The following is a 54,099-nucleotide window of genomic DNA, read 5'->3' on the forward strand; positions in this document are numbered from 1 at the left end:
TGACGCCTAAGTTTTTAAACCAGGCCACGCGTGATAAGGAGGTCGTGAAGATGGAAGTGGTGAAGGTTTTTAAATAACCCTGCCCATCAACGGATCTGTAAAGCTGGAATGCCCCGTTTCAACACGGCCTGCATAACGTTTCTCAAAATCGCCAAAACCTTTTACTTTCAAGGTAAAATCATACCAGCCATGGCTCTTACTTAAGTCGAGTTTTATGGTTTGCGGCGCAAAGCTTTCCTGCTGAATGGTCATTTGTTTTGTGGCGGTTTTGTAGGCATTGTCAATTATTTCAACCGTACGCGGAGTTGTGTCACCATGCAGCCAAAAAGTAAGTGTTATATTGCCGTTCGGTTTTTTATTGACCGCCTGGCAGGTAAGTTCCATACCGATGCCGGGGTCTTTAATGTTGCCTTTAAACTCCCGGTAAAAACCGTTTGGCCCGTAAGTGCGCAGGTGGTAATTGCTGCCCTCAAATTCGTTTAGCGGCCACGCATCGGTTAGGATATCGCCCGCCTTTGCGGCATAGCTCCAAGTGCGTACCGGCTCCATTTTCTGCGGATCGTTAAAGGATACATACTTACCCGGGGCGTAAACGTTAAATGGCGCGCCAACGGCCTTGTCGCCAAAAACGGTATTGCCCGCCTTAAATTTGATTTCGAACGCGGTTTTGTCATCGTTCAGGCTGCCATCAGCATAAAGTTCATACGGTAGCGCACAAGCCGGTTTTATACCCGGTTCCTGCTTTGGCATATGTGGAGATGTTGCCGGATGCTTTTTAATAACAGCTACCTCAGCTGCCGACAGGTTTTTATATCCCGACGGCAGCTTTTTGAATTGTGCTTTGTGGATACCCTCTACAAATTCATTTTTCTTCAGTGGTGCAAGGCTGGCAAATTTCTCGCCATTGTACGGGCGGAATACGGATGTAAGGTCGCCGCAAATGGTACGGCGCCAATCGCTGATGTTATGTTCCTTTATTTTCTTGCCGGTTTTTTTGGCAAGGAAGGTTTCTAAAAATTGCAGTGACGAGGTATGGTCGAACACCTCGGAATTTACATACCCGCCACGGCTCCATGGCGAGGCTATCACCGTCGGCACCCGGTAACCCAAACCAATAGTGCTTTCGCGGTCGTAATCGTTCGGGAAATTTTTGCGTTCCTGTTCCTGCTCCAGGGTTACAAACTCCACCCGCGTATCAATCCCCTCAGAAACTTTTCCGGTGCCTTTTTTGTGCGAATGAGGGGCGGTAAATGGTGGAATATGGTCGAAATATCCATCGTTTTCATCGTATGTTAAAATGAAAATTGTCTTCTTCCAAACCTCCGGATTTTTGGTCAAAATATCCAAAACTTCCGACGTGTACCATGCCCCATACCAAGGCGCACCGGGGTGGTCAGAGAAATTTTCACCGGCCGTTAACCACGATACGGTGGGCAGCTTACCCGTTTTCACATCCTGCCTAAACTGGTAAAGTACATCTCCCTTTGGTACCAGCATTTCGCGCTCGGTACCGTTATCATTATACTTAAGGGTGGTTAATTTATGATAATCTGGGTCAGCTTTATTGGTGGTAAATGCCTTTAAATGAAGGCTTTTCTCCTTAGCGCTTAGTTTATCAAATGCACCTGGCTCTAATATGGCCTTGTTGCTGTTGATGCCGTCTAGTTCCTCTTTTTGCTGCTCTAATTGCTTTTTAAGTTTGATTAGAGTAGCATCTCCGGCGGGTAAAGCATCTATTTTTGCCTGTGTATCAGCTATTTGCTTTGGTAATATAGTAAGCTGTTTTTTTAGATAGGCGACGTGTTCGTTGTGCAGCTTTACATTGTATTGTTTGAAAAATTCCAGGTTATTATCTGTGAAATTCGAGAGCCATGCATCCTCTTCGCCCTCAAAGCCAACACCTACCGATACCTCGTTTTGGTAGCATTTCCATGATATTCCGGCTTCTTCCAATCGCTCGGGGAAGGTTGTCCAGTTTAGCGATTCAAAGTCCGAATCTTCATTCCAGAGATTGGGCCGCGATGATTCATTTTGTTCCTTGCGGATGCTGCCCGTCCAAAAAAAGTGACGGTTTGGCGTAGTACCCGTTAGCGAAGAGCAGAAATTCTGGTCGCAAACTGTAAAAGCATCTGCTAAAGCATAATTAAATGGAAGATCTTCCCGGTTATGGAAACCAAGCGTCAAGGGCATATTTTTATAATCCTTATTATCCGATTTCTTCTCCATTAACCACTGGTCAAATTTGCCATCGTTACGGGCATTTACCTGGTTGCTCCAGCTGTGTGGCAACGAACTCATCCACGTAGAGCGTGTGTTATGAATATCCAGGTGAAACGGCGCATAAGTTTCGCCTGTGTTGTTTGATTGCAGCCAAACCGGGTTGCGGTTAGGCAATTCGATAGCACGCGGGTCGTTAAATCCCCTCACCCCTTTTAGCGAGCCAAAACAATGGTCGAACGAGCGATTCTCCTGCATTAAAAGCACAATATGCTCGGCATCGGCCCAAGTGGTGCCGGGCAATGGGTTTATAGCCATTGCTTTTTGGATAGAAGCCGGGAGGATATTTGCTAAACCGGCGGTACCGGCAAGCATAGCTGCTTTTTTAAGGAAATCTCTGCGTGTATCTTGCATTGTTCTAAATTATAAATCCGCCCCAAATATCTGTACTGTATAGTAACGATAGTATTATGTTATTGTAAAATCAATGTATAAAACAAAAGCGCCTCACCTTCGGGCGATGTTACCAAGCCTATTTTAATATAGCCACACCTTTCTAATAAACGTTGCGAACGCGTATTGGTGTCTGTTGTGGTAGCATATAATTTATCTACAGGGTAAAGTTCATTAATGTGTGCTAGTGATGCTATGCAAGCTTCGTAAGCCAGGCCACGGCCTTCAAACCCCGGCAGGAAAGCAAAGCCAAGATCGGGCCGGTCAAGGTAGTCGCGCTTAAATAAACCGCATAGGCCAATGGGTTCGCGGGTGTTATTTAATTCTACCAACCAAGGGCCAAAACAATGCTGCGCATAAATAGCCATAAATACATTCAATATATAATTAACAGCGTCTGTTTGGGTAAGGATGTTGCGGTCGCCGATGTGTTGTTTCCATGTCGGCGAGTTCAATAAATCGAATATAAATGGCGCATCATTAGGTGTAAAACGGCGCAGGCTGATATTGGATGATGTGTGTAGTGCAGTGCTCATAAAACACTAAGCTATGAATTTTAATAATGGGATAACGCCATAACGCTTGCTTTTACCACAAACATTTGCTTACTTGTATAACCGTTATAAATCATCTGTTTACTTTACCTGATGCCTATGAAAAAGTATTGCCTTACCCTCAATTTAAAAGATGATGCCGACCTGATAGCTGGTTACGAAGAGCATCATAAAGCCGTTTGGCCAGCGGTATTAGACAGTATTACCGCATCGGGCATTACCAATATGGAGATCTATCGTTTAGGCGCAAGGCTTTTTATGATAGTAGAGGCTAATGCCGATTTTAGTTTTTCTAAAAAGGCTGCAATGGATGCCGGCAACGCCAAAGTGCAGGAGTGGGAAGACCTGATGTGGAAATATCAGCAACCCATAAAAGGCGCGCTTGCTGGCGAAAAGTGGGTTTTAATGGATAAGATATTTCAATTATAACAGCTACATTAATTTACCAATTATGAGAAGGACGCTACTAACGTTATGCCTGTTGTTGACTATTGCAACAAATCTTTCGGCACAAGGTACTTACACGCCAACCGCCGAGAACCAGGCACAAAGGCAAAAATTTCAGGATATGAAGTTCGGCCTGTTTATTCACTGGGGCATTTACAGTATTTTGGGCGATGGCGAGTGGGTAATGCACGATAAAAAGATCCCCTATGATAGCTATAAACGGTTAGCCGGATTTTTTAATCCGCTGGAATTTAATGCCAAAGAGTGGGTGGCGTTTGCCAAACAGGCAGGGATGAAGTACATCACCATAACCTCGCGCCACCACGATGGGTTTAGCATGTACGGCACCAAAATGTCGCCATATAATATTGTGGATGCCACGCCTTACCATAAAGACCCATTGATGGAATTGGCAAAAGAATGCGAAAAGGAGGGCATCGAACTCCACTTTTATTACTCGTTGCTGGATTGGGGCAGGCCCGATTATGCTTATGGCAGCAAAATAGTAAATGGCAAGCCCGAAAAAGGGGATTGGGACGGTTATATCAAGTTTATGAAAGACCAGCTAACGGAGCTGATAACAAACTACCCCGGCGTAAAAGGTATTTGGTTTGACGGCGGTTGGGAAAGGGTAGAGGCAAACTGGCATTATGATGAAATTTACGCGCTGATACATAAACTAAACCCGGCCATAATGGTGGGCAACAACCACCACGTTGCTGTGAAAAATGGCGAAGATTTCCAGATGTTTGAAAAGGATCTGCCGGGAGGCAATACCACAGGTTTTGCACCGTCTCAGTCGATAGGTAAACTGCCATTTGAAACCTGCGAAACCATTAACAACAGCTGGGGCTTTAACATTAACGACAGGAGTTTTAAATCGTCTAAACAGATCATCCATTATTTGGTGAATGATGCGGGGCGCAACGCTAATTTCCTGCTAAACATTGGGCCGATGCCAAACGGCAAGATCCAATCTGAGTTTACTGATACCTTGGCTATTGTTGGCGCATGGGTAAAAAAGAATGGCGAAAGTATTTACGGCACCCGCGGCAGCTATGTACCACCACAGCCATGGGGTGTTATAACTGTAAAAGCCAAAACAATGTATGTGCATATCACCAGTCCGCAGGGCGAGGGGTATATTTTTATTCCGAAGTTAAAAGATAAGGTTAGTAAGGCTGTTTTGTTAAGTAATGGCAGTGCCGTTAAATTTAAGCAGCAGCCGGAAGGTGTGTTTATTTATACCGATGGTTTGGTGATGGATGAGGTGGATACAATTGTGAAGTTGACGGTGAAGTAACACTCTTTGTCATCGAACGAAGTACGAGGAGAAATCTTCTACTCTATACAACTTTTTGATGTTCATTGTAGAAGATTTCTCACTATAGTTTCGAAATAACATCATATTTAAAAACACCCAAAAACTTTTTTCAAATTTATTATTTGCTATGCATGCATAATAAATTTATCTTACAGCGTTTAAAGCTATTATTTGTACCATATACCGTTTTGGTGTTGATATTATGCTGTTTACTGCATAAAACAATGGGCAAATTAATTGTTAGCTTTACCGTAAACCAATTATAAATCTACTTTTTTTACATGGAATATTTGTTAACCGATAGCCCTGCGGGCTACGATTTTAGTGTAAGCGAAAACCAAAAAATGATAGGCCAGATGGCCAAAGATTTTGCCGAAAAGCACATCCGCCCAAATGTGATGGACTGGGACGAGGCGCAAAAATTCCCTCTGGAGTTGTTTAAGCAACTTGGTGAGCAGGGAATGATGGGCGTGCTGGTACCCGAAGAGTACGGCGGTTCGGGTTTTGGCTATGCCGAGTATGTTACCACTATTGTAGAAATAGCAAAAGTTTGCGGGTCTATAGGTCTATCGGTTGCGGCACATAACTCACTTTGTACAGGCCACATCTTGGCATTTGCAAACGAAGAACAAAAACGACGTTGGTTACCCAAACTGGCTACCGCCGAATGGCTTGGTGCCTGGGGATTAACCGAAGCTAATACCGGCAGCGATGCTATGCGTATGGCAACCACAGCCGTTTTAGATGGCGACCATTACATTGTAAACGGATCAAAAAACTGGATCACCCACGGTAAAAGCGGCGATGTTGCCGTTGTAATGGTACGTACAGGTGAGAAGGGTGACAGTAAAGGTATCTCGGCTTTGGTAATAGAGCGCGGTACACCGGGCTTTAGTGCAGGCAAGAAAGAGAACAAACTGGGCATGCGTGCATCAGAAACCACCGAAATGATATTTGATAATTGCCGTGTGCCAAAAGAAAACCTTTTAGGTGTAGAGGGCGAGGGCTTTAAACAAGCCATGAAAGTGCTGGATGGCGGCCGCATCTCTATAGCGGCACTGTCATTAGGTATTGCCAAGGGTGCTTTTGAGGCGGCGGTTGCTTATTCAAAAGAGCGCCACCAGTTTGGCCAGCCGATTAGTAATTTCCAGGGGATTGCCTTTAAACTGGCAGATATGGCTACAGAGATAGAAGCTGCCGAATTACTAATTATGCAAGCTGCCGACTTAAAGAACCGCCACTTGCCGGTTACCAAGCAATCGGCAATGGCAAAATATTTTGCTTCGGAAGTGGCCGTACGTTGCGCTAATGAGGCGGTACAGATCTTTGGGGGATATGGTTACACAAAAGACTTCCCCGTAGAAAAATTTTACCGCGATGCCAAGCTTTGTACTATAGGTGAGGGCACCTCAGAGATCCAGAAGATCGTGATTAGCCGCGAAGTGTTAAAGTAAGAAACTATACTGATCAATTATATACCCGGGCCTGTAGCTTTACGTTGCAGGCCCTTTTTGTTGTTGGGATTTTTAAAAAATAAAAAGAGCAGGATTGGCCTTGCGCTATACCTGCTCTCTATAAATTTTAATTAGCTAATAACCGGCAGTTGATTAAATCTGTTAGTTGATAAAAATATAATAAGATATTCAAAATTGTAATTGATTATCAAGTTGCTGATATTTAGTAACTTATTGGCTCACTTTTACAGGGATGGGGTTAACGTAATAAAATGCACTGCGATCAACAGTTTTGATATTTACATCCATCGTTTCGTTCACCTTATTAATATTTACATTGATACTGCCATCGGGGTTGGCTGGCAGGGTAACGTATTTTTTGCCATCGGCCATAGTAGGGGTGATGCTGCTTTTAAACAAGTTTACTGTTAGCGCAACAGCGATAATGGTTAAAATAATTTTTGTGTATAGGTCTGTTTTCATGATTTATTTGGTTTAAGGTGTTAAGGTAGAGAAAATCAAAACACTTTTAAAAAGTAATAAAACAAAAAAATCCCTCCCGGTTTATTGGGAAGGATTTGAGCGAAAGACGAGATTCGAACTCGCGACCCCGACCTTGGCAAGGTCGTGCTCTACCAACTGAGCTACTTTCGCGTTGGGGTGGCAAAAGTATAATTTTAGTTTAAATAGAAAAAAAATATTTTGAAAAAGTTCAAAATGCTTATTTTAGAGCCACCGTACAAACCCTGTAATGATCAATATAAAAACAATTAAACTGACCGAAGCTGAAAAGATAACGCTTGAACGAGCCATGCGGAAAAGCTCGCTCAAAAGAACCCGCGCGCTTGATTTTGTATCTACCGTGAGTGATATTGGTAGCAACAAACTTTTCATAGGTTACGATGGAAAGAAAGATGTCCAGTTTTCGCGTTTAAGGACTTCTTTTGAAAAATTTATGCCAAGGGCGATTGTTATACTATCAAAAAATGAAACTGAGATCGAATATAGGATCAGGTATAGTTTACTATCTACCGTTGTTGTAGTTTTTTGGGCGTTAGGCTTTATTGTGGTTACAGCCACTGCCTTGGTTAATAAATATAATTATGAAGGTATAATTGTGCCGTTGGTCTTTTTTGGAGGGTTTGTGCTTTTAACCATGTTAGAATTGAATATCACCGGTAAACGGATACAAAAGGCGATAACATTAAATCCATAAACCCGAATGCAGCGGATACCAACCCCGTGCCTAAAGCTTGCGCGGGACTGAAGGGACATAGTGTCACTGCACATGATTTTCAATTTAAATAATAAGGAGCTAAGTAGATTTATAGCAACATCACCCGCTCTCTCCACTCAATCAATCTATTACAAAAAAAACTTTTACTGCAAGCCCTTGAAAATCAAAAAATAGTGTCTACCTTTGCAGTCCTTAAAATAAGGATAAAACAGTAAATACAAAAAGGAAAAAATGCCTACTATTCAGCAATTAGTTAGAAAAGGTAGAGTAGCTATGGTTGACAAGAGTAAGTCACCAGCGTTGGACAGCTGTCCACAGCGAAGAGGTGTGTGCACACGTGTGTATACCACTACCCCTAAAAAACCAAACTCAGCAATGCGTAAAGTTGCACGTGTGCGCCTTACAAATGGTAAAGAAGTTAACGCCTACATCCCTGGTGAAGGCCACAACTTACAGGAACACTCTATTGTTTTGATCCGCGGTGGTCGTGTAAAAGACTTACCGGGTGTACGTTACCACATCATCCGTGGTGCGTTAGATACTTCAGGCGTAGCCGGTCGTAACCAACGCCGTTCAAAATACGGAACTAAACGCCCTAAACCAGGTCAGCCAGCTGCCGCGACAAAAGGTGCACCAGCTAAGAAAAAGAAATAATTAAAGGAGGATAGTAATAATGAGAAAATCAAAACCAAAAAAAAGAATCCTTCTTCCTGATCCAAAATTCAATGAAGTATTGGTAACCAGGTTTGTAAATAACATGATGTTTGATGGTAAAAAATCTACCGCTTACACCATATTCTATAATGCAATTGATATTGTTGAAAAGAAAACAAGCGAAAACGGCTTAGACAGCTGGAAAAAAGCTTTAAACAATGTAATGCCTGCTGTTGAAGTAAAAAGCCGCCGTGTTGGTGGTGCTAACTTCCAGGTGCCTACAGAAGTTCGCCCTGAACGTAAAGTAGCTTTAGGTATGAAATGGTTAATTAGCTATGCACGCCGCCGTGGTGAAAAAACCATGATGGAGAAATTAGCCGGCGAGATCATTTCTGCTGCTAAAGGTGAAGGTGCTGCTGTGAAGAAGAAAGAAGATACGCACAAAATGGCTGAGGCCAACAAAGCGTTCTCACACTTTAGATTCTAATAAAAGGATTACACCGATTTAATATACGGTTGCACCGATTTTGCTATGATTGCAGAATCGGTGTAATCATTAAATAAACTGGTGAAATCAAAAAACTAAAAAGATGTCAAGAGATCTAAGATATACAAGAAACATAGGTATTGCCGCTCACATTGATGCCGGTAAAACCACTACTACAGAGCGTATTCTGTATTACTCGGGTGTTAGCCACAAAATTGGCGAAGTACATGAGGGTGCAGCTACAATGGACTGGATGGCGCAGGAGCAGGAACGTGGTATTACCATTACCTCTGCTGCTACCACTGTTAATTGGAAATATAGAGGCCAAAATTACCACATCAACATTATTGATACACCAGGGCACGTGGATTTTACCGTTGAGGTAAACCGCTCGTTACGTGTATTAGATGGTTTGGTATTCTTATTTTCGGCAGTTGACGGTGTTGAGCCACAATCAGAAACCAACTGGAGACTTGCAAACAACTACAACGTTGCCCGTATAGGTTTCGTTAATAAGATGGACCGTAGCGGTGCCGATTTCTTGAACGTTGTTAAACAAGTAAAAAGCATGTTAGGCAGCAACGCTGTTCCGCTTCAATTGCCTATTGGCGCTGAAGAGAACTTTAAAGGTGTTGTAGATTTAATTAACTGGAGAGGTATTGTTTGGAATGAGGATGATAAAGGTATGACCTATACCGAAGTGCCTATTCCTGAGGATATGATCGAGGAAGCAACTGAGTGGAGAGAGAAATTATTGGAATCAGTTGCTGATTACGATGAGAGCCTGATGGAGAAATTCTTTGAGGATCCTGCTTCTATCACCGAGCGCGAAATTTTAGATGCATTGCGTAAAGCAGTGTTAGATGCTAAAATTGTGCCTATGGTGTGTGGTTCATCTTTCAAAAACAAAGGTGTACAAACCATGCTTGATTATGTGATGGAATTACTTCCTTCACCTATGGATGTTGATGGTATTGTTGGTACTAACCCTGATACAGGCGAAGAAATCATCCGTCAACCTTCAGAAAAAGAACCATTTGCAGCATTAGCATTTAAAATAGCGACGGATCCTTTCGTAGGCCGTTTATGTTTCATCCGCGTTTATTCTGGTAACTTAGAGGCTGGTTCATATGTACACAACATGCGTTCAGATAACAAAGAGCGTATCTCCCGTATCTTCCAGATGCACGCTAACAAGCAAAACCCTATCCCTAATGTAGGTGCAGGTGATATTGCAGCGGTAGTAGGCTTCAAGGATATCAAAACAGGTGATACACTTTGTGATGAGAAACACCCTATTATTCTTGAGTCGATGAACTTCCCTGAGCCGGTTATCGGTTTAGCTATCGAGCCTAAAACTCAAGCTGACATTGATAAATTGGGTATGGCTTTAGGTAAATTATCTGAAGAAGATCCAACCTTCCACGTAAAATCTGACGAAGAAACCGGCCAAACTGTAATTAGCGGTATGGGCGAGCTTCACTTAGATATCATCATGGATCGTCTTAAACGCGAGTTTAAGGTAGAGGTTAACCAGGGTGCGCCTCAAGTAGCTTTCAAAGAAGCTATTACAGGTACTACACAACACCGCGAAACTTATAAGAAACAAACTGGTGGTCGTGGTAAATTTGCCGATATCCAGGTTATTATATCACCAAACGATGAAGGTAAAGAAGGTTTAACTTTCGTTAACGAGATATCTGGTGGTTCAATCCCTCGTGAGTTTATCCCATCTGTTGAAAAAGGCTTTGCGGCTTCATTGGCAAATGGTGTATTAGCAGGTTACCCACTTACAGGCTTAAAAGTTCGTTTAATTGATGGTTCGTTCCACGCGGTCGATTCAGATGCGCTATCTTTCGAGTTAGCTGCTAAGATCGCTTACCGCGAGGCGTTACCAAAATGTAAACCGGTATTGCTTGAGCCAATCATGAAGATCGAGATCTTAACCCCTGAAGAAAACATGGGTGATGTTATCGGTGATATGAACCGTCGTCGTGGCCAGCTTTTGGGTATGGATTCACGTGCAGGTGCACAGGTAATTAAAGCTACTGTACCACTTTCAGAAATGTTTGGTTACGTAACCCAGTTACGTACTATTACATCTGGCCGTGCTACTTCAACCATGGAGTTTGATCACTATGCTGAAGCACCACGTAACGTACAGGAAGAAATAGTTGCTAAAGCAAGAGGCAAAAGAGCTGCTGCTAACGCATAATTAGAAAAATGATTACACCGATTGATTTGTGATTTCATAGATTGACCGGTGTAATTTTAAGATAACAGCCATATCTAATAAATAGCTCTTAGGGTGGCCAATTAATAAATCGGTGAAATCGTCTTAAATCGGTGAAATCATCATAATCAAAAACAAAATGAGCCAAAGAATCAGGATCAAATTAAAATCGTACGATTACAACTTGGTTGATAAATCAGCCGAGAAGATCGTTAAAACAGTAAAGCCAACAGGCGCTGTAGTTAGCGGACCACTTCCGTTACCAACCGAAAAGAAAATTTTCACTGTTTTACGTTCACCACACGTTAATAAGAAAGCACGTGAGCAATTCCAATTATGTTCTTACAAACGTTTATTGGATATCTACAGCTCAAACTCAAAAACTGTAGATGCGCTAATGAAGCTTGAATTGCCAAGCGGTGTTGAAGTTGAGATCAAAGTATAACTATACCGGAAGATCTATAAAAAAAGCCATTCGTCTATTGATGAATGGCTTTTTTGTTTAATTAAATGTTACTACTGCACCTGTGGGCCTACAGGATCTATCTGCATAATTTCCCAGTGGTGGCCATCAAGGTCGTCGTAGCTGTGCTGAAATTAATTTAGAGTTGCCCGTAATAAGTATCAGATAAAAAATCTAACCATACACCTTCCAGTTCATCAATCAAATGCGGCCTGATAGATATGCCTGATGCCTGCGGCGCCCAGGTTTGTTCGGCAAGGTTGCCGGTTTTAAGAATGTCGAAGGTAAGGATGCGTTCTTTATCAGGGTTGAGCAAAGCATCGATGCTGATTTGTATACGATGGTAGATGCGCCCTTTGCGAGATGCCAAATAAGGTTCTGATACAATATGCCCCGAGCCAAATATACCCCTTGGTTCGGCACCCAGGCGTACAAGGTAAGCGCGGTCGCTAATGGAAATGGTTTTATGGCTGGCAACGCTCCAGTTGTCTACCAATTTGCCGGTTGTTTTTAGTTTTTCAATATCGTCATCAATATTTTCCCATTTAAACTTAACGGGGTTCCATCCAAACAAAAAAGCTTTTTGTAGTGGATTAGCCATTGCCCATTAATTCGTCATTCTTGTTACGCTCTGTTTGCAACTCGCGGGCAAGTTTCTTTTCTTTTTCGTTAGCTTTGGTTTTGTACGTTTTATACTCTTCTTCCAACTCGTTATAAAGCTTAATGCGGTAACTGGCTTCGCGGCTGTGGCTGCCACTACGCGCGATCACGATGGCTGCTATAACGCCAAAGCCTATCACCAGGCCCCACATAATTAAATTGTAGGTGCTTTTGGTAAGCGGCACGCCAACAAGGCTTACCTCATCAACTTTGGCTTTTGACTCGGCCACTGCCTGGTCTTTACTGGTCGATGATTTTTTTAAAGTATCTATATCCTTTGCCTGTTCTTCAACAGTAGCCTGCGCTGCTTTTAACTGTTTGCGGGTAGTGCTAAGCGTGTCGTTATAGTTTTTAAATAGCGCCGCAACCAATGGTTGCTGGTAATTGTAAACTTTGGTCAACAAGTAATGGTATTGCCCGCGCAGGCTCTTATCTACAGGCGCTGCAGATTGTTGTGTAGGCGCGGTGCGATGTTGTGCAGGTACTGCTACAGTTGGCACAGCTGTAGTGCCCGGTATTTGCGAGGTGGTAACTACGGGCTTTTTATAGGTACCGTATTTGGGTTTAGCGGCAACTAATTTAGCGGCGGTTACTTTTTTGGTAGTATCCTGCGCGTGGCTAAAGCTTGCGCTGCTTAAAATGAGTATCGCTAATAAGGTAATCCGTAAATTCAAAGGCTTGGTCATAAAATTATAGGTATCGGGGGTTAATCACATCAGTTTAGGCTATGTAAATGTATAATATGTTAAACGTAATAAATAAATTTAAAGTTTATAAAAATAGTTTAAACATATGGCGTGTATCACCATCATCTTTACAAGGGTGATAAGTAATGCCTGTATAAATAAGGTGTAATTGGCAAAAAGCATATATTAGGCCTTTATTTTATACTATGCGGATAGGTATTATAGGTTTGGGCGATATGGGTAAACTTTACGCCAAAGCTTTTGCAAAGGCGGGCTACAAGGTTTGCGGCTGCGATATGCCCCTTAACCGGGAGCGACTGGAGAATGAGTTAGACCCGTTGGGCATCATCCTAATGGATGATGGGAAAGATGTATCGCGCGTAAGCGACCTCATCATCTATTCGGTAGAGGCCGATAAACTGGAGCAGGTAGTGGGTATGTACGGCTCATCTACCAAATATGGTGCTATTGTAGCAGGGCAAACATCTGTTAAACACCCCGAGATCGCCATCTTTGAAAAATATTTGCCTGCCGATGCGCAGATCATCACCTTCCATGCCATGCACGGCCCGGGCTTTGAGCCAAAGGGGCAAAAGCTGATCCTTATTAATCACCGTAGCGAAGCAGATGCTTACCAGCGCATGCTTGACCTGTTTACTGCTTTAGAAACCGACATTGTAGAGATCCCGGACTATCACGAACACGATAAAATTGTAGCCGATACGCAGGCTGTAACCCACGTTGGTTTCGAGAGTATGGGCACCGCCTGGAAATCGGCTGGGTTTTTCCCGTGGGAGAATGCCTCTTATATAGGAGGGATCGATAATGTAAAGATCCTGACCACCCTACGTATTTTTAGTTATAAAGCTCACGTTTACGCGGGCCTGGCTATCCTTAACCCCTATGCCCGCCAGCAGGTGAAGCGCTACGCAGAATCAGAATCAGAGCTATTTAAGCTGATGATCAAAGAAGAGGAGCAGGAGTTTAGGAACCGGCTTTACCGTGCGCGTGACTTTGTTTTCCACGAAAGCCGTAAGCCCATTATGTTTAATGATAGCATTATGAACGAGTTTTCGCTTGCGCGGGATGCAGGGCACCAAAAGCCAAACTCACACTTAAGTATCTTAAGTATGGTTGATGCCTGGTACCACCTGGGCGTAAACCCGTATGATAACCTTATCTGCCAAACCCCGCCGTTCAGGTTGAGATTAGGTATAGCAGAGTACTTGTTCAAAAACGAAGAGTTACTCGAAGAATCGATAGAAACAGCCCTGTACGATAAAACCATCCGTGGCGACGATTTGGAATTTCATTCCGCTGTGCGGGAGTGGAGTGCAATTATTGGTTATGGCGATATGGAAGGCTACAAAAAACACTTTAACGAAGTGCAGTCCTTTTTTGCCGGCCGACTAGAAGAAGGCAACAAGCAGAGTGCAGAGTTGATCCGCAGGTTAATGATGACTTAGTTAAATTGGGCTAATCTTTAGCCTCTATCTTGCCCCACTCAATGCGCAGTTCGTTTATTTTATCGGTAACGCTGATTATCTCATCGCGGTATTTGTAATTGTCGTTCTCGCTAAATTCTTTGTAAAGTAGTTTGTACAGGCGACACTCCAGCATAATGATTTTTGATTTGATGGCGGCTATCTGTTTTTCTTCAGCAGGTAACAAAGGACCGTTCATTTCCTTCCCAATTTTAGCGAGCGTATCTACACGAAGCATTGTTTTGTTAGTCATCATCGCTAACCGCTCCGCACGGGATAATTCATAAGTATGATAAAAATCCTTGTTCAGTCTGTTGAAAAGGTTATCTGTTTTAGTGGTAAGCTGTTGTAATTCTTTTAACTGGTAAAGTGGCGCGAGCCATGTGCACAGTACTGTGTACATTATTGTAATGCCTAATGCACTTGTAGCAATAATACTTTTCTTTTGATGCTTTAACCCTAAATAGGCTATCCATCCAAAAATAAAACCGGATATAAGTCCACCAAAATGCGCCGCGTGGTCTACATGTCTGCCAATCGGCATAATGCTGTACGCAATAAATATTGTGGTGCTGATGAGCAATGCCCTGCGCGCATTATTCTCGTAAAAGTTGGTGGTTAGTAGCGCCAGCAACACCCCAAACAAACCAAATATTGCGCCTGATGCCCCCGCCATTACACCTTGCTCGTTCCAAATAACAGAGGTTGCGCTGGCGCAGATGCCGGTAAGCAGGTAAATAAAAAGATAGTTCCATTTGCCAAGCTTACTTTCAATAAGCGAACCGATGTAGATCAGTACGATCATATTACCTATAATATGCAGCAATGAAAAGTGCAGGAATGTACTGGTTACCAGCCGCCATAACTGCCCATGCAGCACCTGGTTGCGCCCGCTAAAGCCAAGTGAAAGATAGATCTCCTCTAAGTTGATCTCAGGGGCAACTGTCCCATCCTGTTTGTGTTGCATAAACATGCCTATCATTACCGCGGTACTTATGATATATATGCCAATGTTTGCCAACACTAGGATAGGGGTAACGCTGTAGCCCGGTTTAGGGTTAAAATGCGATAAAAAGCCGCGGAGCTTCTCCTTATATCCTAATGGAGGATTTTCAAAGCTAATGAACTGGCTACCGGGAATGGTATCAATAAGTTGCTGTGTAGTTTCCTGCAGGGAGTTTTGCAAGTGATACTCTACATAAGTGATCTCACCAAACAGTAGTTCTATGTTTTTATCGTTTTTGCCATAATCGGTAAAAAGGCCCTGGTAGCCAACGCATTCGCTTTTGATGATGGCCTGGTTATCTATTATATGGACAGATACTTCTTCGGCGTATGACGACCATGAGATATTGGTGTATGCAATAATGCCATCGTGGTTAAAATAACCAATGCGCCAGCCAAGGTTTATAAACGCGTTATAAACCAGCGTAAGATAGTGGCTGGTGTTGTAATCGTTTAGCGGAACGGTAGTGGTTTTACGCGGAGAAAGGCCCCAGCTCATAACAATAGTTTAGGTGTAAGTAGTAAAGATACGTGATGGTTTCAAATACACAAGTTATGGGCTGGTTATCATTAAATTGAATGGTAATTACGTTGCGTTAATATTTATTTAAAAATAACTTGATAACTATTTGAAAATTAATGTAAAGTTTCTATCTTTGCCGTCCCTTAAGGGGGAAATAATATGCCTTGAACGAAGCCCTACTGCTTCGATGGGCACAAATAAAATAAAGAAAATGTCAGGAATTATTGGTAAAAAAGTAGGAATGACCAGCATTTTCGATGAAGCGGGGAAAAACATTCCTTGTACTGTAATCGAAGCTGGCCCTTGCGTAGTAACCCAGATCAGGTCTGTTGAAACAGACGGTTATGCTGCTGTACAGTTAGCATATGGCGAGAAGAAGGAAAAAAACACTTCAGGCCCATTAAAAGGCCATTTCCAAAAAGCCGGTACTACTCCAAAACGTAAACTTGTTGAATTTAAAACATTCGAAGACGAAAAAGCTCTTGGTGACACTGTTACCGTTGAGATTTTTGCCGCAGGCGATTACGTTGATGTAGTAGGTACTTCAAAAGGTAAAGGATTTCAGGGTGTTGTAAAGCGTCACGGTTTTAGTGGTGTGGGTATGCAAACTCACGGTCAGCACAACCGTTTACGTGCTCCAGGTTCATTGGGTGCATCATCATGGCCTTCGCGTGTATTTAAAGGTATGCGTATGGCGGGTCAAATGGGTAATGTTCGCGTTAAAGTACAAAACCTCGAAGTGGTTAAAGTATTTGCTGAGCAAAACCTAATTGTAGTTAAAGGTTCTATCCCCGGAGCTAAGGGTTCATTCGTAATAGTGGATAAATAAGATGGAAATCAACGTATTAAATCTATCAGGTAAAGAAACAGGTGCCAAGGTGCAACTGCCTGAGTCCGTATTCGGAGTAGAGCCTAATGATCATGCTATTTACTTAGATGTAAAGCAGTTCTTAGCTAACCAACGCCAGGGTACGCACAAATCAAAACAACGTAATGAAATTGCAGGTAGTACCCGCAAATTACATAAACAAAAAGGTACAGGCGGCGCCCGTGCCGGTAGCATCAAATCTCCATTGTTTAATGGTGGTGGTCGTGTTTTCGGTCCGCAGCCACGTGATTATAGCTTTAAATTAAACAAAAAGCTTAAATCATTAGCACGTGCTTCAGCTTTATCATACAAAGCAAAAGATAACAACATTTTGGTTCTGGAGGATTTCAGCTTTGATGCCATCGCAACCAAAACTTATATTAAAATGGAAGCTGATCTGAATGTTACTAACGATAAAACGTTATTAGTATTAGCAGGTGCCGAAAATAACAACGTTTATTTATCAAGCAGGAACCTGAAGAAAACTAAGGTTATATCAGTTGAGCAGCTTAACACTTATGATGTGTTAAACGCTGGTAAACTAATCTTAACTACAGGCGCTGTTAAAACTTTGGAGGAAGCATTAGCTAAGTAATTATGGAAATTTTAAAGAAACCCTTACTTACTGAAAAAGTAGCTCAACTAACTGAGAAACTTAATCGCTATGCGTTTAAAGTTGACCACAGAGCTAATAAAATTCAGATCAAAGGCGCTATTGAGGCTATGTATGGTGTTAACGTTACAGCAGTTAACACAATGAAATACATAGGTAAACTTAAAACCCGCAACACAAAAGCAGGTGCAGTGTCTGGCCGCGCGGCTACTTACAAGAAAGCCATCATCACGCTGAAGGATGGTGAAACAATAGATTTTTACAGCAATATATAATATAGAGATGGCAGTAAAGAGATTTAAACCGGTTACCCCCGGTACCCGTTTCAGGATTGATGTATCTAATTCGGACATTACAACAAACGTTCCTGAAAAGTCGTTGGTTGAAGCAGCGAATAAAAGATCAGGCGGTCGTAACCACAGCGGTAAAATGACTATGCGCTACCTTGGTGGTGGCCATAAACAAGCATACAGGATAATAGATTTTAAACGTAATAAGTTTGACATCCCTGCAAAAGTTGCAACTATTGAGTATGATCCAAACAGATCTGCACGTATAGCCCTGTTACATTTTGTAGATGGTGAAAAACGATACATGATAGCTCCGGAAGGCTTAACAGTTGGAACGGTAGTTGTATCTGGCGAGGCTGCTGCACCAGAGGTTGGTAATACCATGCCTTTGAAGAACATCCCGTTAGGTTCTATCATCCACAACATTGAGTTAAACCCAGGCCAGGGTGGTGTTATTGCCCGCAGCGCCGGTACTTATGCTCAGTTATCAGCACGTGATGGTAAATACGCCATCATCAAATTGCCTTCAGGCGAAACACGTATGATACTGTCAACCTGTTTGGCAACTATCGGTACCGTTTCAAATGGCGAAAAAGCAAACGCAGTGCTTGGTAAAGCCGGCCGTAAACGCTGGTTAGGTCGTCGCCCTCGCGTTCGTGGTGTAGCCATGAACCCTGTCGATCACCCTATGGGTGGTGGTGAAGGCCGTTCATCAGGTGGTCACCCACGTTCACGTAAAGGTTTATTAGCCAAAGGTTACAAAACCCGTGACAAGAAAAAAGGATCAGATCGTTACATCATTGAAAGAAGGAAGAAATAATAATGGCACGTTCAATTAAAAAAGGACCTTACATAGATCATAACCTGGAAAGAAAAGTTCTTACCTTGAATGATGCAAGTAAAAAATCAGTTGTAAAAACATGGTCACGTCGTTCCATGATCTCTCCTGATTTCGTTGGTCATACATTCGCAGTACACAACGGTAATAAATTTATTCCTGTGTATGTAACAGAAAACATGGTTGGTCACAAGTTGGGAGAATTTGCACCAACCCGCACATTCCGCGGTCACGCAGAAAAGAAAAAATAAGGCATGGAAGCAACAACTAAAATCAAAAAGTCTGTACTGATCAGGCAACAAAAAGAAGCGGCTAAACTCGTAGTGGGTGGTTCTTCAGTTGCTAAACTACAGAACTGTCCAACTTCACCACGCAAAATGCGTTTGGTGGTTGATCTGATCCGTGGTGAAAACGTTGAGAAAGCGTTATACATCTTAAAATTTACTAACAAAGAAGCAGCTATACGTGTAGAGAAACTTTTGTTATCAGCCATTAAAAACTGGGAAGCAAAAAACGAAGGCAAACGTGTTGAGGATAGCGCCTTATTTGTTAAAGAAGTATCAGTAGGTGGTGGCCGTCAATTAAAGAGGTTACGCCCTGCACCACAAGGTAGAGGTTTCCGTATCCGCAAACGTTCTAACCATGTAACTCTAATTGTGGATAGTAAAAACGATAACAACTAATTTGAAATGGGACAAAAAGCACATCCAATAGGTAACAGGTTAGGGATCATCCGCGGTTGGGATTCTAATTGGTTCGGTGGAAATCACTATGCCGACAAATTAGTTGAAGACGAAAAGATCCGCAAATACTTGTCAGTACGTATCAACAAAGGTGGCGTATCTAAAGTAGTTATAGAACGTACTTTAAAACGCATCACTGTAACTATCCACACTGCCCGTCCGGGTATTGTAATTGGTAAAGGCGGCGCCGAGGTTGATAAGATCAAGGAAGAGTTAAAAAAATTAACAAAAAAAGATGTTCAGATCAACATCTTCGAGATAAAACGCCCTGAGCTTGATGCCCAGTTAGTTGCCGAAGGTATTGCTAAACAACTTGAAGCACGTATCTCTTTCCGTCGTGCTATGAAAACTACAATTGCTTCTACCATGAGAATGGGTGCCGAAGGAATTAAAGTGATGACATCAGGCCGTTTAGGTGGCGCTGAGATGGCACGTACCGAACAATATAAAGAAGGAAGAATTCCTTTGCACACTTTCCGTGCTGATATTGACTATGCTTTAGCAGAAGCCTTAACTACTTATGGTAAAATAGGTGTTAAAGTATGGATCTGTAAAGGTGAGGTTTACGGCAAACGCGATTTATCTCCAAACATTGGTGGTACAAGCAGCGCAAGCGGTAAAGGCGGACGCCCTGAAGGTGGCGCACCAGGCTTTGGCGGACGTGATAACGCACGTGGCGGCGAAAGAGGTGGCGAGCGCAGAGGCGATCGTAAACCAGGTGGCAGCAACGACCGCAGAGGCGGTGGTGGTAACAGCCGTCCAGGTGGACCAGGTCAAGGTGGTGGTAACCGTCCAGGCGGCCCCGGAAGAAGATAACAAGAATTAGAAAAGACATATCCGTGAGGATATAAAAGCTTAATAAAATGCTACAGCCAAAAAGAACGAAGTTCAGAAAGATGCAAAAAGGCAGGATGAAAGGTTTAGCCAGTCGTGGTACTGAGCTTTCATTCGGATCTTTCGGTATAAAATCACTCGAAGCCGCCTGGATAACCAGTCGTCAGATCGAGGCTGCACGTATCGCTGTTACACGTTTCATGAAACGTGAAGGCCAGGTGTGGATCAGGATATTCCCTGACAAACCCATAACCAAAAAACCGGCAGAGGTACGTATGGGTAAAGGTAAAGGTGCACCAGAATACTGGGTTGCAGTTGTACGCCCGGGCAGGATGATATTTGAAGCAGAAGGTGTGCCTTTGGACGTTGCAAAAGAGGCTTTACGCCTGGCAGCACAAAAGCTACCTGTGCAAACAAGATTTGTAACACGTAGGGATTACGTAGAAGCATAAATTTAAGGTTGAAAGTTGTAAGTGTTGAAAGGTTGTTATTTGCAGCCGCCATTAGGTAACATTAACACATTTAAACTTTCTAACATTACAACAACAATAAAGAACATGAAGAACTCAGAAATTTTAGAGCTTACAACCGAAGAATTGTCAGCAAGACTGGGCGAGGAAAAATCAACTCTTACTAAACTGAAATTTGCACACGCTGTTTCGGCTATTGAGAACCCAACCCGCATTACTAAAGTGCGTAAGGATATTGCTCGTTTCACTACTGAATTAACAAAACGCAAGGCGGCGTCAGCTTCTGAACAGAATTAATTTTTAAGCGTCGGAAAACAATGGAAAGAAATTTAAGAAAAACACGTACCGGCCTGGTAGTAAGCAATAAGATGGAAAAGTCTATTGTGGTTGCTGTAGAGCGGAAGGTGAAACACCCAATCTATGGTAAATTCGTAAAGAAGACTACCAAATTTATGGCTCATGACGAAACTAACACATGTGGTGTTGGTGATACCGTATTGATTATGGAAACCCGTCCGTTGAGCAAAAACAAAAACTGGAGATTAGTTCAAATTTTAGAGAGGGCTAAATAACATGGTACAACAGGAATCAAGATTAAATGTAGCCGATAACAGCGGAGCTAAAGAAGTTTTAGTAATACGCGTATTAGGTGGTACAGGTAAAAGATATGCTTCTATTGGCGATAAGATAGTAGTTACCGTAAAAAGCGCATTACCATCAGGTAACGTAAAAAAAGGTACTGTATCTAAAGCAGTAGTGGTTAGAACCAAGAAAGAGATCCGCAGGAAAGATGGTTCATATATCCGCTTTGACGACAACGCAGCCGTTTTGTTAAACAACCAGGATGAGCCAAGGGGCACACGTATCTTTGGCCCTGTTGCCAGAGAATTACGTGAAAAACAATTTATGAAAATTGTATCATTAGCACCGGAGGTATTGTAATATGGAAAAGAAAAACACAAAACCAGCTAAATTAAAGATCCGCAAGGGCGATTTAGTTAAGGTAATAGCCGGAGATTCAAAAGGATCACAAGGTAAAATAGTTGAAGTTATCATTGAAAAAAACAGGGCTATAGTTGAAGGTGCCAACATGGTATCTAAACACACTAAGCCTAATGCAGCCAACCCTAACGGCGGTATTGTAAAGCAGGAAGCTGCTATACACATATCTAACCTGGCACTGGTTGAACCTTCAACAGGTAAAACAACCCGCGTAGGCCGTAAATTAAACGATGCCGGCAAATTGGTTAGAGTATCAAAAAAATCAGGGGAGGAAATTAAGTAATGACTTACGTACCAAGATTAAAAACAAAATATAAGGAAGATATCCGCACAGCGCTTAAGGAAAAATTTGCCTACAAAAGCGTAATGCAGGTTCCTAAATTGCAAAAAATTGCTATCAACCAGGGGGTTGGCGGTGCTACTACCGATAAAAAACTTATCGAGAACACGATCACCGAGCTAACAACCATCACCGGTCAGCAAGCTGTTTCATCAAAATCGAAAAAGGATATCTCAAACTTTAAATTACGTAAAGGTATGCCGATTGGCGTACGTGTAACTTTACGTGATAATACTATGTATGAGTTCTTAGACCGCTTAATTGCTGTTGCCCTGCCACGTATACGTGACTTTAAAGGTATCAACGATAAAGGCTTTGACGGCCGCGGAAACTATACTTTAGGTATATCAGAGCAAATTATCTTCCCGGAGATCAACATTGACAAGATCAACAAGATCCAGGGTATGGATATTACCTTTGTAACCTCGGCAACTAACGATGTTGAAGCATTGGAGTTACTGAAACAATTTGGTTTACCATTTAAAAATCAAACACCAACTAACAATGGCTAAAGAAGGCGTAAAGGCTCGTGAAGTAAAACGTGCCAAATTAGTAGCAAAATTTGCTGAAAAAAGAGCAGCGTTAAAAGCAGCCGGCGATTACATAGGTTTAGACAAATTGCCTAAAGCTTCATCACCGGTAAAATTACACAATCGTTGTAAATTAACAGGTCGCCCGCGTGGTTACATGCGCCAGTTTGGTATATCACGTGTTACATTCCGTGATATGGCATTAGCTGGTAAAATACCAGGTGTTAAAAAGGCAAGCTGGTAAGCAAAGTATCGGGAACGAAATTGAATTCAAAACATACTACAATATGTTTTGAATTTTTTTGTAATTTCGCGGCTCGAATTTTATAAAGAATTAACCGATAGAAGGTCGCCCGGGATGTTACCGGAAGGAAACCACTATCATAAACAACAATAATGAATACAGATCCAATCGCAGATTATCTTACAAGAGTAAGGAATGCTATTAAAGCCAACCACAGGGTTGTTGAAATTCCTGCATCAAATCTGAAAAAGGAAATCACTAAAGTGCTTTTCGAAAAAGGTTACATTGCTAATTACAAGTTTGAGGATAACGGTCCCCAAGGCACTATCAAAGTTGCTTTGAAATACCACCCGATAACTAAAATTCCTGCAATCCGCAGCATTTCACGTATTAGTAAACCAGGTTTGAGAAAATACGCCGGCATGGATAACCTGCCACGCGTATTAAATGGTTTAGGTATCGCTATCTTATCGACTTCAAGAGGTGTAATGACCGATAAAGAAGCTCGTACACAAAATGTGGGTGGCGAAGTTTTATGCTACGTTTATTAATAGGAGGAAATTAAGCAATGTCAAGAATAGGAAAAGCACCTATTGCGTTAACCACCGGTGTTACCGTTACTGTATCAGCAGATAATGTTGTTACTGTTAAAGGGCCAAAAGGTGAACTGCAACAGGCAGTTGATAGAGATATCATCATTGAGCAAGAAGGCGACCAGTTATTGGTTAAACGCCCTTCAGAGCAAAAACGTCACAAAGCGTTACACGGTTTATACCGTTCGCTTATAAACAACATGGTTGTTGGTGTAACCATCGGTTACAAAATTGAGCAGGAATTAGTAGGTGTGGGTTACCGCGCAACTAACACCGGCAATACATTAGACCTTGTGTTGGGTTATTCTCACCACTATGTGTTTCAATTACCAGTAGAAATTAAAGTTACAACCACTGCTGAGAAGGGTAAAAACCCAACCATCATCCTGGAATCAAACGATAAACAATTGATTGGACAAGTTGCGGCAAAAATACGCTCGTTACGTACTCCAGAGCCTTACAAAGGTAAAGGTATCAAGTTTGTTGGCGAAATATTGAGAAGAAAAGCAGGTAAATCAGCATCTAAAAAATAATCGTCATGAAATTATCAAGAAGAGACAGGATTAAAAAAGGCATCAGAAAACGCCTTTCAGGATCAACAGCACGCCCACGTTTATCTGTATTCAGAAGCAACAAAGGCATCTACGCACAAATTATTGACGATGTTACTGGTAAAACTATTGTATCAGCTTCATCATTATCAAAAGATTTTGTTGCAAGTGGTACAACCAAATCAGACCAATCTACTGCCGTAGGTAAATTAGTAGCCGAAAAAGCTATTGCTGCAGGTATTAAAGATGTAGTGTTTGACAGGAATGGTTACCTGTATCATGGCCGTATCAAATCATTGGCCGAAGGTGCACGTGAAGGTGGTTTAAACTTTTAATCGAAACAGGAAATGTCAACAATCAACATAAAAAGAGTAAAAACCAGCGAGATCGAATTAAAAGATCGCCTGGTGAGCATACAACGTGTAGCCAAAGTAACCAAAGGTGGCCGTACATTCAGCTTTTCTGCCATTGTGGTAGTAGGTGACGAGAACGGTGTTGTAGGTTATGGTTTGGGTAAAGCAAAAGAGGTTACCGAAGCTATTGCTAAGGGTATTGATGATGCTAAAAAGAACTTGGTAAAAGTTCCAATTATCAACAACACTATCCCTCACGAGCAAATAGGTAAATTCTCTGGTGGTTTTGTATTCTTAAAACCTGCTGCAAACGGTACTGGTGTAATAGCTGGTGGTGCAATGCGTGCAGTGTTAGAGAGTGCCGGTATACACAATGTATTGGCAAAATCAAAAGGATCATCAAACCCGCACAACGTGGTTAAAGCAACCGTATCTGCATTATCACAATTACGTGATGCAGTTACTGTAGCGCAACAACGCGGTATTAGTTTAGGTAAAGTATTTAACGGATAATCAGTCATGTCGAAAATCAAAATAACACAAATTAAAAGCGTTATCGACAGAAGCGAGCGCCAGAAAAAAACCGTTGAGGCCTTAGGTCTTAAAAAAATTAACCACAGCGTGGAAGTTGAAGCCACTGCGGCTATTATAGGTATGGTACGTAAAGTAAACCACCTTGTAGCAGTAGAAAATATTTAATATCATGAATTTAAATAATCTTAAACCTGCAGAAGGTTCTACTAAAAATAGAAAAAGAATTGGCCGTGGTACAGGTTCTGGCCGTGGCGGTACATCAACCCGTGGCCATAAAGGCGCCGGTTCACGTTCAGGTACATCTACCAAGGTAGGTTTTGAAGGTGGCCAGATGCCATTACAACGCCGTGTGCCTAAGGTTGGTTTTAAAAACCCTAACCGTGTTGAATACACAGGTGTAAACCTTGATGTGTTACAACAATTGGTTGAGAAGTTTTCACTGGTAACAGTAGATTTCGATATCCTGAAAGAGCACGGTTTAGCTTCTCGTAATGACTTGGTTAAAATCCTTGGCCGTGGCGAATTAAAAGCTAAATTAGAGGTTAAAGCACACGCATTTACTGCTACTGCACAAAAAGCTATTGAAGCAGCCGGCGGAACTATTGTAAAGTTATAATTTCGATGAAGAAATTTTTCACCACATTATCCAATATCTGGAAAATTGAAGATCTAAGAGTGCGTATTCTAAACACACTCTTATTTCTTTTGATATATCGTGTTGGCTCGTATATTGTTTTGCCTGGCGTAAAAGCGGCATCACTAAATGCTACACAAAATAAAGAAGGGCTTGTAGGCTTGTTAAACATGTTTGCCGGAGGATCGTTTTCACGTTCTTCTATTTTGGCATTAGGTGTTATGCCTTATATCTCTGCTTCAATTGTGGTGCAATTATTAGGTATCGCGGTACCATACTTTATTAAATTACAAAAAGAGGGCGAAAGCGGCCGTAACAAAATTAACCAGTGGACACGTTACCTAACTATAGCAATTACAGCGGTACAGGCTATTGGGTATCTTAAATCACAGGTTAGTGCCGATGCTATGTCTATCTCTAACCCGTTATTTACAATATTGAACGTTTGCGTATTAACTGCAGGTACCTTATTTGTAATGTGGTTGGGCGAGAAGATCACTGATAAAGGTATCGGTAACGGTATCTCATTGATCATCATGACAGGTATCATAGCCCAGTTACCAAGCGCGGTTGTTGTTGAGTTTGACTCACGTACAAACGGCGCAGGTGGTTTAATTACCTTTATTGTTGAGATTGTTGCGCTGCTTGGTGTGGTAATGTTTACCATATTAATAGTACAGGGTACACGTAAAATTGCCGTACAATACGCTAAACGTATTGTAGGTAACAAACAATACGGTGGCGTACGCCAGTATATACCATTAAAGGTGAATGCTGCGGGTGTAATGCCTATTATTTTTGCCCAGGCATTAATGTTTATTCCCGCAACTGTTTCTCAGTTTTTCCCTAATGCAAGTTCTAATGGTTTGTTAATAGCATTATCAAACTATAATTCTTGGCAGCATAATGTAACGTTTGGTATATTAATTATACTATTCACTTACTTCTACACTGCTATTACAGTTAATCCTAACCAGATGGCTGATGATATGAAAAAGAACGGTGGCTTTATCCCGGGTGTTAAACCAGGTAAATCTACTGCAGATTACATCGACGGGGTTATTTCAAGAATAACTCTACCGGGTTCTATTTTCTTAGCCATCATCGCTATTATACCGGCTTTGGCCAGTTTGGTAGGTGTGAGCAGCATCTTTGCAAGATTCTTCGGCGGTACATCATTGATCATCCTTGTGGGTGTAGTGTTAGATACTTTACAGCAGGTTGAAAGCCATTTGTTAATGCGTCATTATGATGGGTTAATGAAAACAGGGCGTATCAAAGGCCGTGCAAGTATCCCTACAGCTTCGGGTGCAACCCCGCCGGTTATCTAATAAACATGTCAAAGATCATCTATAAGTCTATTGAAGAAATAGAACTGATACGAGAAAGTTCTTTACTTGTTTCCAAAACACATGGGGAGATAGCGAAAGTTATTGGCCCAGGTATCACTACTTTAGAATTAAATAAACTTGCCGAAACCTTTATCCGTGACAACGGAGGGGTTCCGGCATTTTTAAACTATAACGGTTTCCCTTATTCATTATGCATTTCGCTTAATGACCAGGTGGTACACGGTTTCCCAACTAACAAAGCGTTGGTAGAGGGCGACCTGGTATCGGTTGATTGTGGTGTGATCCTGAATAAGTATTATGGCGACTCTGCCTTTACCTTTGCCATTGGCGAGGTTGATGAGGCTACCAAGAAGCTAATGCGAGTAACCCGCGAGTGTTTAGACCTTGGTGTAGAGAAAGCTGTTGTAGGCATGCGCATTGGCGACATAGGCTACGCGGTACAGGAGCACGCCGAAAAGAACGGTTTTGGTGTAGTTAAAGAATTGGTTGGCCATGGTGTAGGTACACGCTTACATGAGAAACCCGAAGTTCCTAATTATGGCAAACGTGGTGCAGGTATTAAATTAGAGGAAGGAATGGTAATTGCCATTGAGCCGATGATAAATGCAGGCCGTGCCGGTGTTAAGTTTTGGGATGATGGATGGACGGTATCAACCGTCGATAAAAAACCATCGGCACACTACGAACATACGGTAGCTGTAAAAAGGGGAAAACCCGACATTTTATCTACGTTTGACTACATTGATAAAGTTTTAGAAGAAAAGAATAAAAAGTAAATAATTTTTATTAATTTTGCAACCCAGTTTTGGGGTGGATAATCAAGTAATAATCAATAAAATATGGCAAAACAATCCTCGATTGAGCAAGATGGAACAATTCGCGAAGCATTATCTAATGCTATGTTTAGAGTTGAACTTGAGAACGGCCACGAGATTATTGCACACATATCCGGAAAAATGCGGATGCACTACATCAAAATATTACCTGGCGACAGAGTGAAGTTAGAGATGAGCCCGTATGATTTAACAAAAGGAAGAATAACCTACAGATATAAATAACAAACGAGATGAAAGTTAGAGCATCCATTAAAAAACGCAGTGTTGATTGTAAGATCATCCGCCGTAACGGGAAACTTTATGTGATAAACAAAAAGAACCCTAAGTACAAGCAGCGTCAGGGATAATTAAAAAGGAATTGTAATAAGCCGCACAACGGTGGCCCGCCGTTCGGTATTACTTAAAAACAAAAAACAAATATGGCAAGGATCTCCGGTATTGATTTACCAAAAAATAAAAGAGGCGAAATAGGTTTAACCTATATATACGGTATTGGCCGTACTACAGCCCAAAACATCTTAACTGAAGCAGGTATCGATGTTAACATCAAAGTTCAGGATTGGAATGATGATCAGTTAACCGCTATCCGTACCATCATCAACGATAAAATTAAAGTTGAAGGTTCCCTACGTTCAGAAGTTCAGCTTAACATCAAACGTTTAATGGATATCGGTTGCTACCGTGGTACCCGTCACCGTAAAGGTTTACCTCTACGTGGCCAACGCACTAAAAACAACTCACGTACCCGTAAAGGAAAACGTAAAACAGTTGCTAACAAAAAGAAAGCTACTAAATAGTAAATAGTTGATTGGTGAGCGGTAAGTAGTTAATACTTTAAGCTTGCCAGGAATAATTAGAATTAAAGCGATTAGTGGGTCCGAGTTACAATCACTAACTCAGTAATTCACTAAATCAATAATTAAAAACAAAATGGCTAAAAGCAAAAAAGTTACCAAAAAACGTGTTGTTATTGTTGAGTCAGTAGGCGAAGCACACATCAACGCAACTTTTAACAACATCATTATCACCCTTACCAACAAAAGCGGCCAGGCTATATCATGGTCTTCTGCAGGTAAAATGGGTTTTAAAGGTTCTAAAAAGAATACCCCATACGCTGCCGGTCAAGCAGCTGGCGATTGCGGTAAAGTTGCTTATGACTTAGGTCTGCGCAAAGTAGAGGTATTTGTTAAAGGTCCGGGTTCAGGCCGCGAGTCTGCTATCCGTACACTGCAAACAACAGGTATCGAAGTAACTACCATAAAAGACATTACACCGCTTCCACACAATGGTTGCCGTCCGTCTAAACGTAGAAGAGTTTAATTCACTTAATTTTTAAAGCTAAGATTCGACAGCTGCGGGCTGTTTGATACTTTAAAACACACAAATAATGGCAAGATATACAGGCCCCAAATCAAAAATTGCGCGTAGGTTCCGCGAGCCGATCTTCGGTCCGGACAAAGCGTTAGAAAGAAAAAACTACGGTCCAGGTATGCATGGTGCTTCTAAAAGAAGAGGAAAGCAATCTGAGTACGCGGTACAGTTAATGGAAAAACAAAAAGTTAAATACACTTACGGTGTATTAGAGCGTCAGTTCGAAAACTTGTTCCACACTGCATCTGCAAAAGAAGGTATCACTGGTGAGAACTTGTTAAAGTTCTTAGAAGCACGTTTAGATAATGCAGTTTACCGTTTAGGTATTGCACCTACCCGTTCTGGTGCACGCCAACTTGTAGGCCACAAACACATCACTGTTAACGGTAACGTTGTAAACATCGCTTCTTATGCATTAAAAGCTGGTGACGTTATCGCAGTGCGCGAAAAGTCAAAAACACTTGAAAGCATTACTAATTCAGTAGCAGGCCGTAAAGTAAATAAATATAGCTGGTTAGAGTGGAACGCTGATGAATTATCAGGTAAATTCCTAAACTACCCTAATCGTGATGAGATTCCTGAGAACATCAAGGAAAACCTAATCGTCGAGTTATATTCAAAATAATAACGATAATTATCCGGGAAGTGGTTGGCATATTATGTCAATCATTTTCGTGGTTAAAATTATTTCAAATTAGTTAACAATAAACAAAAGATATAAATGGCAATTTTAGCATTTCAAAAACCAGACAAGGTTATCATGCAGAAATCAAATGATTTTGATGGCACGTTTGAGTTTCGTCCGTTAGAACCAGGCTTCGGTATAACCATTGGTAATGCTCTGCGTCGTATCTTACTTTCTTCATTAGAAGGTTTTGCTATTACATCAGTACGTTTTTCTGGCGTGATGCATGAGTTTTCGACCATCAAAGGTGTGGTAGAAGATGTAACTGAGATCATCCTTAACTTGAAACAAGTACGTTTCAAAAAAACAGGTGAATCGGGCGATAATGAGAAAGTATTTGTGATCATTAACGGCCAGGATGCTTTTTCTGCAGGCGACATTACTAAGTTTTCAAACAACTTTACAGTATTGAACCCTGATCTTGTTATTTGTAACATGGATTCATCAGTAACGCTTGAAGTTGAGCTTACAGTTGCTAAAGGTCGTGGTTACATCAGCAACGAGGAAAACAAAAATCCTGATGCTAATGTAGGCGTGATAGCTATCGACTCTATCTTTACACCTATTAAAAATGTAAAATACACTTTAGAGAACTATCGTGTTGAGCAAAAAACAGATTACGAGAAACTGATCCTTGATATTTCTACAGATGGTTCAATCCATCCTGAGGATGCATTGAAACAAGCTGCTAAGATTCTTATCCAGCACTTCATGCTGTTCTCTGATGAGAACATGATGCTTGAGGCCCAGGCTAAAGAAGAAACTAAAGAAGTTGACGAAGAAATTTTACACATGCGTAAAATTCTTAAAACTGAATTGGTTGATCTTGACCTGTCAGTTCGCGCACTTAACTGCTTAAAAGCTGCTGATATCCGTAGCCTTGCAGACCTGGTTTCTTACGATGTTGCTGATATGTTAAAATTCAGGAATTTTGGTAAAAAATCATTAACTGAAATACAAGACCTGGTTAAATCAAAAGGCTTATCTTTTGGTATGAACCTGTCTAAATTCAAGTTAGACGAAGAATAATTTTTTTAGCGAGTGGTTAGTTGTTGAATAGAGAGTGGGTTTAACTACTCACCATTCACGGCTCATCACTCACCATTATTAATAAATAAGCGAGGGCATAATTCCGATGGCTTGATTAAGTTCGCCTGACGGTATGCACGTGCACAAATTAACAAACAAATGAGACACGGAAAAAAATTAAACCATTTAGGTCGTACAAATAGCCACCGCAAAGCGATGATGGCTAACATGGCGTCTTCGCTTATTCTACACAAGCGTATTACAACAACATTAGCAAAAGCAAAAGCATTGCGCGGTTATGTTGAACCACTTTTAACTAAATCAAAAAGCGATACTACACACTCTCGCCGTACAGTGTTTAGCTATTTACAAGACAAAGACACCGTGAACATCCTGTTCCGTGAAATTGCCGAGAAAATTGCTAACCGCCCGGGTGGTTACACACGTATCGTTAAATTAGAGAACCGTTTAGGCGATAACGCTGAAATGGCGATCATTGAATTGGTTGACTACAACACTGTTTACGGTAAAGACGTTGACGCTAAAGCTGAGAAGAAAACAACACGTCGCCGTGGTGGTGCTTCTAAAGCAAAAGCTGAGCCTGCTGTTGCCGCAACAGAAACTGCTGCCCCTGTAGCTGAAGCTGCACCGGCTGTTGAAGAAACTCCTGCTACCGAAGCTCCTGCAGCTGACGACAAGGAAAAAAATGCTGAAAAAGGCGAATAATTAGTTATTCAACTTAAAGTATACAAAAGCCTCCCGAAATTCGGGAGGCTTTTTTTGTGCATTAATTTTTTGTAATGTTTATCAAAATTTAAAACCCCCGCCTGCTTCTTGGGTTTAGATAGTATAATATTAAAACTAAGTATGGCAAAGGTAGCAGACCAGATGGTTGAAATGCTGGTAAACGCGGGCATCAAAAGAATATACGCGGTAACGGGTGATAGCCTGAACGAGGTTAATGATGCCGTAAGGCGCGAAGGCAGTATCCAATGGATCCACGTTCGCCATGAGGAAGCCGGTGCGTACGCAGCAGGGGCAGAGGCGCAGATAACAGGTAACTTAGCCTGTTGCGCAGGCAGCAGCGGCCCGGGCCATGTGCACCTCATTAATGGTTTGTACGATGCGCACCGCTCAGGTGCACCGGTTATAGCCATAGCATCAACCGTAGCCAGCTTTGAGTACGGTACCGAATACTTCCAGGAAACCAACACCATTAAATTGTTTGACGATTGCAGCCACTACAACCAGGTTGCTACTACACCAAAACAGTTCCCAAGAATGCTGCAGGGTGGCATCCAGGCCGCATTACACCGTAAAGGTGTATCGGTAATTGGTGTGCCGGGCGATCTGACCAGCATGGATGCCGAAGACATTACCACTTCTACCCAAAACTTTGACCCCATAGCGGTAACCCGCCCTAATAATGAAGATATAATCAAGCTTGCCGCTTTGGTTAATCAGCATAAAAAAATCACTATTTTTTGTGGGATTGGGGCCGCCGACGCGCACGATGAAGTTGTTGCCTTATCGCAGAAACTTAATGCGCCGGTAGCTTACTCTTTCCGCTCTAAAATGGATATTCAGTACAATAATCCTAACGAGGTGGGTATGACGGGCCTGTTAGGCCTGCCATCAGCCTATCACAGCATGCACGAGAGCAATTTGCTGATCTTATTAGGTACCGATTTTCCGTACACGCCATTTATGCCTACCGATTGCAAAATTGTACAGGTAGATATTAAACCCGAACGCATTGGCCGCCGTGCCAAAGTTGATGTTGGATTGAGCGGATCTGTTAAAGATACTTTGGATGCTTTGCTGCCACATGTTGAGCAGCATGAGGACGACAGTTTCCTGAAAGCGCAATTGGAGTTTTACGCACATGTTAAAGAGAACATGAAGATCTACGTAAAAGACACTGGTAAAAAAGAAAATATCCACCCGGAGTTTATTGCCAGTTTGATTGATGAATTAGCTACCGACGACGCCATTTTTACGGTAGATACAGGTATGTCATGCGTGTGGGGTTCGCGTTATATTAATGCTACGGGTAAACGTAAAATGATAGGCTCGTTCAATCATGGATCTATGGCTAACGCTATGCCACAAGCCATAGGAGCTGCTTTGGCTATGCCGGGCAGGCAAGTTATCGCTTTATGTGGTGATGGTGGCCTGTCGATGCTAATGGGCGACCTGGCGACCATCGCCCAATACAACCTGCCGATAAAGATCATTGTGTTTAATAACCGCTCGTTAGGGATGGTTAAGCTGGAAATGGAAGTTGCCGGCCTGCCCGACTGGCAAACTGAAATGCATAACCCCGATTTTGCGATGGTTGCTAAGGCAATGGGTATTAGAGGCATCACGGTTAAGGACCCGGAAGAGGCAAGACAGGCATTAATTGAAGGATTAATATACAAAGGCCCGGCTTTAATAAATATATTTACCGACCCTAACGCTTTGGCGATGCCGCCAAAAGTGGAATTGGGGCAAGTAAAGGGTATGGCATTATCCATGACTAAACTGATGCTTAACGGCCGCATGGACGAGGTGGTAGATACCATTAAAGCCAACTACAAACACTTAAAAGACCTGATATAAATTAATGAACATCCGCAGGCAGCATATATTACTGTTAGTATTAACACTTATTATCGCAGGCTTTATAGCACTCTCCGTTTTGGTGGCGCTTTATCCCGCTATGCCTATCGATATTAAAGTATCGCGCGAGATCCAGGAGCATCAAAATGCTTTTTTTGATAAAGCTATGTTTCTGATCAGTACGCCAGGCTACATGCCCGAGTCCGTAATATTGCTTTTGGTTACCAGCGTGCTATTCTTCGTTTTTAAATATAAAAAGGTTGCTGTTTATGTGCTGGCAACGGGTTTAACGGGGTTAATAAGCACCCTTGTAAAAGCCCTGGTTAATCGCCCGCGGCCTTCAAAAGGTCTTGTAAAGATCTTATACGAAACCACGCAGCAGAGCTTCCCGAGCGGGCATGTATTGTTCTACGTGGTGTTTTTTGGATTTATGATATTGCTGATGCTCCAGTTGGACAAGATTCCTAATTGGCTTAGATATGGTGTTGGCTTGTTAAGCTCTTTTTTGATAGTTACCATCCCTTTTTCGCGAATTTACTTAGGCGCGCACTGGTTTACAGATGTTGTGGGCGGCTTTTTATTAGGCCTGCCTTGCCTGTACCTGCTATCGTGGCTGTACCTGCGTAAGCCTGCCGATAAACAGGAAGCACCCGTGGCAGAGACAAAATAATTTGTTCATCCAAAAGGTATAATTATTAAAAAAGCTAACAAAAACGAAATTTTTAGACCCGTCTAAAAATTAGTTTATTGATTATCAGATTATTATGAAAACTGTTGTGGTGTTCACATCCTGAACGTGAACACTTTAAATAGTGCTTAAGCTGTCCGTCGCCTGCTATTTAATATATTGCTGAATAACCTGTTGCAGTTGATTAGCCTGCATTACGCCGCTTTGTCGCCATTTGCTTTCTCCGTTTTGGAAGATCATTAAAGTGGGAACGCTTTGTACACGGTAGGCACTTGCAGCAGCCGGGTTTTTATCAATGTCTATTTTAATGATGGTCACCTTGTCGCCAAGGGCATCTTTAACCTGTTTTAAAATTGGCGGCATCATTTTACACGGGCCGCACCACTCGGCAGCAAAATCTACCAATACGGGTTTTTCTGAAGCTATAATATCCTGGAAGTTTGCCATTGCTTTATCTCCTTTTAGTAATAACGTTAAAGGTGGCAATACGTTTTAATTGCCGGATCATCTAATTGCCATGTTTAATCTGGAGCGTACCTAAGGCACGCAGATTTTTTTTTACAAAGCGGTTGTCCCTACAGGACATTTTTAATTAATTTCAGTTTTAGAATATAATTGGCAGGTATGCCCCATCGGGGTTATCGCTTGGTAGAAGTGCAAATAGAAAGTTTTTTGCCTCGTAGAGGCTACCCAATCTCTGGATTTTAGTGTAATACCTTCTTCCGCTCGGGTTGCAAAATGTTGCTATCCTCCAGCCAATCGGCGAGGCGCTGCGGCCAGTTGTTAATGGACTTTAATTTGCGGTTGTTACCCATATTAAAGGCATGGTCGCCACGGGCATACATATGCATTTCAACCGGTACTTTTGCTTCGCGATAGCGTTGTAACAATTGGATGATTGGTAACGAGCAGCAGGCATCATCATTAGCGGCTACCAGAAAAGCGGGAGGGGCATCTGCCGGGATCTTCTCTGGCACAAAGCCCGGGCCGGGATAAACCTGCACGATAAAATTTGGTTTGGCGTTGCCGCGGTCTATCGGGTCGGCGGCTTTTGTGTCGCCTTGCCAACCGCTAAAGGCCACCATATCTACCACCTCGCCACCTGCCGAGAAACCCATCATGCCGATCCGGTTGGTATCGATATGAAACTCCGCCGCACGGCTACGCACCAAACGCATGGCACGGTAAGCATCCTGTTTAGGGTGGATGTCAACCTTGTAAGGCGACAAGGTATCCCTGCCTAAACGATACTTTAATATGAAAACGGCAACGCCCAGCTCATTATAGAATTTGGCAGGTGCAACGCCCTCGGCATTAAATACCAGTAAGCGGTGCCCGCCACCCGGGCAAATTACTACGGCTGCACCGTTTGCTTTATCGGCAGGGGGCAGGTAAACGGTAATTGAGGGGTTGTGGATATTTTTTACCCAGTAATCTTTAGCCTGTTCAGGCTCGTTACGGCGGTTCTCGAAACCCGGCGCACCTTTGGCCCAAAGCGGTATAACGGTTTGCGCTTGCGATGCCAAGCCGCACAGCATCAGTATAAACAAAATTTTATAGAATGATACTGTGCTTTTCATACAAGTAAATTTACATCATTTAGGAACTTTAAAATCAAACTGGTCGACTTTTTTTTTCTTGATTCCTGATTCTAAATATATTGCTTCTTCTAACTACTCATAAAAGGCTTCCACCATTCAGAATTATATGGGTCTTTTACCTCGGTGGGTTTACCGGGCTGGGGGATGAATAGTTTGATATTTTTTTCTTCGCCGTATTTTACCAGGCGTTCGCCCGGCTCGTACCAGGCGTGTGGCGCCAGGTTAAAGGTTGCCCAATGCAATGGCATCATCAGCTTGCCTTTGAGGGCAAGGTGGGCGTTTGTGGCATTATCTGGCCCCATGTGGATATCCGGCCAGTATTTGCCGTATGCGCCTATCTCCAGCATGGTCAGGTCAAACGGGCCAAAGGCTTCGCCAATTTCTGCAAAGCCAGGGAACCAGCCAGAATCGGCACCGAAGAATATGTTATGCCTGGGCCCTTTTATCACAAATGATGCCCAAAGTGTTTCCATACGGTTGAAAATGCCGCGGCCCGAGAAGTGCCTTGATGGTGCAGCCGTAATGTTACAATCGCCTATCATCACGCTATCCCCCCAGTCCACCTCGTGGATGTAGTTTTTCAGGATGCCCCAATTTTCCAGGTATTTGCAAACACCCATAGGGGTGATGAATTGTATTGGCTTGCCGGCGAAGAATTTGATAGTGGCTTTGTCCAGGTGGTCGTAATGGTCGTGCGATACAATAACCACATCCAGCGGCGGCAGGTCTTCCAATGCTATCGGCGGGTGGAAAAATCTTTTCGGGCCAAAAGCTTGTGAAAAAGATACCCGCTGGCTCCAAACCGGGTCGGTTAAAATGCGGATGCCATCGATCTCAATCAGCAAACTGCTGTGCCCAACCCATGTAATCCGCAGGCCGCTTGCCGGTGGTGTGTGATAGACGGACGCATCCGTTTTAGAGACGGTTATTAGTGTTTTAGGGACGTTCTGGGCCGTGTTGTTAATATACTCCTGCAGTATCGGGATCATCACGCCAAAACCGGCTTCTTCGGTTGGTATGGTATTTAAAAATTTACGGCCCTGTTTTTTTGCTCCGGCTAAACTCATTAACAATTATAAAACTTGTGGTGCTATTTAAACCATATAACTTTGAAAGATTGCTTCCAGATGGCTGTAACAGCAATTATATCTTAAAAAAGTTAATGGCAGCATCACAAAATGCCAATAATTGAGTGGGTAGCTCGGTTGGTTGATATGGCTCCGAAGCATTAAACACGTGGTCGGCAGTTGGTATTACCAGCAGGCCCGCCAGCGGTTGGGCCACATGCAGCAATTCAGCATGACTTAAAGGTACGCTGGTATCGGCATCACCATGAATGATTAGCCAGGGCTGAGTTATTTCTGATGCTCTAAGCGGGATATCCAACCTTACCGGGTTATCATCCAAGTCTTTCAATAGCGATGATTTATACGGCATATTTTGCCCGGTGCGCGAATTTTTCATGTACATAATGCCCTGCAACCGCCATTGCTTTTCAGCTTCCTTTGGCCAAAGGTTGTGGAAGCTGGATATGGCCGCCATGGTAACCAGTTTAGCAATGCGTTTATCTTCGGCGGTTTTTACAATGCTGATACCCCCACCCAGGCTGTGCCCAATAACATAAACGCTTTTAACCCGCGGGATGGCCGAGCCGCCGCAGGCAAAATCAATAACCGATTTCAGATCTTCCAATTCTAATGAGAAAGTATTATCGCTAAAAGCTATTAGGTCGGCAAATTCGGTGGGCTTATCTGCTGTGGTGCCATTGTGCGAAAAGTTGAATTTGAGGAAACGGAAGCCGTTCTCGGCAAAGTAATTGGCAACCAGGTTATGCGCACCCCAGTCCTTAAAGCCCCTAATGCCGTGTGCAAAGATCACTAGCGGCGCATAGGGGTGAAGGGTATTATAATTAATATCGGCCGTCATCCCGCGGCCTTTAGCGCCGGGGATGGTATAATGTTGCTTAATAATCATGTGCTTAAAACGTTATTTCTTTTTCGGTAATATCTGTGGCTTTTACTACTAAGATGTTCGCCCAAAGATCGCCTAATCTTTGATGTTTTGGCGTTTTTGAAATGCAAATTAAAGCAGGAATCCCGTATATGAAAATATCAATAGGGTCTAAAAGGCGCCTTTTAAATACAGACGAAAGGGATGGTTTCGTGCCCCCCTCCGTTACTACTTTTAATTTTACAATATCATGCCCGGGCGTCGCTTGAGAAGTTGACTCTATAATCACAAAATAGATAAACCAAACAATAATTAAAGGCAATGCCATAATGGCCGTAACACTTGCTTCACCAGGTTCGGGATTTTCGTCGAAAATGTAGAGGTATATGACGTAAAAAATCAGATATATGCCATAATCAATTAAGGTGGCTATTATTCTAAGTTTAATATAGGGTTTAGGTTCAACGCTACGAAAAATCATTGCAATCAATATTTGTTGCAATGTATGAATTGCTATTAAACTTTCTTCCCGTTAAATGTGATCCCGTATAAGTCCGTCCGTCTATCTTTCAAATTTTGCACACTGCCATACTCATGCAGGGCGCTTAACACCGATAGGTCGACATCCGCAATAACGATCATTTCGCTGTTTGGAGTAGCTTCGGATTGGATACCGTTTGTGGGAAATCCAAAATCTGACGGTGTAAATACCGCTGATTGCGCATAAGAGATATCCATGTTATTTACGTTGGGCAGGTTACCCACGCAGCCGGCTATTGCCACGTAGCACTCGTTTTCTACCGCGCGGGCCTGGGCGCAAAACTTAACCCGGTTGTAGCCGTTTTGGGTATCGGTAAGGAATGGTACAAACAAGATCTGCATATCCTGACTTGCTAAAATGCGCGAAAGCTCGGGGAACTCTACATCATAACAGATCAATATACCAATCCGCCCGGCATCGGTATCAAATACTTTTAAGTCGTTGCCGCCGCGCATCCCCCATGAACTGATCTCGGACGGGGTAGGGTGCAGCTTTACACTCTCTTCCATACTGCCGTTGCGCCTAAACAGGTACGACACATTATATAACGAATCATCCTTGATACAAGGCATACTGCCCGATATGATATTTACGTTGTAGGAAACCGCCAGTTTAGAGAAAGCCTGGGTAATAGCCTCTGTATATTTGGCCAGTTCGCGCATGGCTTTTGCGGCATCCATATGGTTGTACTCGGCCATTAGTGGTGTGTTGAATAGCTCCGGGAACAGCACAAAATCCGATTGATAATCGCTCACGGCATCCACAAAATATTCAGCGTGTTTCATTAACTCGCTGATGTTGTTGTAGGGGCGCATTTGCCATTGCACCAATCCAATACGCACAACAGTTTTTTGGTTGATGACAGAACTTAGTTCTTCATAATAAACATTGTTCCACTCTATCAACGTAGCAAAACCTTTAGAGCGGGCATCCTCGGGCAGGTAATTACGCAGGATCTTACGTACGTGAAAATCATTTGATAGCTGAAACGACAGCGTAGGATCAAAGATTTCTTTATACTTTACTTTATCGATGTATTGTTTAGGCGTGAGATCAGTCTGAAATTTTTGATAATTTGGGATGCGGCCGCCGGCGATGATGCTTTTTAAATTCAGCTTTTCGCATAGGGCTTTACGCGCATCGTATAACCTGCGTGCAAGGCGTAACCCGCGATATTTTGGGTGGATAAAAACTTCTATACCATATAATACGTCGCCCTTATCGTCGTGTGTTTTAAAGCTGCCATTGCCTGTAATTTGTTTATAGGTGTGGGCATCGCCATATTTATTGTAATCTACAATGATAGATAGCGCACAACCAACAACCTCGCCATTAACAGTAACACAAACCTGCCCATCGGGAAATAACTTGATAAGCTTTTTGATAGAGGCCATATCCCAATGATCGTCGTCCATGTCAAGGTAGGCCGATTTCATTGATTTTTTGAGCTCCTGGTAATCCTGTACCTCGAGGGTACGCAGTTCTATACTTTGCAGATCCATTTTCCTGTAACGGAGATGAGGGAGGAATGTTTGGATTAGTTGTTAAAGAGGGTGTCAAGTAGTTAGTATTAAGTATCAAGCTTATTTAAGCTGATAAAAGGGTCTAACTACATGATACTTGCTACTCGATACTATTTCCTATGCCACCACGCCCAAAGCATCAGTACCGGCTGCAACGCTAAACGTACCCAGGCAATTGCATGGGTAACCCACAGGTCGCCGACTTTTAGCGGGGAATTTTGCAGCATGGTAATGTGTACCGGTAAAAAAGCAACCAACATCAGGATTATGCCATAGGAGGCAACCTTACTTGTTTTTGGCCGTATCAACATTAGCGCGAACAAAACCTCGAAGAAACCTGCCAGGTAATTTAAGATAACCGGTGCCGGTAAATAAGATGGGATGATGCGGATGTATCCTTGCGGATGGATAAAATGATTGGCCCCGGCAATAAAGTAGCCAACCACTAAAATTGCAAGACTTACGCTTTTTAATATTCGCATTTTTTAATTTTCCAATCGATTGATTAGTAAAGAATATTGTAAAAATATGGCTTTTTATTGATAAAAACGCATTATTTATAATCATTCTAAATGCACCTGTATGACAAATAATTGACACTGCATCTAACGAGGTATATTACTTTTGTTCGGTCAAAATATAAAACTGCTTTGAAGTATTTAAAAGTTATCGCTTTTACACATAAACACATTGAGCTGAAGGAATTGGGCAGACTGGTGATGTGCCAGGAAAGCTCGATCGACAAGCTTCATGCAGTAAAAAAACATTTTGGCATCGACGAGATCTTTTATCTATCAACCTGTAACAGGGTTGAGTTTGTGTTATCAACACAGCACAAAGTTGACAGGGAATTTGCAGAGGCTTTTTTAAACGAAATGCAAATGGGTCTTTGTACACACTCCACTTCTACTCTTTTGGATGCCGCCTCTATTTATGAAGGCCCGGAAGCTATGAACCATCTGCTGCGCACTTCTTGTTCTTTAGAGAGCCTGATCGTAGGCGAAAAAGAAATTTTAGCCCAGTTACGTAAAGCTTACGAAGATTGCCGTGTGGCAGGCCTAACAGGCGATAGATTACGTGTAACGATGGAATGTGTTGTTAAAACGGCTAAAGAGGTTTATACCCACACCAATATTTCTAAGAAACCAATTTCGGTAGTTTCATTAGCTTACCGTAAGTTGAAGGACCTGAAACTTTGCGCAAACGCCCGCATCCTTATTATTGGTGCCGGCGAAACCAATCGCAATATTTCTAAATACCTCCAAAAACATAAGTTTTCCAACTTTTCGGTTTTTAACCGTACGCTTTCAAAAGCGCAGCAATTGGCTAATGATCTGGGCGGCCAGGCTTACGAGCTTGATGAGCTAAAGAACTTTAAAGGCGGTTTTGATGCTATTGTTACCTGTACTTCTGCAGTTGAGCCTATCCTTACCACGCAGATCTACACCTCGCTTTTAAACGGCGATACCAATAAAAAAACTATTGTAGACCTGGCAATCCCTAACGATACCGCGCCTGAAGTGCTTGAACAGTTTGATGTGAACTTTATTGAAGTGCACAGCTTAAACGAAATTGCCAAGAAAAACCTGCAGGAACGATACCAGGAACTGGTACATGCCGAAGCTATTATTGAGCAAAATATTGCAGAGCATTTAGTAATGCTTAAACAACGAAAAATTGAACTGGCTATGCGCCAGGTGCCCGAGAAGATCAAAGAGATCCGTAACAACGCGGTGAACACCGTTTTCGCCGAAGAGGTACAAAGCCTTGATAAAGAATCGCGCGAGATCCTTGAAAAAGTGATCAACTACATGGAGAAAAAATATATCAGCGTTCCCATGATCATGGCGAAGGATATATTGATCAATAATAATTAAGACTTTTCTTTTAAGAATATTACGTTTCTTAGCTTAATAGCATAAACGTATGGGTTTCTTTACTCATAATATAACTGTTTCAAATCCCATTCCTCAAGAGATTAAAATTTACTATTCTAAAGATTTTGCTATTATTAGTATTTGCTTTTTATCTATTTTTATTGGTATAGCAATATCTTGGATTGCTGCAGGACAGATAGTTTTAGGTGGAATAACATTGTCAATTACCTTTATCTTAATGGGTTTTAAATCTAAAAGTCTTTTTAATAATAAGCCCAGGATAATTATTAATGTAGCGGGGATCCAAACTGCAAATACGCCATTTTATAAATGGGCAGAAATATCAGATGAACGCGTATCCGGTGAATATATAGGGAGAGGCGCAAGGCCGATGTTAGAATTCGCTTACCCGGGTGGCAAAGAGCAGATAAAGGTTGAGTCATTGAACATCAGGCCGCAGGATCTTGATATCTTGTTGAAATATTACAGAAAGCCATGGGTGTTTCGTGTCAATTGATTTTATCTGTGTCACCATTTATGCAAGGCTAAACTTGCACAGTAAATTCAATAAGTCAGCCCACTCTCATATCCTTAATTAATACTATATTACTGTGCATAAAAAATTAAATTTGTACAGTAAAAATATATCCCTTGGACAGAACAGTAATAATAGGAACGCGTGGCAGCGATTTAGCTTTATGGCAAGCCAACTTTGTAAAAGATAGCCTGGCCGCGATAAACATTACCGCCGAACTTAAAATTATAAAAACGCAGGGCGACCGTATCCTTAACCTCAGCTTTGATAAGCTGGAAGGCAAGGGGTTTTTTACCAAAGAATTAGAAGAAGAATTATTGGCAGGAACTATAGATATTGCCGTGCATTCGCATAAGGACCTTCCAACTGAAAACCCTGCGGGACTCATTATCGCAGCAGTTTCAGAACGGGAAGACCCGGCTGAACTGTTGTTGATCTTGAAAGATGTGGTTGATGTACGCCAAAAACTATCTGTTAAATTCGGTGGTTTGGTAGGTACATCATCAAACAGGCGTAAGGCGCAATTGCTTGCTGTACGCCCCGATCTGGAGATAGATGAACTGCGCGGAAACGTGCCTACCCGCATAGGTAAACTGCGCGACGAAAAATACGATGCCATAATGCTGGCCAAAGCTGGTGTTACCCGTTTAGGTATCGACCTGAGCGAGTTTCATGTGGAGGAATTGACCGCTACCGAATTTATTCCTGCACCTGCACAGGGTGCTTTAGCCATCCAGATCCGCGAGAGCAATACCGGATTATTTGAGGTGCTGCAAGCTTTAAACCATCCCGATGTAGCTGAAGAGTTAGGACTGGAGCGTGGCGTATTGAAAATGTTTGGCGGGGGCTGTAGCCTTCCGCTTGGCGTTTACTGCCGAAGGGACGATGGTAAATTCCAGGTGTTTACCTCAAAGGCTGAGGCCGGCGATGAATTTCCCGACCGCTATTTTATAGAAAGCGATACCCTTGATGGTGTTGCCGAAAAAATTGTTGCCCGCTTTGCCAAGGACAGGAAATTCCCGAATAAAGTGTTTATCTCGAGGGATATCTCGGCGACAAGCTATTTCCGCAAAGCACTTGAAAAACATAAGATAGAGATCGAAGCACGTTCGCTGATCCGCACCGTACCGGTAATCACTAAGTTTGATTCGTACATCCTTAAAAATATCGACTGGGTGTTTTTTACCAGTAAAAACGCGGTTGAGTATTTCTTTAAGTTGTCGCCACAGTTTCCTAAAAAGATAAAATTTGGGGTGATGGGTGCCGGTAGTGAGGATATGCTGCGCCGCAACGGCCACTTTGCCGATTTTGTTGGCGAAAGTAACGACACTGCAGATGTAGCCGCCGAATTTGCCACACTGGCAAACGGAACTATCATCCTGTTCCCGGGGGCTGATAACTCGATGAGGAGTATCCAGCAAGGCCTGGCTGCCGAAACAAAAATAATTGACCTGCCCGTTTACGAAACTGTGCTGGAAGAAGAAGTAAAGCCTACAGGTGCCGATGTGGTGGTATTTACCAGCCCAAGCAACGTAGAAGCCTATTTTGCCAATAACCTGCTTGAGCCCGGACAAAAGGTGATAGCCATTGGCAAATCAACCGGGAAAAAGTTTGATGAAATGGGTGTAAAATATACCCTGCCTTTCTCTCCGGACGAAGTGGGGCTTGCAGAGGCAGTGTTTGGGATTTAAGCCCCACCCAACCCTCCCCGGTAGGGAGGGCTTACAATAGGGCTTTTTAAATTAAATAAAAAATCTCCCCTACCGGGGGAGATTTAGAGAGGGCTATATGTTACAACGACCAAGAAGAAACCGTAAGAGTGAAGTTATCCGCCAGATGGTGCAGGAAACGCATGTTAGCGCGGCTAATTTGATATTCCCGCTGTTTATTGTAGAGGGCGAGAACCAAAAAACTGAAGTGGCATCTATGCCGGGCATTTTCAGGTATTCGATAGATAACCTGCTGCGCGAGGTAGAAAGCTGCATGAAGCTGGGCTTAAACTCTTTTGACCTGTTCCCGAATATCGATGAAGCACTAAAAGATAAATATGCTACCGAAAGCCATCGCGACGAGAGCCTTTACCTGCGCGCTATCCGTGCGGTTAAAAAAGAGTTCCCGGAATCATGTGTGGTAACCGATGTAGCCATGGATCCATACAGCAGCGACGGCCACGATGGGATTTTTGAGAATGGCGAGATCCTGAATGACGAAACTTTAGAAGTTTTAGGCAAAATGGCCCTGGCTCATGCCCAAAGCGGTGCAGATATTATCGCTCCTTCGGATATGATGGATGGTAGGGTAGGGTACATCCGTAAAGTATTGGATGACGCCGGTTATGCAGGCGTGTCTATTATGTCGTACACCGCTAAATATGCCAGCGCTTTTTATGGTCCGTTTAGGGATGCATTGAACTCGGCCCCAAAATTCGGCGATAAAAAAACCTACCAGATGAACCCCGCCAACCAGCGCGAAGCTTTGATTGAAGCCGCTTTGGACGAAGCAGAAGGTGCCGATTTCCTGATGGTGAAACCCGGCTTACCTTACCTGGACGTCATCAAACTATTAAAAGATAACACCGAACTACCAATCGCCGCCTATAATGTTAGCGGCGAATACGCCATGATAAAAGCCGCTGTGCAAAACGGTTGGTTAAACGAGCAGCGCTCGGTTACCGAAGTGCTAACCAGTTTCCGCCGTGCAGGTGCCAGCGCGATATTAACTTATCACGCGAAAGAAGTGTTGTTGAACAAGTGGCTGTAGAAAGCCCCACCCAAACCCTCCCCGGAGGGGGAGGGCATATAGATATAACTTTAAAAAATAAAATAAAAGTCTCCCCTACCGTGGGAGATTTAGAGGGGGGTAAATGAGTATACCAGATATAAGCAGAGCAAAATCTGCAGCATTGTACGAAAAAGCGAAGACCTATTTCCCTGGTGGAGTAAACTCACCGGTAAGGGCGTTTAAATCTGTTTATGGTACGCCACTTTTTATCGAAAAGGGCGATGGCAGCCATATTTGGGATGCCGATGGTAACGAATTTATAGATTTTTGCTGCTCTTGGGGGCCGCTTATTTTGGGCCACAACAGCCCGGCAGTACGCGAAAAAGTTATCGAGGTGATGCAGAATGGTATGTCATTCGGTGCGCCAACGGCTTTAGAGAACGAATTGGCCGAGTTGATCCTTAGCAAAAATAAATTCATCCAAAAAATTCGTTTTGTAAGCTCAGGTACCGAAGCAGTGATGTCGGCCATCAGGTTGGCAAGGGGCTATACCAAGCGCGATAAGATCCTGAAGTTTGAAGGCTGTTATCATGGACATACCGATGCGTTGCTGGTTAAAGCAGGCTCGGGTCTGGTCACTTTCGGCGAAACTTCATCAGCTGGCGTACCAAAGGCTTTTGCCGACGAGACCATAGTTGTATCGTTGAATGATAAGAAAGCGTTAGAGGAGGCCTTTGAAGAGTTTAAGGGGCAAATTGCAGCGGTTATTATCGAGCCTGTCCCGGCCAATAACGGTTTACTTTTACAAAATCAGGATTATCTGGACTACCTACGCCAGGTCTGTACCGATAACGGCACCATGCTGATTTTTGATGAAGTGATCTCGGGCTTCCGTGTGGGCTTTGAAGGTGCGGCGGGATACTACAACATCCAGCCGGATATTATTACCTATGGTAAAATTATAGGTGGTGGTTTGCCTGTTGGGGCTTACGGTGCATCGGCAGAGGTGATGGATCATATCTCACCGGTTGGCTCGGTTTACCAGGCAGGTACGCTATCAGGTAACCCGGTGGCCATGGCAGCAGGCATCGCGCAGCTAACAGAATTGTTAAAGCCCGGCTTTTACGACGAGTTACATGCCAAAACGGCAGGGTTTGTAAAAGATCTTCAAGCATTTATTGATGAGCGTGGCTATATGGTAAAGATCTTTACCATCGGTTCTATTTTTTGGTTCGCGTTTACTGACCTGGAAAGTATTACCACTGCCGAGCAGATTGACCCGGCAAGTATGATTAAATTTAAAGAAATGCATCGCGAACTCATCAACCGCGGCATTTATTTAGGCCCGTCAGGTTACGAAGTTGGCTTTATATCGGCCGCGCATACGCAAGCTGACTTAGAAACCACAAAAACAGCTATATTTGATAGTCTGGATATTGTATTCAGCCGCACCCAACCCTCACCGAAAGATAGGGCCTAAGTGAATTTAATAAATTAATTTTTAAAATCTCCTCCGAAGAGGAGATTTAGAGGAGGCCAAATGAAAAAAACACTCGTAATATTTTATGCCATCATCATTTATGCCGTTGCAGAACTGATCTGGTGGGGGTACATGTTGGTGCACCTCAACCCAAGCCGTAAAGGTATGATCTTGGGCGAGGGCTGTATGTTTGTGACCGTGTTTTTGGTTGGCGCATACTTTTTGCACGAGTCTTTAAACAAAGAAGCGAAGCTGCAGGTGCAAAAGAAGAACTTCCTGCTATCCGTTACGCACGAGCTTAAATCGCCCCTGGCATCTATAAAAATACTACTGCAAACCATCCAAAAGCGCGATCTTGCTAAAGCGCAGATCCTGAACTTTATTGATAAATCGCTGCTTGATGTAGAGCGTTTGGACGATATGGTAGAGAATATGCTGCTGGCGTCAAAAATTGATAATCGCTCATACAGCTTCCCTAAGGCTAAGTTTAATTTATCTGTTTTGGTGGATAGCATCGTGAACCGCCTGCAGATAAGTAAGTGTGATTGCAACCAGCAGATCATAAACGCCGAGATTGAGCCAAAAATTGAAATAACGGGTGACAAATTTGCGTTAACGTCAGTAGTTACCAACCTGGTGGAAAATGCCGTAAAATATTCCAGCCCCTGCGAGACCGTAAACGTGAAGCTTTTTGAGAAGGAAGGCAAAGTTTACTTTCAGGTGGCAGACCATGGCATAGGTATTGCTGACAATGAGAAGCCACGTATTTTTGATAAATTTTACCGTGTAGGCAGCGAAGATACACGAAATACAAAAGGTACTGGTTTGGGCTTATACATTGTAAAAGAAGTATTGGATAAGCACCAGGCCAGCATTAAAGTTAAAGACAACCGCCCTGCCGGGAGTGTATTTGAAGTAGTATTTGCATTAACCTAAATCATGGAGACCATGCCAAACAAAAAAAGAATTTTATTAGCCGAAGACGAAGATCATTTATTAGAGGCCATCAAGTTAAACCTGGAGCTGGAAGGTTACAAGGTTTCTACAGCAAACAACGGTAAAAAAGCCCTTCAGATCTTTAAAGAAGAGCGCTTTAACCTGGTGATATTAGATGTGATGATGCCAGAGATAGACGGCTTTGTGGTTGCCGAGACCATCCGCCTGGAAAATTCTGAGGTGCCAATCATGTTCCTTACCGCAAAAAACACCAACGAAGATAAAATATCGGGCCTTAAAAAAGGTGCTGATGATTACCTGACCAAGCCTTTCAACCTGGAAGAGCTGATCTTGCGTGTAAATAACCTTGTTAAACGTAGCCTAAAAGGTGATGACCTTAAAGAGTTTAACAGCTATAAAATAGGTGATAAAACTATCCACTTTAACTCGTTCGAACTGGTTAACGGCGATGAAAGCATCACCCCGTTAACTAAAAAAGAAACGATGTTGCTTAAGCTTTTGATAGAGCGCCGCAACGAGGCCGTATCTCGCGAGCAGATCCTGGAAACCGTATGGAATTATGACGTTTACCCGTCGACCCGTACTATTGATAACTTTATCCTAACCTTCCGTAAGTATTTTGAACCGGATCCTAAAAACCCGGTTTATTTCCACTCGATACGTGGCGTAGGTTATAAATTTACCGATAACCAGCACTAATACATGTTTACAAACAGGGCACGAATATTAGTAACCGGGCTTTTTATTATAGTACTTACTTTTGTATTTAAGTATAAAATGTACGAGCTGGCGGCGGTTAATGTAATGTTTATTGGCTTGTTAATATGGGGTTACTTTAAGCAGGGTACTATTGTACTGGCTGCAAAAGCGTTCCATCAAAAGGATTACGACAAGGCCGAGAACCTGTTAAAACAAGTACCAAAACCCGAGTGGCTTAGTAAAAGGCGACGCGGGTTTTACGAGTTTATATACGGAGGTGTATGCCTGCAAAAGCGCGAGTACACCGAAGCTGAACAACATTACGAGATTGCTGCCCTTTACCCACTCCGCAGCGCTAACGATCACGTTGCGGCGCTTGTACATGTAGCCAACATAAACGTACGCAACGGCAATTATGAAAAAGCCAAAGCATACCTGCAGCTTACCGAAAAACATAAAGATATTATAACTGCGAAAATGAAGGATGTGATCCAAAAGGTTGAGCAGGAACTTAGAAAACACTAAAACAAAGAGGCAAGATAGTAAGAGCCAGGAGACAAGATTTTTCTTGCATCTTGTCTCCTATTATCTTGCTTCTCCACAAACATGAAAGACTCGTTATTTTTAAAAGCCGCATTTTCAGAGAAGACAGAACGACCACCCGTTTGGATGATGCGCCAGGCCGGCCGTTTTATGCCCGAATACTGGGAGATCAAGAACAAATACTCCTTCCTGGAAATGTGCAAAACGCCAGAACTGGCTGCCGATGTTACCATGCTGCCTGTCGATTTGTTAGGTATCGACGCGGCTATCCTGTTCTCAGATATATTAGTTACCGGCGAAGCTATGGGCGGCGACTTAAGTTTTACCCAAGGTATAGGCCCTAAGTTTGCTAATCCCGTACGCACGCGGGCAGATATTGATGCTTTGGAAACTAATGTGGGCGATAAGCTGCAATACGTTGCCGATGCTATTAAGGTAATTCAGCAGCGTTTAAATGGCCGCATCCCGCTTATAGGATTTGCAGGGGCACCATTTACCGTAATGAGCTACCTGGTAGAAGGCGGATCTTCAAAAGATTTTAAACTAACCAAACTAATGCTGCATAACCACCCGGAAATGGCGCACCAGTTATTATCAAAAATTGCAACTGTAACAGCAGATTACCTGAACCTGCAAATTGCAGCAGGCGTAAACGCCGTACAAATTTTTGATAGCTGGGCACAAGCATTATCATGGGATGACTATACCGAGTTCTCCCATCGTTATATTGTTGAGATCATCAGCAAGTTGAACAGGAAAGATATCCCGGTGATATCTTTCTGTAAAGGTAGTTCGGTATTTGCACCGTTAATGGCCGAGGCGAAACCTGATGTAATTTCTATCGACTGGAACGTCGATCTGCTGGATATCAAGAATCGTTTACCAAAAAATATCGCCGTACAAGGCAACCTCGATCCGCATATTTTATATGCCGATAAACCGGTGATAAAAGAGCGAATTCATCGCCTTTTTGAGAGAATGAGGAACGAAAATGGGTTTATTTTTAACCTTGGCCACGGCATTATGCCGGATATCCCGTTTGATAACGTGAAGTATGCGGTAGAGGTTATAAAAGAGTTTAGATATTAATAACAATATGTCATTGCGAGGAGCTTAGCGCCGTGGCAATCTCAGCAGATTACTTATCCTCTGAGATTGCCACGTCATCGCTCGCAATGACATAGCAAAACAGGTATATGTACCAATACGTTTTAGCCATACATATCATATTTGTAGTCTGCTGGATGGCGGGGCTGTTTTACATTGTGCGCCTATTTATTTACCACCGCGAGGCACAGGACAAACCCGAACCCGCCCGCACTATCCTATCCGACCAATTTGAGATCATAGAGAAAAAACTTTGGTGGATAATTGCTACCCCAAGCATGTACTTTGTGATAGTGGCAGGGGCAATCATGCTGCATCTTAACCCGGCCTTGTGGAAAATGCCGTGGCTGCACGTAAAGCTTACATTTGTGGTAGGTCTTATTGCATACCATTTCATCTGCCAAAAAATAATGAAGCAAATGGCTCGGGGTGTGTTCAAATGGTCATCCATCAAACTCCGTTTATGGAACGAACTGGCTACTATTCTACTCTTCGCAATTGTATTCCTTGTTGTACTTAAAAGCGCATTGAATTGGATTTTTGGGGTGATAGGAATAATCCTGTTCAGCCTCATTATTATGTCGGCGGTGAAGGTTTATAAATATTTTAGGGAGAAGAAGTAGTTATAAAGGTATTTCGTCATCGTTATATTTTTCTACTATTTGCTTTATACCCAACTCGGAAAATGTTTTTGCTAAATCTAATATAACTGCATTAGTCCAACCATCTTGTTCTGGAACCAAAAACGCCAATGTTTTTAATTCGCTATTATTTAATAATATATTCCGTTTTTCTTTTTAGATAGCCATTTGTGAAAGAATAATAGTCCAAGCGTTTTTTATAAATAAAACTTATTTCGTCGAATTTAATCACATCCGTTTTTGTGCTTGTGCGACTTTTAGTAATAAACGTTACAGACCTGTTTTCGGCGTCTATGACAACACTATGAGTGTATTCCTTTCTAAGTACTACACTATTATTGCTCCAACAACTAATGCTGCGAATATTACGCCTACCGGAGGCCAAATAAGAGCAAATACTACTATAGCTAAAACTGTCCCCGCAAGTAGTCCTTCAATTCCTTTTTTTGATACTTGATAGGTTTTGTTCATATTGTTGTGAATATATTAATTAAAATTTATTTAACCACCCATGCAACCATTGTGTGTTCCTTTACATCTTACTGTTAAATGATGTTTTTGGAACCTAAACCTAATATTGAACATTTAGTAAAATGCTGTAAGGACGGGCAGCGTAAGGCGCAGGAAATGCTGTACAAGCAGTTTGCCGCTAAAATGCTGGGTGTTTGCATGCGCTACGCCACCGATAAAATGGAAGCGGAAGACATGCTGCAGAACGGGTTTATAAAAGTGTTCCAAAAGATAGCTGATTACCGTGGCGACGGTTCTTTTGAAGGCTGGGTGAGGCGCATTATGGTGCATAGCTCTATCGAATACTACCGCCGCCATCATAAAATGATGCAGGTGGTTGATGTTGATGAAGCAGGGTACGAACCATCTGTTAACGCAGCGGCATCAAGCAGCCTGGAGGCCAAAGACCTGTTAGTATTGATAAAGGCCCTGTCGCCGGGTTATCGGATGGTGTTTAATTTATATGCTATTGATGGATACTCGCATAAAGAGATCGCCGAAATTGTAGGTATCAGTGAGGGCGCTTCAAAATCGCAACTATCTAGAGCGAGGGCTATTTTAAAGGAACGGATATTGAAAATTGATAATGAAAAATATGGATATGCAGGATAAAGATATTGACAGCCTGTTTAGGTCTAAGCTGGATAATTTGGAGGTTGAGCCATCCGGACAAGTTTGGGGCGGCATTGCATCCCAAATGAATAAAAAGAAAAAGCCATTGGGCGTATACCTTAGCATTGCCGCTAGTTTGGTATTACTTAGCGCAGGCTTGTATTTTGTATCAAACACAACAGAAATTGCTAAAAAGCCGCTACAAAATGCCGTGGCTAAAAACAATAAGCCTGTAAATGCAATTATAAAGCCGGTAACGATATCACCAAAGGTAATCGAGCCGCAGATTGAAAATGTTGCAGCTTTAAACCCGGTAGCATCGCACAAGCAACAAGTAAAGGTTGTTAAAGAACAGCTAATTTTAGTAAAACAAGAAAAAGTAACGCAATTGGCGCAGGCGGTTCAAAAAACAGATGTACCGGTGAAATTTGTAGTGCCGGACAGGAGTGTGCCGTTTAATGATAAGATTGACATACCAGAAGATCAGCCGTTAAAAACTAATACCTTAGTGCAGGCAAAAGATGCACCTGCAAGTAAAGTATTGGCCGCGGTACAGGTTAAAAAGCACCGCATCCGTAACTTTGGCGATCTGATAAACGCCGTAATTAGTAAGGTTGATAAACGGAAAGATAAACTGATAGAGTTTTCGAGCCCGAAGGATGAGGATGAATCTACCCTGAGCGGATTGAACCTTGGATTTATAAAAATAAAAAAGACAGACCAATAGCATAAAATATACCACGATATGAAACGCCTGATTTTTACCGCAATAATATGCCTGGCAGCAACAACCCTATTTGCACAAACAGATTCTGTTAAAACCAGTACAGATACTACCAAAACCCGCCGTACAAAAATCCGCCTTGGCTTTGGAGATGATGCCGCGCAGGGGGCTATAAATGATACTACCAGCTATAAATCAAAAGCGCCGGGCTTTTCATTCGGGCTTACGTTTACCAGGTTTGACATTGGTTTAAGTACCCTGAATGATAATGGCAGCTTTAAGCTATCACCAACCAACCAGTTTTTAAATTATAGGTCATGGAGGAGCAGTAACATTGGGTTTGATATTTTGCAGTTAGGCTACCGTTTTAATAGCTCGTTCAGGATTTACACGGCTGGTGGTTTCGATTGGACAAACCTGCGCCTGCGCGAAAGCGTTACCATATTGCGTAACCAGGCACCGCTTGCTTATACCCAGGATGCTGTTAAATACGATAAAAACCGGTTGTCGGTAACCTACATCCGTGTGCCAATAGCGTTCGATTTTCGCACCCGCGATGACGATGATGGCCGCAGGTTCCATTTTGTTGGCGCAGCTGAACTAGGTGTACGTTTAAGCAGTAGCTTAAAACAGGAAAGTAAAGAGAACGGCGATCAAAAACTGAGCGGTAACTACAACTTTGCCAAATTTAGGTACGGTGCATCGCTGCGCGTTGGTTATGGTGCAATAGGTGTGTTTGGTAAATATTATTTCAATAATATGTTCGAGAACAGCCCCGCACAGGATGGCCTCAGAAACTTCTCGTTTGGGATGAGTGTTGGGTGGTAATACAATTTAGTATCTTTGCCCCTAATGGCAGAAGTACCTTTTTTACAGGCAATATCAGTTAGCAGAACATACGGCGGGGCCGAAGCGTCGGGGGTTAAAAATATAAACCTCGAGATAATCCCCGGCAAAATAACCGCTATAATTGGCCAAAGCGGCAGCGGTAAAAGCACTTTATTACGACTATTTTACGGCCTTCTTTCGCCCTCAGAAGGCACTGTAAACTTCAAAGGCGAACGCATTTTGGGGCCTGAAGAAAAGCTGATACCCGGCCATGATGCCATGAAAATGGTAACCCAGCATACCGACGACCTGAACCTGTTTGCCCGCGTTTGGGATAACGTAGCGGCTATGCTGCCAAGCACTAATGTAAGGCATAAGGAAGAAAAGACAAAACAGGTGCTCACTCAGCTAAATATGATGCACCTATCCCTAAAGCGCGTTGCCGACCTGAGCGGCGGCGAAAAACAACGTGTTGCCATTGCCCGCGCCATTATTACCCGTCCCGAAGTTTTATTGCTCGATGAACCCTTTAACCAGGTAGATACATCGTTCCGCGAAGGTTTACAGCATGATATCAGGCAAATTGTAAAGGAAACCGGGCTTACCGTGGTAATGGTATCGCATGACCCGGCCGAAGTACTCTCTATGGCCGATGAACTGATCGTTTTAAAGGATGGAGAGATTGTGGAAACCGGTCACCCGAAGACGCTTTATCATTCCCCGGTTAATTTATATACCGCCGAGCTGCTTACCAATTGTAATGTGCTTACGGTTGATGAAGCCAAGGCCTGCGGTATCGAATCTCATAAAGAAGCCGTAGTGATATATCCCGAATGGATCCGTCTCAATAATGTGCTTAAAACCAATAAATGGACCGTAAAACAGGTGCTTTTTAAAGGTTTTTATGAAGACCTGATATTGGAGAATAATGGCGTGATACTCCGCGTTATAAACGATGATAGCGGCAAATATAAAGAAGGCGACATTGTTGGCCTCAAAATAAAAAAATGGCTGGAGTATTAACTGGCCCCCTCTAAATCTCCCCCGGTAGGAGAGACTTAAGGTTGCCAATATTTTATAGTTCCTCCCTTCCGGGGAGGGTTGGGAGGGGTTTAGATCTCAAAAGACGATAATTGCACAAACTGCTGCACACGTGCGTCAACTTCCGCATCGGTTAGGTTCTTGATCTTCTCGGTGCCAAATTTTTCCACACAGAATGATGCCAGTGCCGAACCGAAGATGATGGCATTCTTCATATTATTGAAGTTAACCGTACCCACTTTAGCCATATAGCCAATAAAGCCACCCGCAAAGGTATCGCCTGCGCCGGTTGGGTCAAATACCTCAGCAAGCGGAAGGGCAGGGGC

General features: G+C 42.6%; 70 protein-coding genes and 1 tRNA gene (2 of these 71 only partly in view). 55 read left to right on the forward strand and 16 right to left on the reverse strand.

The annotated features are described in order from the left end of the window. Window positions 1–77, forward strand: partial view of an ArnT family glycosyltransferase gene (locus tag RHM67_RS05025; RefSeq protein ID WP_322231041.1) — the final stretch only. It extends 1,591 nt beyond the left edge of the window; the window shows 77 of its 1,668 coding nt (coding positions 1,592–1,668); its start codon lies beyond the left edge, outside the window; the stop codon is at window positions 75–77. On the opposite strand, the gene RHM67_RS05030 is transcribed toward RHM67_RS05025, so the two are convergent. Continuing rightward, complete coding sequence (locus RHM67_RS05030) at window positions 70–2,631, reverse strand: phosphocholine-specific phospholipase C (protein ID WP_322231042.1); 2,562 nt, start codon at window positions 2,629–2,631, stop codon at window positions 70–72. The two genes, RHM67_RS05025 and RHM67_RS05030, sit on opposite strands and share 8 nt — an antisense overlap. Window positions 2,632–2,690: 59 nt before the next feature. Beyond that, complete coding sequence (locus RHM67_RS05035; protein WP_322231043.1) at window positions 2,691–3,206, reverse strand: GNAT family N-acetyltransferase; 516 nt, start codon at window positions 3,204–3,206, stop codon at window positions 2,691–2,693. A 117-nt stretch (window positions 3,207–3,323) separates the two neighbouring features. On the opposite strand from RHM67_RS05035, the gene RHM67_RS05040 reads away from it, so the two are divergent. From RHM67_RS05040 to RHM67_RS05050, 3 genes are all read left to right on the forward strand, one after another. After that, a complete protein-coding gene (locus tag RHM67_RS05040) occupies window positions 3,324–3,653 on the forward strand; it encodes an L-rhamnose mutarotase (protein ID WP_322231044.1) in 330 nt (109 codons plus the stop codon). A gap of 22 nt (window positions 3,654–3,675) precedes the next feature. Then, on the forward strand, window positions 3,676–4,974 hold the full coding sequence (locus RHM67_RS05045) for an alpha-L-fucosidase (RefSeq protein WP_322231045.1): 1,299 nt from the start codon (window positions 3,676–3,678) through the stop codon (window positions 4,972–4,974). 302 nt (window positions 4,975–5,276) lie between these two features. Continuing rightward, entirely contained in the window at window positions 5,277–6,449 is a 1,173-nt protein-coding gene (locus RHM67_RS05050; protein ID WP_322231046.1) for an acyl-CoA dehydrogenase family protein, read from the forward strand. A 231-nt stretch (window positions 6,450–6,680) separates the two neighbouring features. Here RHM67_RS05050 and RHM67_RS05055 read toward each other — a convergent pair whose 3' ends face one another. Beyond that, the gene (locus RHM67_RS05055; RefSeq protein ID WP_322231047.1) at window positions 6,681–6,932 is read right to left on the reverse strand and encodes a hypothetical protein; all 252 of its coding nucleotides are present in this window, start codon (window positions 6,930–6,932) and stop codon (window positions 6,681–6,683) included. Window positions 6,933–7,030: 98 nt separating this feature from the next. Further along, window positions 7,031–7,103: transfer RNA gene (locus RHM67_RS05060), tRNA-Gly, on the reverse strand. Window positions 7,104–7,200: 97 nt separating this feature from the next. Here RHM67_RS05060 and RHM67_RS05065 point away from each other — a divergent pair. The 5 genes from RHM67_RS05065 (at window position 7,201) to rpsJ (ending at window position 11,505) form a co-directional block, all read left to right on the forward strand. Continuing rightward, on the forward strand, window positions 7,201–7,665 hold the full coding sequence (locus RHM67_RS05065; RefSeq protein ID WP_322231048.1) for a hypothetical protein: 465 nt from the start codon (window positions 7,201–7,203) through the stop codon (window positions 7,663–7,665). Between the two features lie 252 nt (window positions 7,666–7,917). After that, a complete protein-coding gene (rpsL, locus tag RHM67_RS05070) occupies window positions 7,918–8,340 on the forward strand; it encodes a 30S ribosomal protein S12 (protein WP_252757826.1) in 423 nt (140 codons plus the stop codon). A 16-nt stretch (window positions 8,341–8,356) separates the two neighbouring features. Further along, entirely contained in the window at window positions 8,357–8,827 is a 471-nt protein-coding gene (gene rpsG / locus RHM67_RS05075; protein ID WP_370341159.1) for a 30S ribosomal protein S7, read from the forward strand. Window positions 8,828–8,930: 103 nt separating this feature from the next. Next, complete coding sequence (gene fusA, locus RHM67_RS05080; protein ID WP_322231049.1) at window positions 8,931–11,042, forward strand: elongation factor G; 2,112 nt, start codon at window positions 8,931–8,933, stop codon at window positions 11,040–11,042. A 157-nt stretch (window positions 11,043–11,199) separates the two neighbouring features. Next, the gene (gene rpsJ / locus RHM67_RS05085; RefSeq protein WP_022830652.1) at window positions 11,200–11,505 is read left to right on the forward strand and encodes a 30S ribosomal protein S10; all 306 of its coding nucleotides are present in this window, start codon (window positions 11,200–11,202) and stop codon (window positions 11,503–11,505) included. Between the two features lie 157 nt (window positions 11,506–11,662). On the opposite strand, the gene RHM67_RS05090 is transcribed toward rpsJ, so the two are convergent. Together RHM67_RS05090 and RHM67_RS05095 are read right to left on the reverse strand one after the other, a co-directional pair. Then, window positions 11,663–12,124: a hypothetical protein gene (locus RHM67_RS05090; protein WP_322231050.1), complete on the reverse strand. Its 462-nt coding sequence runs from the start codon at window positions 12,122–12,124 to the stop codon at window positions 11,663–11,665. Further along, window positions 12,117–12,869 (reverse strand): hypothetical protein, encoded by a 753-nt coding sequence (locus RHM67_RS05095; RefSeq protein WP_322231051.1) that lies wholly within the window; start codon window positions 12,867–12,869, stop codon window positions 12,117–12,119. Before RHM67_RS05095 ends, RHM67_RS05090 begins: the two co-directional genes overlap by 8 nt. A gap of 206 nt (window positions 12,870–13,075) precedes the next feature. On the opposite strand from RHM67_RS05095, the gene RHM67_RS05100 reads away from it, so the two are divergent. Further along, window positions 13,076–14,335 carry a prephenate dehydrogenase gene (locus RHM67_RS05100; protein ID WP_322231052.1) on the forward strand — a complete coding sequence of 420 codons (1,260 nt, stop codon included), beginning with the start codon at window positions 13,076–13,078 and terminating at the stop codon, window positions 14,333–14,335. 10 nt (window positions 14,336–14,345) lie between these two features. Here RHM67_RS05100 and RHM67_RS05105 read toward each other — a convergent pair whose 3' ends face one another. Beyond that, the gene (locus RHM67_RS05105) at window positions 14,346–15,857 is read right to left on the reverse strand and encodes a rhomboid family intramembrane serine protease (protein ID WP_322231053.1); all 1,512 of its coding nucleotides are present in this window, start codon (window positions 15,855–15,857) and stop codon (window positions 14,346–14,348) included. A 235-nt stretch (window positions 15,858–16,092) separates the two neighbouring features. On the opposite strand from RHM67_RS05105, the gene rplC reads away from it, so the two are divergent. From rplC to RHM67_RS05260, 31 genes are all read left to right on the forward strand, one after another. After that, a complete protein-coding gene (rplC, locus tag RHM67_RS05110; RefSeq protein ID WP_252758488.1) occupies window positions 16,093–16,710 on the forward strand; it encodes a 50S ribosomal protein L3 in 618 nt (205 codons plus the stop codon). A gap of 1 nt (window position 16,711) precedes the next feature. Then, the gene (rplD, locus tag RHM67_RS05115; RefSeq protein ID WP_252757832.1) at window positions 16,712–17,344 is read left to right on the forward strand and encodes a 50S ribosomal protein L4; all 633 of its coding nucleotides are present in this window, start codon (window positions 16,712–16,714) and stop codon (window positions 17,342–17,344) included. A 2-nt stretch (window positions 17,345–17,346) separates the two neighbouring features. Beyond that, complete coding sequence (rplW, locus tag RHM67_RS05120) at window positions 17,347–17,637, forward strand: 50S ribosomal protein L23 (protein WP_252757833.1); 291 nt, start codon at window positions 17,347–17,349, stop codon at window positions 17,635–17,637. A 7-nt stretch (window positions 17,638–17,644) separates the two neighbouring features. Then, window positions 17,645–18,472 carry a 50S ribosomal protein L2 gene (rplB, locus tag RHM67_RS05125; RefSeq protein WP_252757834.1) on the forward strand — a complete coding sequence of 276 codons (828 nt, stop codon included), beginning with the start codon at window positions 17,645–17,647 and terminating at the stop codon, window positions 18,470–18,472. 2 nt (window positions 18,473–18,474) lie between these two features. Continuing rightward, window positions 18,475–18,741, forward strand: a complete 267-nt coding sequence (gene rpsS, locus RHM67_RS05130; protein WP_067059750.1) for a 30S ribosomal protein S19 — start codon at window positions 18,475–18,477, stop codon at window positions 18,739–18,741. A 3-nt stretch (window positions 18,742–18,744) separates the two neighbouring features. Continuing rightward, window positions 18,745–19,173 (forward strand): 50S ribosomal protein L22, encoded by a 429-nt coding sequence (gene rplV / locus RHM67_RS05135; RefSeq protein WP_067059749.1) that lies wholly within the window; start codon window positions 18,745–18,747, stop codon window positions 19,171–19,173. A gap of 6 nt (window positions 19,174–19,179) precedes the next feature. Beyond that, window positions 19,180–20,049 carry a 30S ribosomal protein S3 gene (rpsC, locus tag RHM67_RS05140; protein WP_322231054.1) on the forward strand — a complete coding sequence of 290 codons (870 nt, stop codon included), beginning with the start codon at window positions 19,180–19,182 and terminating at the stop codon, window positions 20,047–20,049. 47 nt (window positions 20,050–20,096) lie between these two features. After that, entirely contained in the window at window positions 20,097–20,519 is a 423-nt protein-coding gene (rplP, locus tag RHM67_RS05145; protein ID WP_252757836.1) for a 50S ribosomal protein L16, read from the forward strand. A 105-nt stretch (window positions 20,520–20,624) separates the two neighbouring features. Continuing rightward, window positions 20,625–20,834, forward strand: a complete 210-nt coding sequence (gene rpmC, locus RHM67_RS05150; RefSeq protein ID WP_322231055.1) for a 50S ribosomal protein L29 — start codon at window positions 20,625–20,627, stop codon at window positions 20,832–20,834. Window positions 20,835–20,854: 20 nt separating this feature from the next. Further along, window positions 20,855–21,109, forward strand: coding sequence for a 30S ribosomal protein S17 (rpsQ, locus tag RHM67_RS05155; RefSeq protein ID WP_067059745.1), 255 nt, complete (start codon window positions 20,855–20,857; stop codon window positions 21,107–21,109). 1 nt (window position 21,110) lies between these two features. Then, window positions 21,111–21,479, forward strand: a complete 369-nt coding sequence (gene rplN, locus RHM67_RS05160; RefSeq protein ID WP_073405786.1) for a 50S ribosomal protein L14 — start codon at window positions 21,111–21,113, stop codon at window positions 21,477–21,479. Between the two features lies 1 nt (window position 21,480). After that, window positions 21,481–21,822, forward strand: coding sequence for a 50S ribosomal protein L24 (gene rplX, locus RHM67_RS05165; protein WP_252757838.1), 342 nt, complete (start codon window positions 21,481–21,483; stop codon window positions 21,820–21,822). Beyond that, a complete protein-coding gene (rplE, locus tag RHM67_RS05170) occupies window positions 21,822–22,391 on the forward strand; it encodes a 50S ribosomal protein L5 (RefSeq protein ID WP_322231056.1) in 570 nt (189 codons plus the stop codon). Before rplX ends, rplE begins: the two co-directional genes overlap by 1 nt. After that, window positions 22,384–22,653, forward strand: coding sequence for a 30S ribosomal protein S14 (gene rpsN, locus RHM67_RS05175; protein ID WP_067059741.1), 270 nt, complete (start codon window positions 22,384–22,386; stop codon window positions 22,651–22,653). Before rplE ends, rpsN begins: the two co-directional genes overlap by 8 nt. Before the next feature lie 149 nt (window positions 22,654–22,802). After that, window positions 22,803–23,204 (forward strand): 30S ribosomal protein S8, encoded by a 402-nt coding sequence (gene rpsH / locus RHM67_RS05180; RefSeq protein ID WP_252758489.1) that lies wholly within the window; start codon window positions 22,803–22,805, stop codon window positions 23,202–23,204. Window positions 23,205–23,221: 17 nt separating this feature from the next. Beyond that, window positions 23,222–23,779 (forward strand): 50S ribosomal protein L6, encoded by a 558-nt coding sequence (gene rplF / locus RHM67_RS05185; RefSeq protein WP_252757839.1) that lies wholly within the window; start codon window positions 23,222–23,224, stop codon window positions 23,777–23,779. Beyond that, window positions 23,779–24,132, forward strand: coding sequence for a 50S ribosomal protein L18 (rplR, locus tag RHM67_RS05190; RefSeq protein ID WP_370341162.1), 354 nt, complete (start codon window positions 23,779–23,781; stop codon window positions 24,130–24,132). The genes rplF and rplR overlap by 1 nt, the downstream gene beginning before the upstream one ends. Before the next feature lie 12 nt (window positions 24,133–24,144). Then, window positions 24,145–24,663 (forward strand): 30S ribosomal protein S5, encoded by a 519-nt coding sequence (gene rpsE / locus RHM67_RS05195; protein WP_067059737.1) that lies wholly within the window; start codon window positions 24,145–24,147, stop codon window positions 24,661–24,663. A gap of 6 nt (window positions 24,664–24,669) precedes the next feature. Beyond that, a complete protein-coding gene (gene rpmD, locus RHM67_RS05200; RefSeq protein WP_067059736.1) occupies window positions 24,670–24,849 on the forward strand; it encodes a 50S ribosomal protein L30 in 180 nt (59 codons plus the stop codon). Between the two features lie 4 nt (window positions 24,850–24,853). Next, a complete protein-coding gene (gene rplO / locus RHM67_RS05205) occupies window positions 24,854–25,300 on the forward strand; it encodes a 50S ribosomal protein L15 (RefSeq protein WP_322231057.1) in 447 nt (148 codons plus the stop codon). A gap of 5 nt (window positions 25,301–25,305) precedes the next feature. Continuing rightward, on the forward strand, window positions 25,306–26,649 hold the full coding sequence (gene secY, locus RHM67_RS05210; RefSeq protein WP_322231058.1) for a preprotein translocase subunit SecY: 1,344 nt from the start codon (window positions 25,306–25,308) through the stop codon (window positions 26,647–26,649). A 5-nt stretch (window positions 26,650–26,654) separates the two neighbouring features. After that, a complete protein-coding gene (map, locus tag RHM67_RS05215; RefSeq protein ID WP_322231059.1) occupies window positions 26,655–27,446 on the forward strand; it encodes a type I methionyl aminopeptidase in 792 nt (263 codons plus the stop codon). 63 nt (window positions 27,447–27,509) lie between these two features. Then, window positions 27,510–27,728: a translation initiation factor IF-1 gene (gene infA / locus RHM67_RS05220; protein ID WP_022833270.1), complete on the forward strand. Its 219-nt coding sequence runs from the start codon at window positions 27,510–27,512 to the stop codon at window positions 27,726–27,728. 8 nt (window positions 27,729–27,736) lie between these two features. Then, window positions 27,737–27,853, forward strand: a complete 117-nt coding sequence (gene rpmJ, locus RHM67_RS05225; RefSeq protein WP_073405774.1) for a 50S ribosomal protein L36 — start codon at window positions 27,737–27,739, stop codon at window positions 27,851–27,853. 72 nt (window positions 27,854–27,925) lie between these two features. Beyond that, on the forward strand, window positions 27,926–28,303 hold the full coding sequence (gene rpsM, locus RHM67_RS05230; RefSeq protein ID WP_322231060.1) for a 30S ribosomal protein S13: 378 nt from the start codon (window positions 27,926–27,928) through the stop codon (window positions 28,301–28,303). A gap of 133 nt (window positions 28,304–28,436) precedes the next feature. After that, on the forward strand, window positions 28,437–28,826 hold the full coding sequence (gene rpsK / locus RHM67_RS05235) for a 30S ribosomal protein S11 (protein ID WP_252757845.1): 390 nt from the start codon (window positions 28,437–28,439) through the stop codon (window positions 28,824–28,826). Window positions 28,827–28,893: 67 nt separating this feature from the next. After that, window positions 28,894–29,502 (forward strand): 30S ribosomal protein S4, encoded by a 609-nt coding sequence (gene rpsD, locus RHM67_RS05240; RefSeq protein WP_252757846.1) that lies wholly within the window; start codon window positions 28,894–28,896, stop codon window positions 29,500–29,502. A 96-nt stretch (window positions 29,503–29,598) separates the two neighbouring features. Further along, window positions 29,599–30,591, forward strand: a complete 993-nt coding sequence (locus RHM67_RS05245) for a DNA-directed RNA polymerase subunit alpha (protein WP_322231061.1) — start codon at window positions 29,599–29,601, stop codon at window positions 30,589–30,591. Window positions 30,592–30,750: 159 nt separating this feature from the next. Then, window positions 30,751–31,317, forward strand: a complete 567-nt coding sequence (gene rplQ, locus RHM67_RS05250) for a 50S ribosomal protein L17 (protein WP_322231062.1) — start codon at window positions 30,751–30,753, stop codon at window positions 31,315–31,317. Between the two features lie 141 nt (window positions 31,318–31,458). Next, window positions 31,459–33,195 carry a thiamine pyrophosphate-dependent enzyme gene (locus tag RHM67_RS05255; protein WP_322231063.1) on the forward strand — a complete coding sequence of 579 codons (1,737 nt, stop codon included), beginning with the start codon at window positions 31,459–31,461 and terminating at the stop codon, window positions 33,193–33,195. Between the two features lie 4 nt (window positions 33,196–33,199). After that, window positions 33,200–33,865 carry a phosphatase PAP2 family protein gene (locus tag RHM67_RS05260; protein WP_322231064.1) on the forward strand — a complete coding sequence of 222 codons (666 nt, stop codon included), beginning with the start codon at window positions 33,200–33,202 and terminating at the stop codon, window positions 33,863–33,865. A gap of 165 nt (window positions 33,866–34,030) precedes the next feature. On the opposite strand, the gene trxA is transcribed toward RHM67_RS05260, so the two are convergent. The 7 genes from trxA to RHM67_RS05295 form a co-directional block, all read right to left on the reverse strand. Further along, a complete protein-coding gene (trxA, locus tag RHM67_RS05265) occupies window positions 34,031–34,330 on the reverse strand; it encodes a thioredoxin (RefSeq protein ID WP_322231065.1) in 300 nt (99 codons plus the stop codon). 257 nt (window positions 34,331–34,587) lie between these two features. After that, window positions 34,588–35,463, reverse strand: a complete 876-nt coding sequence (locus RHM67_RS05270) for an alpha/beta hydrolase (protein WP_322231066.1) — start codon at window positions 35,461–35,463, stop codon at window positions 34,588–34,590. Window positions 35,464–35,552: 89 nt separating this feature from the next. Then, window positions 35,553–36,551, reverse strand: coding sequence for an MBL fold metallo-hydrolase (locus RHM67_RS05275; RefSeq protein WP_322231067.1), 999 nt, complete (start codon window positions 36,549–36,551; stop codon window positions 35,553–35,555). A 76-nt stretch (window positions 36,552–36,627) separates the two neighbouring features. Further along, window positions 36,628–37,458, reverse strand: coding sequence for an alpha/beta hydrolase (locus tag RHM67_RS05280; RefSeq protein ID WP_322231068.1), 831 nt, complete (start codon window positions 37,456–37,458; stop codon window positions 36,628–36,630). Between the two features lie 4 nt (window positions 37,459–37,462). Continuing rightward, window positions 37,463–37,936 carry an RDD family protein gene (locus RHM67_RS05285; protein ID WP_322231069.1) on the reverse strand — a complete coding sequence of 158 codons (474 nt, stop codon included), beginning with the start codon at window positions 37,934–37,936 and terminating at the stop codon, window positions 37,463–37,465. Window positions 37,937–37,950: 14 nt separating this feature from the next. Then, window positions 37,951–39,477 (reverse strand): bifunctional GNAT family N-acetyltransferase/carbon-nitrogen hydrolase family protein, encoded by a 1,527-nt coding sequence (locus tag RHM67_RS05290; RefSeq protein ID WP_322231070.1) that lies wholly within the window; start codon window positions 39,475–39,477, stop codon window positions 37,951–37,953. A gap of 131 nt (window positions 39,478–39,608) precedes the next feature. Beyond that, window positions 39,609–39,980, reverse strand: coding sequence for a DoxX family protein (locus RHM67_RS05295; RefSeq protein ID WP_322231071.1), 372 nt, complete (start codon window positions 39,978–39,980; stop codon window positions 39,609–39,611). Between the two features lie 168 nt (window positions 39,981–40,148). On the opposite strand from RHM67_RS05295, the gene hemA reads away from it, so the two are divergent. From hemA to hemJ, 10 genes are all read left to right on the forward strand, one after another. Beyond that, on the forward strand, window positions 40,149–41,375 hold the full coding sequence (gene hemA / locus RHM67_RS05300; protein ID WP_322231072.1) for a glutamyl-tRNA reductase: 1,227 nt from the start codon (window positions 40,149–40,151) through the stop codon (window positions 41,373–41,375). A 49-nt stretch (window positions 41,376–41,424) separates the two neighbouring features. Next, window positions 41,425–41,892: a hypothetical protein gene (locus RHM67_RS05305; RefSeq protein ID WP_322231073.1), complete on the forward strand. Its 468-nt coding sequence runs from the start codon at window positions 41,425–41,427 to the stop codon at window positions 41,890–41,892. A gap of 134 nt (window positions 41,893–42,026) precedes the next feature. Beyond that, window positions 42,027–43,601 (forward strand): hydroxymethylbilane synthase, encoded by a 1,575-nt coding sequence (hemC, locus tag RHM67_RS05310; RefSeq protein ID WP_322231074.1) that lies wholly within the window; start codon window positions 42,027–42,029, stop codon window positions 43,599–43,601. A 97-nt stretch (window positions 43,602–43,698) separates the two neighbouring features. Next, a complete protein-coding gene (gene hemB, locus RHM67_RS05315) occupies window positions 43,699–44,670 on the forward strand; it encodes a porphobilinogen synthase (protein ID WP_322231075.1) in 972 nt (323 codons plus the stop codon). Between the two features lie 103 nt (window positions 44,671–44,773). Further along, window positions 44,774–46,111: a glutamate-1-semialdehyde 2,1-aminomutase gene (hemL, locus tag RHM67_RS05320; RefSeq protein WP_322231076.1), complete on the forward strand. Its 1,338-nt coding sequence runs from the start codon at window positions 44,774–44,776 to the stop codon at window positions 46,109–46,111. A 60-nt stretch (window positions 46,112–46,171) separates the two neighbouring features. Next, window positions 46,172–47,047, forward strand: a complete 876-nt coding sequence (locus RHM67_RS05325) for a HAMP domain-containing sensor histidine kinase (protein WP_322231077.1) — start codon at window positions 46,172–46,174, stop codon at window positions 47,045–47,047. Between the two features lie 12 nt (window positions 47,048–47,059). Continuing rightward, window positions 47,060–47,767, forward strand: coding sequence for a response regulator transcription factor (locus RHM67_RS05330; RefSeq protein WP_129876228.1), 708 nt, complete (start codon window positions 47,060–47,062; stop codon window positions 47,765–47,767). Between the two features lie 3 nt (window positions 47,768–47,770). Then, the gene (locus RHM67_RS05335; RefSeq protein ID WP_322231078.1) at window positions 47,771–48,292 is read left to right on the forward strand and encodes a tetratricopeptide repeat protein; all 522 of its coding nucleotides are present in this window, start codon (window positions 47,771–47,773) and stop codon (window positions 48,290–48,292) included. Window positions 48,293–48,373: 81 nt separating this feature from the next. Then, entirely contained in the window at window positions 48,374–49,399 is a 1,026-nt protein-coding gene (gene hemE, locus RHM67_RS05340; protein WP_322231079.1) for a uroporphyrinogen decarboxylase, read from the forward strand. 107 nt (window positions 49,400–49,506) lie between these two features. Beyond that, a complete protein-coding gene (gene hemJ, locus RHM67_RS05345) occupies window positions 49,507–50,040 on the forward strand; it encodes a protoporphyrinogen oxidase HemJ (protein ID WP_322231080.1) in 534 nt (177 codons plus the stop codon). A 345-nt stretch (window positions 50,041–50,385) separates the two neighbouring features. Here the strand turns inward: hemJ and RHM67_RS05350 are convergent, their stop codons facing one another. Continuing rightward, on the reverse strand, window positions 50,386–50,529 hold the full coding sequence (locus RHM67_RS05350) for a hypothetical protein (RefSeq protein WP_322231081.1): 144 nt from the start codon (window positions 50,527–50,529) through the stop codon (window positions 50,386–50,388). Window positions 50,530–50,607: 78 nt separating this feature from the next. Here RHM67_RS05350 and RHM67_RS05355 point away from each other — a divergent pair, with 78 nt between their 5' ends. Genes RHM67_RS05355 through RHM67_RS05370 form a run of 4 tightly spaced genes read left to right on the forward strand, consistent with a single transcriptional unit; the run spans window position 50,608 to window position 53,755 of the window. After that, window positions 50,608–51,180, forward strand: a complete 573-nt coding sequence (locus RHM67_RS05355) for a sigma-70 family RNA polymerase sigma factor (protein ID WP_322231082.1) — start codon at window positions 50,608–50,610, stop codon at window positions 51,178–51,180. Further along, window positions 51,155–51,907, forward strand: a complete 753-nt coding sequence (locus tag RHM67_RS05360; RefSeq protein ID WP_322231083.1) for a hypothetical protein — start codon at window positions 51,155–51,157, stop codon at window positions 51,905–51,907. Before RHM67_RS05355 ends, RHM67_RS05360 begins: the two co-directional genes overlap by 26 nt. A gap of 18 nt (window positions 51,908–51,925) precedes the next feature. Further along, complete coding sequence (locus RHM67_RS05365; protein WP_322231084.1) at window positions 51,926–52,732, forward strand: outer membrane beta-barrel protein; 807 nt, start codon at window positions 51,926–51,928, stop codon at window positions 52,730–52,732. 24 nt (window positions 52,733–52,756) lie between these two features. Continuing rightward, window positions 52,757–53,755 (forward strand): ABC transporter ATP-binding protein, encoded by a 999-nt coding sequence (locus RHM67_RS05370; protein ID WP_322231085.1) that lies wholly within the window; start codon window positions 52,757–52,759, stop codon window positions 53,753–53,755. 89 nt (window positions 53,756–53,844) lie between these two features. Here the strand turns inward: RHM67_RS05370 and RHM67_RS05375 are convergent, their stop codons facing one another. Further along, window positions 53,845–54,099, reverse strand: partial view of a PfkB family carbohydrate kinase gene (locus tag RHM67_RS05375; RefSeq protein ID WP_322231086.1) — the 3' end only. The gene runs 660 nt beyond the window's last position; only the last 255 of its 915 coding nucleotides appear in the window; its start codon lies beyond the right edge, outside the window — the gene reads right to left on this strand; it ends in the stop codon at window positions 53,845–53,847.

This window comes from Mucilaginibacter sp. 5C4 (assembly GCF_034345625.1).
GTDB lineage: Bacteria > Bacteroidota > Bacteroidia > Sphingobacteriales > Sphingobacteriaceae > Mucilaginibacter > Mucilaginibacter aurantiaciroseus.

What these genes read in the sequence shown, in the direction of transcription:
- RHM67_RS05030 (WP_322231042.1), bottom strand. Translation starts at nt 2,631, where the DNA reads ATGCAAGATACACGCAGAGATTTCCTTAAAAAAGCAGCTATGCTTGCC.
- RHM67_RS05035 (WP_322231043.1), bottom strand. Translation starts at nt 3,206, where the DNA reads ATGAGCACTGCACTACACACATCATCCAATATCAGCCTGCGCCGTTTT.
- RHM67_RS05040 (WP_322231044.1), top strand. Translation starts at nt 3,324, where the DNA reads ATGAAAAAGTATTGCCTTACCCTCAATTTAAAAGATGATGCCGACCTG.
- RHM67_RS05045 (WP_322231045.1), top strand. Translation starts at nt 3,676, where the DNA reads ATGAGAAGGACGCTACTAACGTTATGCCTGTTGTTGACTATTGCAACA.
- RHM67_RS05050 (WP_322231046.1), top strand. Translation starts at nt 5,277, where the DNA reads ATGGAATATTTGTTAACCGATAGCCCTGCGGGCTACGATTTTAGTGTA.
- RHM67_RS05055 (WP_322231047.1), bottom strand. Translation starts at nt 6,932, where the DNA reads ATGAAAACAGACCTATACACAAAAATTATTTTAACCATTATCGCTGTT.
- RHM67_RS05065 (WP_322231048.1), top strand. Translation starts at nt 7,201, where the DNA reads ATGATCAATATAAAAACAATTAAACTGACCGAAGCTGAAAAGATAACG.
- rpsL (WP_252757826.1), top strand. Translation starts at nt 7,918, where the DNA reads ATGCCTACTATTCAGCAATTAGTTAGAAAAGGTAGAGTAGCTATGGTT.
- fusA (WP_322231049.1), top strand. Translation starts at nt 8,931, where the DNA reads ATGTCAAGAGATCTAAGATATACAAGAAACATAGGTATTGCCGCTCAC.
- rpsJ (WP_022830652.1), top strand. Translation starts at nt 11,200, where the DNA reads ATGAGCCAAAGAATCAGGATCAAATTAAAATCGTACGATTACAACTTG.
- RHM67_RS05090 (WP_322231050.1), bottom strand. Translation starts at nt 12,124, where the DNA reads ATGGCTAATCCACTACAAAAAGCTTTTTTGTTTGGATGGAACCCCGTT.
- RHM67_RS05095 (WP_322231051.1), bottom strand. Translation starts at nt 12,869, where the DNA reads ATGACCAAGCCTTTGAATTTACGGATTACCTTATTAGCGATACTCATT.
- RHM67_RS05100 (WP_322231052.1), top strand. Translation starts at nt 13,076, where the DNA reads ATGCGGATAGGTATTATAGGTTTGGGCGATATGGGTAAACTTTACGCC.
- RHM67_RS05105 (WP_322231053.1), bottom strand. Translation starts at nt 15,857, where the DNA reads ATGAGCTGGGGCCTTTCTCCGCGTAAAACCACTACCGTTCCGCTAAAC.
- rplC (WP_252758488.1), top strand. Translation starts at nt 16,093, where the DNA reads ATGTCAGGAATTATTGGTAAAAAAGTAGGAATGACCAGCATTTTCGAT.
- rplD (WP_252757832.1), top strand. Translation starts at nt 16,712, where the DNA reads ATGGAAATCAACGTATTAAATCTATCAGGTAAAGAAACAGGTGCCAAG.
- rplW (WP_252757833.1), top strand. Translation starts at nt 17,347, where the DNA reads ATGGAAATTTTAAAGAAACCCTTACTTACTGAAAAAGTAGCTCAACTA.
- rplB (WP_252757834.1), top strand. Translation starts at nt 17,645, where the DNA reads ATGGCAGTAAAGAGATTTAAACCGGTTACCCCCGGTACCCGTTTCAGG.
- rpsS (WP_067059750.1), top strand. Translation starts at nt 18,475, where the DNA reads ATGGCACGTTCAATTAAAAAAGGACCTTACATAGATCATAACCTGGAA.
- rplV (WP_067059749.1), top strand. Translation starts at nt 18,745, where the DNA reads ATGGAAGCAACAACTAAAATCAAAAAGTCTGTACTGATCAGGCAACAA.
- rpsC (WP_322231054.1), top strand. Translation starts at nt 19,180, where the DNA reads ATGGGACAAAAAGCACATCCAATAGGTAACAGGTTAGGGATCATCCGC.
- rplP (WP_252757836.1), top strand. Translation starts at nt 20,097, where the DNA reads ATGCTACAGCCAAAAAGAACGAAGTTCAGAAAGATGCAAAAAGGCAGG.
- rpmC (WP_322231055.1), top strand. Translation starts at nt 20,625, where the DNA reads ATGAAGAACTCAGAAATTTTAGAGCTTACAACCGAAGAATTGTCAGCA.
- rpsQ (WP_067059745.1), top strand. Translation starts at nt 20,855, where the DNA reads ATGGAAAGAAATTTAAGAAAAACACGTACCGGCCTGGTAGTAAGCAAT.
- rplN (WP_073405786.1), top strand. Translation starts at nt 21,111, where the DNA reads ATGGTACAACAGGAATCAAGATTAAATGTAGCCGATAACAGCGGAGCT.
- rplX (WP_252757838.1), top strand. Translation starts at nt 21,481, where the DNA reads ATGGAAAAGAAAAACACAAAACCAGCTAAATTAAAGATCCGCAAGGGC.
- rplE (WP_322231056.1), top strand. Translation starts at nt 21,822, where the DNA reads ATGACTTACGTACCAAGATTAAAAACAAAATATAAGGAAGATATCCGC.
- rpsN (WP_067059741.1), top strand. Translation starts at nt 22,384, where the DNA reads ATGGCTAAAGAAGGCGTAAAGGCTCGTGAAGTAAAACGTGCCAAATTA.
- rplF (WP_252757839.1), top strand. Translation starts at nt 23,222, where the DNA reads ATGTCAAGAATAGGAAAAGCACCTATTGCGTTAACCACCGGTGTTACC.
- rpsE (WP_067059737.1), top strand. Translation starts at nt 24,145, where the DNA reads ATGTCAACAATCAACATAAAAAGAGTAAAAACCAGCGAGATCGAATTA.
- rpmD (WP_067059736.1), top strand. Translation starts at nt 24,670, where the DNA reads ATGTCGAAAATCAAAATAACACAAATTAAAAGCGTTATCGACAGAAGC.
- rplO (WP_322231057.1), top strand. Translation starts at nt 24,854, where the DNA reads ATGAATTTAAATAATCTTAAACCTGCAGAAGGTTCTACTAAAAATAGA.
- secY (WP_322231058.1), top strand. Translation starts at nt 25,306, where the DNA reads ATGAAGAAATTTTTCACCACATTATCCAATATCTGGAAAATTGAAGAT.
- map (WP_322231059.1), top strand. Translation starts at nt 26,655, where the DNA reads ATGTCAAAGATCATCTATAAGTCTATTGAAGAAATAGAACTGATACGA.
- infA (WP_022833270.1), top strand. Translation starts at nt 27,510, where the DNA reads ATGGCAAAACAATCCTCGATTGAGCAAGATGGAACAATTCGCGAAGCA.
- rpmJ (WP_073405774.1), top strand. Translation starts at nt 27,737, where the DNA reads ATGAAAGTTAGAGCATCCATTAAAAAACGCAGTGTTGATTGTAAGATC.
- rpsM (WP_322231060.1), top strand. Translation starts at nt 27,926, where the DNA reads ATGGCAAGGATCTCCGGTATTGATTTACCAAAAAATAAAAGAGGCGAA.
- rpsK (WP_252757845.1), top strand. Translation starts at nt 28,437, where the DNA reads ATGGCTAAAAGCAAAAAAGTTACCAAAAAACGTGTTGTTATTGTTGAG.
- rpsD (WP_252757846.1), top strand. Translation starts at nt 28,894, where the DNA reads ATGGCAAGATATACAGGCCCCAAATCAAAAATTGCGCGTAGGTTCCGC.
- RHM67_RS05245 (WP_322231061.1), top strand. Translation starts at nt 29,599, where the DNA reads ATGGCAATTTTAGCATTTCAAAAACCAGACAAGGTTATCATGCAGAAA.
- rplQ (WP_322231062.1), top strand. Translation starts at nt 30,751, where the DNA reads ATGAGACACGGAAAAAAATTAAACCATTTAGGTCGTACAAATAGCCAC.
- RHM67_RS05255 (WP_322231063.1), top strand. Translation starts at nt 31,459, where the DNA reads ATGGCAAAGGTAGCAGACCAGATGGTTGAAATGCTGGTAAACGCGGGC.
- RHM67_RS05260 (WP_322231064.1), top strand. Translation starts at nt 33,200, where the DNA reads ATGAACATCCGCAGGCAGCATATATTACTGTTAGTATTAACACTTATT.
- trxA (WP_322231065.1), bottom strand. Translation starts at nt 34,330, where the DNA reads ATGGCAAACTTCCAGGATATTATAGCTTCAGAAAAACCCGTATTGGTA.
- RHM67_RS05270 (WP_322231066.1), bottom strand. Translation starts at nt 35,463, where the DNA reads ATGAAAAGCACAGTATCATTCTATAAAATTTTGTTTATACTGATGCTG.
- RHM67_RS05275 (WP_322231067.1), bottom strand. Translation starts at nt 36,551, where the DNA reads ATGAGTTTAGCCGGAGCAAAAAAACAGGGCCGTAAATTTTTAAATACC.
- RHM67_RS05280 (WP_322231068.1), bottom strand. Translation starts at nt 37,458, where the DNA reads ATGATTATTAAGCAACATTATACCATCCCCGGCGCTAAAGGCCGCGGG.
- RHM67_RS05290 (WP_322231070.1), bottom strand. Translation starts at nt 39,477, where the DNA reads ATGGATCTGCAAAGTATAGAACTGCGTACCCTCGAGGTACAGGATTAC.
- RHM67_RS05295 (WP_322231071.1), bottom strand. Translation starts at nt 39,980, where the DNA reads ATGCGAATATTAAAAAGCGTAAGTCTTGCAATTTTAGTGGTTGGCTAC.
- RHM67_RS05305 (WP_322231073.1), top strand. Translation starts at nt 41,425, where the DNA reads ATGGGTTTCTTTACTCATAATATAACTGTTTCAAATCCCATTCCTCAA.
- hemB (WP_322231075.1), top strand. Translation starts at nt 43,699, where the DNA reads ATGTTACAACGACCAAGAAGAAACCGTAAGAGTGAAGTTATCCGCCAG.
- hemL (WP_322231076.1), top strand. Translation starts at nt 44,774, where the DNA reads ATGAGTATACCAGATATAAGCAGAGCAAAATCTGCAGCATTGTACGAA.
- RHM67_RS05325 (WP_322231077.1), top strand. Translation starts at nt 46,172, where the DNA reads ATGAAAAAAACACTCGTAATATTTTATGCCATCATCATTTATGCCGTT.
- RHM67_RS05330 (WP_129876228.1), top strand. Translation starts at nt 47,060, where the DNA reads ATGCCAAACAAAAAAAGAATTTTATTAGCCGAAGACGAAGATCATTTA.
- RHM67_RS05335 (WP_322231078.1), top strand. Translation starts at nt 47,771, where the DNA reads ATGTTTACAAACAGGGCACGAATATTAGTAACCGGGCTTTTTATTATA.
- hemE (WP_322231079.1), top strand. Translation starts at nt 48,374, where the DNA reads ATGAAAGACTCGTTATTTTTAAAAGCCGCATTTTCAGAGAAGACAGAA.
- hemJ (WP_322231080.1), top strand. Translation starts at nt 49,507, where the DNA reads ATGTACCAATACGTTTTAGCCATACATATCATATTTGTAGTCTGCTGG.
- RHM67_RS05350 (WP_322231081.1), bottom strand. Translation starts at nt 50,529, where the DNA reads ATGAACAAAACCTATCAAGTATCAAAAAAAGGAATTGAAGGACTACTT.
- RHM67_RS05355 (WP_322231082.1), top strand. Translation starts at nt 50,608, where the DNA reads ATGATGTTTTTGGAACCTAAACCTAATATTGAACATTTAGTAAAATGC.
- RHM67_RS05360 (WP_322231083.1), top strand. Translation starts at nt 51,155, where the DNA reads ATGAAAAATATGGATATGCAGGATAAAGATATTGACAGCCTGTTTAGG.
- RHM67_RS05365 (WP_322231084.1), top strand. Translation starts at nt 51,926, where the DNA reads ATGAAACGCCTGATTTTTACCGCAATAATATGCCTGGCAGCAACAACC.
- RHM67_RS05370 (WP_322231085.1), top strand. Translation starts at nt 52,757, where the DNA reads ATGGCAGAAGTACCTTTTTTACAGGCAATATCAGTTAGCAGAACATAC.